At 40.7% G+C, this 57671-nt stretch carries 52 protein-coding genes, 7 tRNA genes, 1 pseudogene and 2 riboswitches (2 of these 62 cut by a window edge); of the genes and pseudogenes, 48 read left to right on the top strand and 12 right to left on the bottom strand.

Annotation, left to right across the window (positions count from 1 at the left end; genetic code table 11):
• The 20 genes and pseudogenes from LU279_RS00530 to LU279_RS00625 form a co-directional block, all read left to right on the top strand.
• Window positions 1-301: the 3' portion of a TnpV protein gene (locus tag LU279_RS00530; protein ID WP_119239661.1), read on the top strand. The gene continues 47 nt to the left of window position 1, outside the view; 301 of the gene's 348 nt are visible here — the last part of the coding sequence; its start codon lies beyond the left edge, outside the window; the stop codon is at window positions 299-301.
• A 120-nt stretch (window positions 302-421) separates the two neighbouring features.
• Window positions 422-892 carry a hypothetical protein gene (locus LU279_RS00535; protein ID WP_243270980.1) on the top strand — a complete coding sequence of 157 codons (471 nt, stop codon included), beginning with the start codon at window positions 422-424 and terminating at the stop codon, window positions 890-892.
• Complete coding sequence (locus LU279_RS00540; RefSeq protein ID WP_243270979.1) at window positions 873-1157, top strand: hypothetical protein; 285 nt, start codon at window positions 873-875, stop codon at window positions 1155-1157. Before LU279_RS00535 ends, LU279_RS00540 begins: the two co-directional genes overlap by 20 nt.
• Window positions 1158-1194: 37 nt before the next feature.
• The gene (locus tag LU279_RS00545; protein WP_138270065.1) at window positions 1195-2388 is read left to right on the top strand and encodes a relaxase/mobilization nuclease domain-containing protein; all 1194 of its coding nucleotides are present in this window, start codon (window positions 1195-1197) and stop codon (window positions 2386-2388) included.
• A 13-nt stretch (window positions 2389-2401) separates the two neighbouring features.
• Window positions 2402-3148 (top strand): cell envelope integrity protein TolA, encoded by a 747-nt coding sequence (locus tag LU279_RS00550; RefSeq protein WP_274420001.1) that lies wholly within the window; start codon window positions 2402-2404, stop codon window positions 3146-3148.
• A gap of 196 nt (window positions 3149-3344) precedes the next feature.
• On the top strand, window positions 3345-3596 hold the full coding sequence (locus tag LU279_RS00555; protein WP_138270063.1) for a helix-turn-helix transcriptional regulator: 252 nt from the start codon (window positions 3345-3347) through the stop codon (window positions 3594-3596).
• Window positions 3597-3642: 46 nt separating this feature from the next.
• A complete protein-coding gene (locus LU279_RS00560; protein WP_021650642.1) occupies window positions 3643-3804 on the top strand; it encodes a hypothetical protein in 162 nt (53 codons plus the stop codon).
• Between the two features lie 225 nt (window positions 3805-4029).
• Window positions 4030-4554: a GNAT family N-acetyltransferase gene (locus tag LU279_RS00565; protein ID WP_274420007.1), complete on the top strand. Its 525-nt coding sequence runs from the start codon at window positions 4030-4032 to the stop codon at window positions 4552-4554.
• Window positions 4555-4851: 297 nt separating this feature from the next.
• Window positions 4852-6123, top strand: coding sequence for an ABC transporter substrate-binding protein (locus tag LU279_RS00570; RefSeq protein WP_274420009.1), 1272 nt, complete (start codon window positions 4852-4854; stop codon window positions 6121-6123).
• Window positions 6124-6190: 67 nt separating this feature from the next.
• Window positions 6191-7090, top strand: a complete 900-nt coding sequence (locus tag LU279_RS00575) for a carbohydrate ABC transporter permease (protein WP_274420011.1) — start codon at window positions 6191-6193, stop codon at window positions 7088-7090.
• Between the two features lie 16 nt (window positions 7091-7106).
• Entirely contained in the window at window positions 7107-7955 is an 849-nt protein-coding gene (locus LU279_RS00580; protein ID WP_270438471.1) for a carbohydrate ABC transporter permease, read from the top strand.
• A gap of 17 nt (window positions 7956-7972) precedes the next feature.
• Window positions 7973-8998 carry a zinc-dependent alcohol dehydrogenase gene (locus LU279_RS00585; protein ID WP_021650648.1) on the top strand — a complete coding sequence of 342 codons (1026 nt, stop codon included), beginning with the start codon at window positions 7973-7975 and terminating at the stop codon, window positions 8996-8998.
• Window positions 8999-9017: 19 nt separating this feature from the next.
• Window positions 9018-11255 (top strand): pyruvate formate lyase family protein, encoded by a 2238-nt coding sequence (locus tag LU279_RS00590; protein ID WP_274420020.1) that lies wholly within the window; start codon window positions 9018-9020, stop codon window positions 11253-11255.
• Between the two features lie 8 nt (window positions 11256-11263).
• The gene (locus LU279_RS00595) at window positions 11264-12160 is read left to right on the top strand and encodes a glycyl-radical enzyme activating protein (RefSeq protein ID WP_274420021.1); all 897 of its coding nucleotides are present in this window, start codon (window positions 11264-11266) and stop codon (window positions 12158-12160) included.
• A 34-nt stretch (window positions 12161-12194) separates the two neighbouring features.
• Window positions 12195-14960 carry a hypothetical protein gene (locus LU279_RS00600; RefSeq protein WP_274420023.1) on the top strand — a complete coding sequence of 922 codons (2766 nt, stop codon included), beginning with the start codon at window positions 12195-12197 and terminating at the stop codon, window positions 14958-14960.
• Between the two features lie 36 nt (window positions 14961-14996).
• Window positions 14997-16133 (top strand): carbohydrate kinase family protein, encoded by a 1137-nt coding sequence (locus LU279_RS00605; protein ID WP_021650652.1) that lies wholly within the window; start codon window positions 14997-14999, stop codon window positions 16131-16133.
• A 12-nt stretch (window positions 16134-16145) separates the two neighbouring features.
• Entirely contained in the window at window positions 16146-17075 is a 930-nt protein-coding gene (locus LU279_RS00610; RefSeq protein ID WP_021650653.1) for a class II fructose-bisphosphate aldolase, read from the top strand.
• A 152-nt stretch (window positions 17076-17227) separates the two neighbouring features.
• Window positions 17228-18205: a LacI family DNA-binding transcriptional regulator gene (locus LU279_RS00615; RefSeq protein WP_274420024.1), complete on the top strand. Its 978-nt coding sequence runs from the start codon at window positions 17228-17230 to the stop codon at window positions 18203-18205.
• Window positions 18206-18445: 240 nt separating this feature from the next.
• Window positions 18446-20031 (top strand): annotated as a pseudogene (locus tag LU279_RS00620) (glucose-6-phosphate isomerase).
• A gap of 105 nt (window positions 20032-20136) precedes the next feature.
• Entirely contained in the window at window positions 20137-21603 is a 1467-nt protein-coding gene (locus LU279_RS00625) for an RNA-binding domain-containing protein (RefSeq protein ID WP_117557188.1), read from the top strand.
• 149 nt (window positions 21604-21752) lie between these two features.
• Here LU279_RS00625 and LU279_RS00630 read toward each other — a convergent pair whose 3' ends face one another.
• The gene (locus tag LU279_RS00630; RefSeq protein ID WP_274420029.1) at window positions 21753-22328 is read right to left on the bottom strand and encodes a helix-turn-helix domain-containing protein; all 576 of its coding nucleotides are present in this window, start codon (window positions 22326-22328) and stop codon (window positions 21753-21755) included.
• Window positions 22329-22979: 651 nt separating this feature from the next.
• On the opposite strand from LU279_RS00630, the gene LU279_RS00635 reads away from it, so the two are divergent.
• The 18 genes from LU279_RS00635 (at window position 22980) to LU279_RS00725 (ending at window position 35906) form a co-directional block, all read left to right on the top strand.
• Window positions 22980-23225, top strand: a complete 246-nt coding sequence (locus LU279_RS00635) for a DUF6870 family protein (RefSeq protein WP_008369874.1) — start codon at window positions 22980-22982, stop codon at window positions 23223-23225.
• Between the two features lie 128 nt (window positions 23226-23353).
• Window positions 23354-25027 carry a recombinase family protein gene (locus LU279_RS00640; RefSeq protein WP_274420048.1) on the top strand — a complete coding sequence of 558 codons (1674 nt, stop codon included), beginning with the start codon at window positions 23354-23356 and terminating at the stop codon, window positions 25025-25027.
• Window positions 25028-26683, top strand: coding sequence for a recombinase family protein (locus LU279_RS00645; protein WP_274420049.1), 1656 nt, complete (start codon window positions 25028-25030; stop codon window positions 26681-26683).
• Window positions 26676-28235, top strand: a complete 1560-nt coding sequence (locus LU279_RS00650) for a recombinase family protein (RefSeq protein ID WP_274420050.1) — start codon at window positions 26676-26678, stop codon at window positions 28233-28235. Before LU279_RS00645 ends, LU279_RS00650 begins: the two co-directional genes overlap by 8 nt.
• A 126-nt stretch (window positions 28236-28361) precedes the next feature.
• On the top strand, window positions 28362-30092 hold the full coding sequence (locus LU279_RS13445; protein WP_330684511.1) for a ribonuclease H1 domain-containing protein: 1731 nt from the start codon (window positions 28362-28364) through the stop codon (window positions 30090-30092).
• A 32-nt stretch (window positions 30093-30124) separates the two neighbouring features.
• Window positions 30125-30481 (top strand): type II toxin-antitoxin system RnlB family antitoxin, encoded by a 357-nt coding sequence (locus tag LU279_RS00665; RefSeq protein ID WP_274420051.1) that lies wholly within the window; start codon window positions 30125-30127, stop codon window positions 30479-30481.
• A 68-nt stretch (window positions 30482-30549) separates the two neighbouring features.
• Window positions 30550-31923 carry a hypothetical protein gene (locus LU279_RS00670; protein ID WP_274420052.1) on the top strand — a complete coding sequence of 458 codons (1374 nt, stop codon included), beginning with the start codon at window positions 30550-30552 and terminating at the stop codon, window positions 31921-31923.
• A gap of 464 nt (window positions 31924-32387) precedes the next feature.
• Window positions 32388-32462 (top strand) — tRNA-Pro (locus LU279_RS00675).
• A 34-nt stretch (window positions 32463-32496) separates the two neighbouring features.
• Window positions 32497-32567: transfer RNA gene (locus LU279_RS00680), tRNA-Gly, on the top strand.
• Window positions 32568-32587: 20 nt separating this feature from the next.
• Window positions 32588-32661: transfer RNA gene (locus LU279_RS00685), tRNA-Arg, on the top strand.
• Between the two features lie 5 nt (window positions 32662-32666).
• Window positions 32667-32740: transfer RNA gene (locus LU279_RS00690), tRNA-His, on the top strand.
• A 10-nt stretch (window positions 32741-32750) separates the two neighbouring features.
• Window positions 32751-32822 (top strand) — tRNA-Gln (locus LU279_RS00695).
• A gap of 8 nt (window positions 32823-32830) precedes the next feature.
• Window positions 32831-32903, top strand: a tRNA-Lys gene (locus LU279_RS00700).
• Between the two features lie 83 nt (window positions 32904-32986).
• Window positions 32987-33067 (top strand) — tRNA-Leu (locus LU279_RS00705).
• Window positions 33068-33179: 112 nt separating this feature from the next.
• Window positions 33180-34304 (top strand): metallophosphoesterase, encoded by a 1125-nt coding sequence (locus LU279_RS00710; RefSeq protein WP_274420454.1) that lies wholly within the window; start codon window positions 33180-33182, stop codon window positions 34302-34304.
• A 194-nt stretch (window positions 34305-34498) separates the two neighbouring features.
• Window positions 34499-34720, top strand: a complete 222-nt coding sequence (locus tag LU279_RS00715) for a DUF4318 domain-containing protein (protein WP_274420053.1) — start codon at window positions 34499-34501, stop codon at window positions 34718-34720.
• 4 nt (window positions 34721-34724) lie between these two features.
• Window positions 34725-35624, top strand: coding sequence for a hypothetical protein (locus LU279_RS00720; protein ID WP_274420054.1), 900 nt, complete (start codon window positions 34725-34727; stop codon window positions 35622-35624).
• Between the two features lie 15 nt (window positions 35625-35639).
• Entirely contained in the window at window positions 35640-35906 is a 267-nt protein-coding gene (locus LU279_RS00725; protein WP_274420056.1) for a helix-turn-helix domain-containing protein, read from the top strand.
• A 72-nt stretch (window positions 35907-35978) separates the two neighbouring features.
• On the opposite strand, the gene LU279_RS00730 is transcribed toward LU279_RS00725, so the two are convergent.
• The 6 genes from LU279_RS00730 to LU279_RS00755 form a co-directional block, all read right to left on the bottom strand.
• Window positions 35979-36458, bottom strand: a complete 480-nt coding sequence (locus LU279_RS00730; protein WP_274420058.1) for a metallophosphoesterase family protein — start codon at window positions 36456-36458, stop codon at window positions 35979-35981.
• Window positions 36455-37039, bottom strand: coding sequence for an XTP/dITP diphosphatase (locus LU279_RS00735; protein WP_274420060.1), 585 nt, complete (start codon window positions 37037-37039; stop codon window positions 36455-36457). Before LU279_RS00735 ends, LU279_RS00730 begins: the two co-directional genes overlap by 4 nt.
• Window positions 37036-38190, bottom strand: a complete 1155-nt coding sequence (locus tag LU279_RS00740) for a THUMP domain-containing class I SAM-dependent RNA methyltransferase (RefSeq protein ID WP_274420062.1) — start codon at window positions 38188-38190, stop codon at window positions 37036-37038. Before LU279_RS00740 ends, LU279_RS00735 begins: the two co-directional genes overlap by 4 nt.
• Window positions 38187-38732 carry a phosphodiesterase gene (gene yfcE, locus LU279_RS00745; protein ID WP_274420064.1) on the bottom strand — a complete coding sequence of 182 codons (546 nt, stop codon included), beginning with the start codon at window positions 38730-38732 and terminating at the stop codon, window positions 38187-38189. Before yfcE ends, LU279_RS00740 begins: the two co-directional genes overlap by 4 nt.
• A gap of 87 nt (window positions 38733-38819) precedes the next feature.
• The gene (locus tag LU279_RS00750) at window positions 38820-39131 is read right to left on the bottom strand and encodes a rhodanese-like domain-containing protein (RefSeq protein ID WP_274420066.1); all 312 of its coding nucleotides are present in this window, start codon (window positions 39129-39131) and stop codon (window positions 38820-38822) included.
• A 155-nt stretch (window positions 39132-39286) separates the two neighbouring features.
• Entirely contained in the window at window positions 39287-39466 is a 180-nt protein-coding gene (locus LU279_RS00755) for a hypothetical protein (protein ID WP_274420068.1), read from the bottom strand.
• A 426-nt stretch (window positions 39467-39892) separates the two neighbouring features.
• On the opposite strand from LU279_RS00755, the gene LU279_RS00760 reads away from it, so the two are divergent.
• The 3 genes from LU279_RS00760 (at window position 39893) to LU279_RS00770 (ending at window position 43095) form a co-directional block, all read left to right on the top strand.
• On the top strand, window positions 39893-41605 hold the full coding sequence (locus LU279_RS00760; protein ID WP_274420070.1) for a YARHG domain-containing protein: 1713 nt from the start codon (window positions 39893-39895) through the stop codon (window positions 41603-41605).
• Window positions 41606-41779: 174 nt separating this feature from the next.
• The gene (locus LU279_RS00765; RefSeq protein WP_274420071.1) at window positions 41780-42523 is read left to right on the top strand and encodes an RNA polymerase sigma factor region1.1 domain-containing protein; all 744 of its coding nucleotides are present in this window, start codon (window positions 41780-41782) and stop codon (window positions 42521-42523) included.
• Between the two features lie 194 nt (window positions 42524-42717).
• Window positions 42718-43095 carry a metal-dependent transcriptional regulator gene (locus tag LU279_RS00770; RefSeq protein ID WP_274420072.1) on the top strand — a complete coding sequence of 126 codons (378 nt, stop codon included), beginning with the start codon at window positions 42718-42720 and terminating at the stop codon, window positions 43093-43095.
• 59 nt (window positions 43096-43154) lie between these two features.
• Here LU279_RS00770 and LU279_RS00775 read toward each other — a convergent pair whose 3' ends face one another.
• The 4 genes from LU279_RS00775 to LU279_RS00790 all read right to left on the bottom strand — a co-directional run bounded on the left by LU279_RS00775 (window position 43155) and on the right by LU279_RS00790 (window position 46967).
• Window positions 43155-43754, bottom strand: a complete 600-nt coding sequence (locus tag LU279_RS00775; RefSeq protein WP_274420074.1) for a lysine exporter LysO family protein — start codon at window positions 43752-43754, stop codon at window positions 43155-43157.
• Window positions 43751-44044 carry a LysO family transporter gene (locus tag LU279_RS00780; RefSeq protein ID WP_274420075.1) on the bottom strand — a complete coding sequence of 98 codons (294 nt, stop codon included), beginning with the start codon at window positions 44042-44044 and terminating at the stop codon, window positions 43751-43753. The genes LU279_RS00775 and LU279_RS00780 overlap by 4 nt, the downstream gene beginning before the upstream one ends.
• A gap of 232 nt (window positions 44045-44276) precedes the next feature.
• Window positions 44277-45653: an NCS2 family permease gene (locus LU279_RS00785; RefSeq protein ID WP_274420077.1), complete on the bottom strand. Its 1377-nt coding sequence runs from the start codon at window positions 45651-45653 to the stop codon at window positions 44277-44279.
• A gap of 30 nt (window positions 45654-45683) precedes the next feature.
• Entirely contained in the window at window positions 45684-46967 is a 1284-nt protein-coding gene (locus tag LU279_RS00790) for an amidohydrolase family protein (RefSeq protein ID WP_274420079.1), read from the bottom strand.
• A 71-nt stretch (window positions 46968-47038) separates the two neighbouring features.
• Window positions 47039-47134: riboswitch (purine riboswitch) on the bottom strand.
• Between the two features lie 259 nt (window positions 47135-47393).
• Here LU279_RS00790 and LU279_RS00795 point away from each other — a divergent pair.
• A complete protein-coding gene (locus LU279_RS00795) occupies window positions 47394-48548 on the top strand; it encodes an AI-2E family transporter (RefSeq protein WP_274420081.1) in 1155 nt (384 codons plus the stop codon).
• A gap of 91 nt (window positions 48549-48639) precedes the next feature.
• Here the strand turns inward: LU279_RS00795 and LU279_RS00800 are convergent, their stop codons facing one another.
• Window positions 48640-49872 (bottom strand): argininosuccinate synthase, encoded by a 1233-nt coding sequence (locus LU279_RS00800; RefSeq protein WP_274420083.1) that lies wholly within the window; start codon window positions 49870-49872, stop codon window positions 48640-48642.
• Window positions 49873-50209: 337 nt separating this feature from the next.
• Between LU279_RS00800 and argC the strand changes: the two genes are divergently transcribed.
• The 6 genes from argC to LU279_RS00830 form a co-directional block, all read left to right on the top strand.
• The gene (gene argC / locus LU279_RS00805) at window positions 50210-51250 is read left to right on the top strand and encodes an N-acetyl-gamma-glutamyl-phosphate reductase (RefSeq protein WP_274420085.1); all 1041 of its coding nucleotides are present in this window, start codon (window positions 50210-50212) and stop codon (window positions 51248-51250) included.
• Window positions 51251-51366: 116 nt separating this feature from the next.
• Complete coding sequence (gene argJ, locus LU279_RS00810) at window positions 51367-52590, top strand: bifunctional glutamate N-acetyltransferase/amino-acid acetyltransferase ArgJ (RefSeq protein ID WP_274420086.1); 1224 nt, start codon at window positions 51367-51369, stop codon at window positions 52588-52590.
• Window positions 52591-52734: 144 nt separating this feature from the next.
• Window positions 52735-53631, top strand: coding sequence for an acetylglutamate kinase (gene argB / locus LU279_RS00815; protein WP_274420088.1), 897 nt, complete (start codon window positions 52735-52737; stop codon window positions 53629-53631).
• A complete protein-coding gene (locus LU279_RS00820; protein ID WP_274420090.1) occupies window positions 53618-54808 on the top strand; it encodes an aspartate aminotransferase family protein in 1191 nt (396 codons plus the stop codon). Before argB ends, LU279_RS00820 begins: the two co-directional genes overlap by 14 nt.
• 237 nt (window positions 54809-55045) lie before the next feature.
• Window positions 55046-57274: a DNA helicase PcrA gene (pcrA, locus tag LU279_RS00825; RefSeq protein WP_274420091.1), complete on the top strand. Its 2229-nt coding sequence runs from the start codon at window positions 55046-55048 to the stop codon at window positions 57272-57274.
• Between the two features lie 108 nt (window positions 57275-57382).
• Window positions 57383-57488: riboswitch (TPP riboswitch) on the top strand.
• Between the two features lie 44 nt (window positions 57489-57532).
• Window positions 57533-57671, top strand: partial view of an energy-coupled thiamine transporter ThiT gene (locus LU279_RS00830; protein WP_274420093.1) — the start only. It continues 527 nt past the right edge of the window; 139 of the gene's 666 nt are visible here — the first part of the coding sequence; the start codon lies at window positions 57533-57535; its stop codon lies beyond the right edge, outside the window.

Genomic DNA, 57671 nt, shown 5'->3' on the forward strand with positions numbered 1-57671 from the left:
CACCTATAAATCTGGTGAGCAGATGGAGCAGCTTGGCAAATATGGATTTTTACGCAGAGATTATCTGAAGGACCATCGAAATTCAACGTATCAGGTGATGCTTTTACAGGATACCATTGGAGAGTATCTTCTGGAAGTGGACAAGGCAGCCAGGGAACGGGAGGAAGTGATTCTGAAACAGTTGGAAGAAAAAGAACCACTGCCGGATAAGGAAAAAGATCAGATGGCATGGGTAAGAGCTGCCAATCAGCACAGAGCGATTGCAGAAGAGATTATCCTGAAAGAATTGATTTATGTATAAGGATTGCCAGTAACCAATCTGGCAGGTAACTGATAAAAATAGAATATTGTGAGCGAAGTAAGGCGTGAGTCATAAAATATGGCTTGCGTCTTTTTCTTTGCCTGAAAGGAAGTGATAAGTTTGAACAAGAAGTTTTTGAAGCATTATATGGAAACCAATCCAGAAGGGACAGCACAAACCTATATCTTTCTGGTGGACAATCAGGATATAGCGTTGAATATTGTAATGTCAGGATATCAGGCAATCTGTCTGGTGCAGGAAGATGACGGATATTATTTCAGTGCAGATTCTTTTATAGAGGAAATGAGGTCTATTCAGTTTACTGGAAGCTGTCAGAGTGCCTATCATTATGTGGCTGCCTGTACAGTGAAGTGGATGAATGATAAGTTACAGACATTTTTCAAAGATGCTGGTCTCGACGGAAAAGCAGGCTGGCAGTTGTTCAAAGAGAAAGAGTATCTTGGCAAACTGGATAATCAGAAAGAAGTTGAGAAATTACTGGAACAGTATATTCTACGTTTTGAACGAGATCCGAGAGAAGAACCGGAACTGAGTCGTTTTCACTTATTTGATGGACAGGGAAAAATATAAATCGTACACCAGAGCAGTTGTAGTTGCTTTAAACGATTATTTTTCCAGAGAGTACAGGAATGAAGCAGATCCGTATCTGGAAACCAGAGAAAAGGAAGATGCGTTTTTGGAAAGAGTGGAAACAGCTATCCGGGATGGAGTAAAAGAATCCGTCCCGATGGCTATGGCGAAGAACCTGCTGGAAATACTTGCACCGTTTGTAAAAGAATCGGTGGGTGGAAGCAACCTGACAAATGGGACACTGACAGTGGAGAAAATAGATTAATAAGACGATTAATAAGCGGACAAATTCACACGGAGCAATGAGAAACTGTATCGAATATGTTCTGCGACCAGATAAGACCAGTGAGCTGCTTACTTATGTAACAGGCCCGTACCGCCACGATGAAATCAATTATGATCTAGTGTACAGAACCTTTCTAGAAGAAAAGAAGATGTGGGATAAAGACACTGGGAGAATGTATGCCCACAACATTATTTCCTGGCATAAGGACGAGCAGATTACTCCGGATCAGGCATTAGAATTTGGAAAACAATTTGCGGAAACATGGTTCAGTGGATTCCAGACCTTAGTAGCGGTACATAAGGATAAAGACCATATTCACTGCCATTTGGTTACAAATTCGGTGAGTTATGAAGATGGGAGAAAGCTGCATAACACCAAAAAGGATCTGGAACGTATGAAACAGTTTACCAATCAGATGTGCCGGGAGCGCGGATTGACAGTTGCCGAAAAAGGAAAGCACTTTGACGGAAGCCAGATTGAAAAAGGGGAAGTCATTGCATGGAGCAAAGACAAATATAATCTGTTCCGTCAGCAGGTAAAGGATAGCTTTGTAGCGGACTGTGCAATGGCGGTGTTAAAAGCACTGGAAAATTGTATCAGTAAGGAAAAGTTTATAGAAAAAATGAAGCAGTTCGGGTGGAAGGTAAACTGGACAGAGAAACGAAAGCACATCACATTTCAGAATCAGGTTGGGAAGAAAATACGTGACAGTAATCTGTCAAAAACATTTCATCTGGATATAAGTAAGGAGGACTTAGAGAATGAATTTGATAGAAATTACGAAAGGGTACGAGCCGAAGCAGAACGAACAAACGGAGCAGATGAAGAGCTTGCCGGATATTACCGACAAGTGGAAGCAGCTTGCGAAGGAGCAGGCGGCGTCACTGGAGCTAGTGACGGAAGAGAGAGACAAGTTACAGGTGAGAAATCAGAAGATGAACGAGTTTATCCAGAAATTTCAGGAAAGGACACACAAGCTGAAAATGGAAAAACAGAATTTATTCTTCGAGAATCACGAAATGCAAGACGAAATTCGGAAATTAAACGACGAAATTCATCGTTTGACAACCGAACTGTCCGAAACGCAGAAGTTGAATCGATCGCTTCAGCAGAGCAACGACGATTTGAGGAACAGAAACGGCTTGAAGAGCAGGAGCGAACAAGAGCAGCTCGAAGAAGAAATAAAAGACGTTCGGGACCAGAACTCTAAATTGCAGATACAGGTGAATAAATCATCTGTTGAGGCAGTAGATGAAGCACAGGAGAAACAAAAAGAAGCGGAGAAAAAGGCTAGAACAATAGAATACCAGTTTAATAAGGCACAAGAAGAAGTAAAGACTGTGAAGAAAAAAACAGATTGTGAAATAAAAAAGTTGAAAAATGAAGCGAAAGAAAAGGAAACATTCTGGATGATAGCTTATATGATCTTGGTTTTGTTGGCAGTAATAAAAAATACCGTATTTCAAAAAGATCTATTTGCTTGCATAATTGTTCCATTGAGGTTTTGGTATAGATATATAGAGTGGTTAATCCATCCATCAGAATTAAATATTTTAGGTGAGCGAGAGTATTTTTCAGCAGGATGGTCGTGGTTTTTGAGAATTATGGCTATTCTTATTTTTCTTGGACTAGGAATAAGTAGTGAGATATTTGTGTTGAGGAAGATAGAGCAGTATCGAAAGGCATGGGATAAATATTCTATATTTACGATGCTGCCGGTGATCGAAACAATCTGTCTGGAAGGAATTGATCCGAATGTGATTGAATCTGACTGGGTGAATCTAGAGAACAGTAATCTTACAATTCTTGTACCGGAAGATACTTCAGACGAACAGCTGCAGGCTATCGGACAGAAGTTTCTTGAAGCTTATATAATTACAGATATTTCGCAGGTGAAGAGAGGTACCTGCTCTATGCCGGATGATCCGATGCCGGATATTGCAGAGATACTCAGTGCTTATGGAATCTGAAAGTGTGATGAATGAGCAATTTGCAGGTATAATGGTTCACGGACGTTTGTCCCTCGATATCTTATCTAAGAAAATATTGTGAGTATTGAACTGGGGCTGTCGGAAAGACAGCCCCTTTCCTCTACAGGTGGTACGCGAAAAATACAAGTCCTTTTATGCACGTAAGAAAAAACAAAGTGCAGAAAGGGCTTATATTATGGAAAAACAGAAAAAAACATGGAACAAAATAATAGGAGAAAACATACGAAGACTGCGAATCAGTCATAATGAGACTCAGGCAGAACTGGGGGAGAGCATTGGTTATGGTTCTACAACTATTGCTAATTATGAAAGCGGAGAACGTCTCCCGGATCTTATAACGGCATATGCGATAGCACAGCGTTATCATGTCGAAATGGAAAAATTGATGGAAGAAGACTTCACGAATCGTGAATACAAAGAGAATTAAAAAGAACTATACTTATAAAAAAGAATAAGTAAAGGAGAAGGAAAGCATGAAAGATAAGGAAATAAACAACTTTATCAGAGAAACAGGTAAAATGGGTGATATCTGGACGAAAGAGCAGGTCAAAGATGTATACCAGAATGTTTCATTGGAGGAGGCGCTGGCAGACCGTCAGAGATCATATGATAAGATGAAGGACATGCTTGACTAGATGAAGAAACTATGAAAGAAGAATCTTCAGACATAGAACTGAATGGACTATCAGATAAACAGATAGTGGATCTTTTGAGAGAAGTAAATCAGGAAGTAATCCAGTCGGCTGGTATTATTTACATGTGGTGAGGGACAAAATATGTTACAATGTAAAACAGATATTAAAATAGTAGCAGGTGATCAGCATAACAGTATTGACCTGTCATGAGCAGGAGAGGGATTGATGAAACAGAACAGCAAAGTAATACATGAAAAATATGAATTCAGAAACATTCATAAGGATGAAATTGAACAGGCTGCAGAGATTGAAAGCATCTGTTTTCCGCCAAATGAAGCGTGTACTTATGAACATATGGAGTCACGAATAAAAAAAGCATCGGATCTTTTTCTGGTTGTTGTGGATCGGGAGACAGGCAAGATTGCAGGTTTTCTTAACGGACTTGCAACAGACAGAGAACATCTGACAGATGACTTTTTTGCAGATGCGAATCTACATGATCCGGAGGGCGTAAACATTATGCTTCTTGGGCTGGATGTGCTCCCAGAGTACCAACACCAGGGGCTGGCAAGAAAACTGATGGAACAATATAAGGAAAGAGAGCGCGCCAGGGGAAGAAAGAAGCTGATCCTGACCTGCCTCCCGGATAAGGTTGAGATGTATAAGAAATTTGGCTTTAAAGACCATGGGATCGGCGATTCTGTGTGGGGCGGAGAAGCCTGGCATGAGATGGATAGTATTCTGAACTGATTTTAGCTTACGAAATAAAAAGGAAAATCATAATGGCAATCAATGTAAAAAATAGAATAAAGAAAAATTGCTGAGAAAGCTCCTATGGTGTCGAAAGGCATTGTAGGGGCTTTTTATATTCTTTAAAAACCGCGAAATTGTGAATAATATACAAAAATAATTTGATAAAACCATACATAATGCACGAAATGAAAAAAGCATATTTACAAAATAAAAATTAAATGATATATTAAAGAAAATAAACAATATGAAACCGGTTGACATATGGAAAAAGTCACAATACGAAGGGAGAACAAAATGAAGAAAAAGGTAATTGCACTTGCATTAACAGCATGTATGGTACCAGTTGGTAGTGGGGTGGATGTAATGGCTGCCAAGGGAGATTCCGGGGATAAAATTACATTAAACTGGCAGAGCTATGACAGCTATGATAAATATCAGAAAGTTGTCGAAGCTTTTGAAAAGGAAAATCCGGATATTGAAATTAATTTTGAAGAAGTATCAGATTATGCAACTAAAATTTTGACAGAAGCTACAGCGGGTGACCTTCCGGATCTTATCAACTGTAATACAGGAACTACACAGATTCTTGCAAATGCCGGGGCATTACAGAAATTCGATGTAGATGCACTGAAAGCAGATACAGAATACAAATTTGATGATTTCTGGGATGCTGCAGAAAACTATTGTACATATGATGGTGACTGGTATTCACTTCCATTGGACGGAGGAAATTATGGATGGGTTTACAACGTCGATATGTTTGACAAGTGTGGAATTGAAGTTCCGGAGGATGGGTTTACATGGGATGAATTTACAGAGGCATGTAAAACATTGATGGAGCACAAAGATGAACTTGGAATTGAATATCCGACAATTATCAATGATCTGTCTTCGGCAATTGATACTATGTATCCATGGATTACAGAGGCAGGAGGAAACTATCTGAATGATGATGGAACCTGTGGATGGAATTCAGATGAAACCGTTGCTGCTTTTGAATATGTTAAGAGTCTCGTAGATGATGGTTATGTGCCTGCAATAGAAAAACTGGGAGACGGTTATGATGCGCTGATTACAAAATTTAATGCGGGACAGATTGCTATGTGCCGTGTGGCACTCTGGAATTCAACATATCTTCAGGACGATATAAACTGGAAAGCAATGAATGCACCGCGTGCGAATGATGGTACACAGGCAGAAGTACTTTTCCTGAATGGTATTGGCATTTCAAGCGGCTGTGAAAATCCAGAAGCAGCAGAAAAATTTATTAAATATCTGACTAGTGAAGAAGGTCTTGCATTATATCTTGAAGATAATACATCTCCACAGATTGCAGTAAGACAGTCGCAGGCAGATCTTTCCGTATCTATGTTTGACGAAAGCCATGATATGAAATTATTTAACACAGGACTGGAGTATGCTGGATATATTGACCTTACAGAAACATTTGCAGACCAGCAGACAATCATAGGACAGTATTTTGATGAAATCTGGCATAATGATGCTGATATTAAGAGCACACTGGATGGCATGGTAGATCAGTTAAATAGTTTACTTGCTCAGTAACTGAAAATAAAAGGATGATATGGAAAATCCTCTGTATCATCCTTTGAATTTAACAGGAGGGATTCACGTGAGTAACACAAAAACAGTAGTAAAACGTAAAAAAGGAGACTGGCAGATTGCTGTTTTGTTTCTGTTGCCGTCCCTGATTTTGCTGGGATTGTTTGTATTCTGGCCAATGGTAGATTCCATCCGCATGTCATTTTATGACTGGAATCCATTAAAAGGTAAGATATTTACAGGATTGGAGAATTATCAGAATCTGTTAAAAGATAAGCTTTGGTGGACGAGCCTTGGAAATACCATCAAGTATATTTTGATGAATGTTCCACCGATTGTCATTTTTTCTATTATCATGTGTGAACTTGTATTGTTTGCAAATAATAAAAGTAAAGTTATTTCAAAATTTATCAGAGGTAGTTTCTTTTTACCATGTGCACTTTCTCTGGTTGCAACCGGTGTTGCGTGGAGATATCTGATGGGAACGAATTATGGTGTTATCAATAATTTTTTGAGTGCATTAGGATTCGAAAAAATTGGCTGGCTGACAGATGGCAAGATTGCACTGGGTTCTATGGCAATCGTAACAATCTGGAGATGGGCAGGATATTACATGGTTATGGTTGTTGCAGGACGTCTGGAAATTTCGCAGGAATTTTTTGAAGCGGCAGATCTGGACGGTGCAAATGCATGGCATAAATTTGTTTATATTACATTGCCGCAGCTGAAACCAGTTCTTACATATATTATTCTCATGTGTGTAATCGGTACTTTCCAGGAATTTGATCTTGTTTATACGATGACAAATGGTGGACCTGGAACAAGTACGTATTTAACTGGTCTGACATTATATAAGACTGCTTTTTCATCTTTGAAAATGGGATATTCCTGTACAATGGCAGTATTTGTCTTTATTCTTTCGATTATTATTTCGGTTGTACAGTTAAAGTTGACAAGTGACAAAGACTGAGAAGGGAGAAGAGATTATGTCCAGAAAATTAAGAAAGAAAATTCTGGGAGACAGCTTAATCTGGGTAATTATAGCTGCATTTGTAGTAATCATGCTGTTTCCATTTGTTTATATATTATCTACTGCATTGAAATCGGATACAGATCTTGCAACAAGTGTTGGAAGAATTTTGCCGAAAGCAGCGCAATGGGAGAATTTTACAAAAGCATGGCAGCTGCTGGATTTTCCCAAGTGCTTTTTTAATTCATTTATTGTTGCGATAGCAGTGACCGCACTTACTATTTTCCTCTGTAGTTTAGCTGCATATGTATTTACCAGACTTGAGTTCAAAGGCAGAAATATTGTTTTTATTCTTTATTTGTCAACGATGATGATTCCGATTACTGTAAGACTGATTCCGTCTTATAATCTGTGTAGAAATCTCAATATGCTGGATACATATATGGGGATGATACTTCCGCAGGTAGCATGGTCCATTCCGTTTGGAACATTTCTTATGCGCCAGTTTTATATGGGAATACCGAAGCAACTGGATGAAGCAGCAAAAATTGATGGAGCAAATCATTTCCAGATATTCTGGAAGATCTTACTGCCAAATACGAAATCAAGTATGACAACATTAGGAATCTATACATTTATTTCTGCGTGGAATAATCTGATCTGGATGTTGTTATCCGTCAGAAGTGAAAGCAAATGGACAGTAACATTGGGAATAAGTTCAATCTGTGGCGCATCTGTAATCAAACAGCCGACATGGAATCTGATCATGGGTGTTATCGTGATTGGAATGATTCCTGTTCTGATTCTGTTTTTTGCATTCCAGAAATATTTTATGCAGTCTGTAGCTGCAACCGGCATTAAATAGTAAAAAGGAGATCAGTTATGAAAGGTTTAGTGGTAACAGAAGACAATAAACTGTACCTGGAAGAAAAGCTTCCGATTCCGGAGATCGGAGAGTATGAAGCACTGGTAAAAAATGAATGCTGTATGATCTGTAACGGAACGGATCTGGGAGTTATTGGAGGAAAAGTCAGAGAAGTAACGAGATATCCGGCGGTTTTAGGACACGAAGATGCAGGAAGAGTTGTTAAAATCGGCAAAAAAGTTACTTCTTTTAAAGTGGGAGATCTTGTAGTCAGGGCAGGACAACCGGATAATGAGAAATTTTCCAGCGCTTGGGGCGGATTTGCTGAATATGGAATTGTAAAAGATTATAAAGCAGCCATGGCAGACCAGGCCGATGTAAAAGATATTAATCTTGGAATTACACAGCAGGTGTGCCCGGAAGGAATGCAGGCAGAAGCTGCTTCTATGCTGATAACTTTAAAGGAAACATACAGTGCATTAAAAAGAATCGGCGTTGAAGATAAAAAGAAGATGGTCATACTCGGAGACGGACCGGTTGCGCTTGCTTTTCTAAGCTGTGCAAAACTGATGGGAATTCAGGAGATTTATGTCCTGGGAAATCACAGAGACAAGCTGGAAACAGCAGAAAAACTGGGAGCAGCAGGTACATTTCTTAACAAAGACGAAGAAGAAAAGAAAAAAGCTTCTGATCTGTTTGACAGAAAGTCCGATATCTGTATAGATACGATTGGATCAAATCAGACAATCACGCAGTGTCTGGACTATATTAAAGAGACAGGGACAATTGCTGTATATGGCTTAAAAAGCGGAGAAAATCTGAATGTACCATTACCGGAACTCAGGAATTTCAATATTCAGTATGTGCAGTGGCCGGTGCCTGAGGTAGAAGCAGAAGTACATAAGCCGGTTTGTGATGCGATTATGGATGGGAAAATAGACATCGATTTATTTGTGACACATAGATTTTCAATAGATGATTATGAAAAAGGATTTCAGGCAGTAAAAGACAGAACTGCATTGAAGGTAGTTTTAAATTTTTAAGGCAACTCAGGAGGAACGCATGATGGCAGGTTATCGATTCAATAAAGAAGAATATTTTAAAGAGACCAAAGAGGTATATTCTAATTATCCAACCGATGTTTCCAGAATGGAAGAAGAACTGGACCGCCTCCAGAAAGAAAATCCAAAGGCAAGCTCTTTTCAGAAAAAAACATGGATCTACAGAATTGCAGCCAGGGATGCTGAAGTGATTCTTTTTCCATCCAGTCCGTTTTATGCAGAAATTGATACAGGAAGAGAACAGAACAGTGTTACGGCATCGTTCCCGCCACAGCCAGGCATTGGATGTTGGCTAATGAAGCAATACCCAGATTTTGTAGATGAATATGGAGAATGGAGTGGATACTACGGAAAATATGGTGTCATGAACGGACCACAGTTTATGGATGCGGCGCATCACTATGCAAATTGTGAAACTGTGTTGAAATATGGTCTATCAGGAATAATCAGACATGCAATGATGCGTCTGGAAGAGAAAAATCTTACAGATCATCAGCAGGATTTTTTAAAATGTATGGTCGATGTATGCCGAAGTCTGCAAAAAATTTCTGAAAGATTTGCAGAAAAAGCGGAGGAAATGCTGAAAACAGAACACGATGAGGAACATGTAAAGGCACTTAAAATGATTGCTGTTACGGCACGCCGAATTCCATCTGAACCGGCAGAAACATTTTATGAAGCAATGTGTGCAATCTGGTTTACGCGTGAGATGTGCAATGCGTTAGATGGTCTTGGATTTGCTGTGATTGGCCATTTGGACAGAATCCTGATTAGTTATTATGAAAGAGATTTGAAAAATAATCGAATAACGCCGGATGAGGCGCAGGAACTGGTTGACTGTTTTGTATCAATGACAGATGCAAGATGGGATCTTGAAGCAGACCTGCCAGGGGGCACAAATGCAGATATTATTATAGGCGGATGTGATAAAAATGGCAATATTGTTTATAATGACATAAGCAGGATGATCATAAACAGTTATAAAAAATATCATTTTGCAAATCCGAAACTACAGGTGAGAATATCGGCAAAGCATCCGGATGAATTTCTGATGCAGGTTGGTGAATTGGCAGGAATGGGTCTGAATGTGCTGTCTGTCTTTAATGATGATGTGATAATTCCAGCAAATCAGAAGCAGGGAAAAAGTCTGGAAGACTGTCGACTTTATGTCGCAGGTGGCTGCCAGGAAATCTGTCTTTCTAATGAAGTCAACAGCAGAGCATATACCTATCTTAATCTTGTGCAGATGTTAAATGGATCCTTATATCCAGAGTACTGGAATGACGTATTTAAAAGGGATGGATTTAAATTTATTCCAGCTGCGAATGCGAGCGATTTTGAAGAATTCTATCATATTGTAATTGAAAATTATAGAAATGAACTGAATTTCTTTGTGAAAAAATATAACGAATATGGTTCATGGTGGAAAATAATAAATCCGTCGTTGTTCTTTTCTGCAACTATGCCATCATGTACTGAGACGGCAAAAGATGTCTCAGAAGGCGGTGCTGTCTATAATACAGATAATTTTGCTGCTGCGGGTGCAGGGACAGTAATTGATTCGTTATATGCGATAAAGAAGGCAGTATATGAAGATAAGATTACGACATTTGGTCACCTGCTTAAAGCGATGAAAGAAGACTTCAGAGATGATGAGATCCTTCGACAATATTTGCTTCATAAAGTCCCAAAATTCTGCAAGGATAAAGATGCTACAGAATTTGGAAAAAAGGTTATGGATGATCTGGCTGAATGTCTTGGAGGACAGGCAAATTACAGAGGCGGAAAATTTGAGCCGTCATTATTTGCTTTTTATTCTTATAACTGGTTTAAAAATGTAACGATTGCAACGGCCGATGGACGAAAAAGTGAAAGTGCTCTCTCACGAGGCGTTAACCCAAGTGAAAGTACAGAAAACATCAATATTGCAGCATTACTTGATGCAATAAAAACAATGGATTACACGAAATATCCGGGTGGGGCAGTTATTTATATGGACATTCCACTGATGTATAAAACTCCGCAGCCGTCATTGTTTGCAAGTGTGATGCGGGTCTTCTGTGAAAATGGCGGAAGCATTATGGATTTTAATGTTATCAGCAGGAATGCACTTTTAGAGGCACAGAAAAATCCGGAAACACATAAAAATATTGTAGTAAGAGTGTGTGGATACAGTGCATATTTCCATACATTGACTGCGGAAATGCAGAATGAGGTAATTCAGCGTACACAGAGGTAAGCGGTAAAATGAAGCAAAAATTACTGGTAAGTCAGATACAGAACTTTTCTCTGCATGACGGACCGGGAATACGGACAACTGTATTTTTACAGGGATGTAATTTGCGATGCAAATGGTGTCACAACCCGGAGACATGGAAAAAGAAAAGTATACTGAGTTATACGGAAAATAAATGTATTGGCTGTGGTCAGTGTATTGAAATCTGTCCCTCAGGAGCACAACAGATACAAAACGGGCAGCATATTTATGAAAGAACTCTTTGTACTGTGTGTGGAAAGTGTGTGGAAATTTGCTGCACAGAAGTATTGGAAATCGTAGGAAGTTATTATTCTGTTGAAGAATTATCGGAACTTTTGCTCAGAGACAGAAGACTCTATGAAATTTCAGAAGGTGGTGTTACTTTTTCCGGTGGAGAACCAATGATGCAGGCAGAGATTCTATATGATTTGTGCAACAGACTTCAGAAAGAGCATATTTCAGTTGCTTTTGAAACAGCACTTGCTTTTCCTTGGAAAGTGATACACAGAATGACAGAATGTGCAGATCTGTTTCTTGTAGATTTTAAGATGTTTGACAATGAAAAACATAAAGAATATACAGGAACAGAAAATACCCTGATCAAAGAGAATCTGAAAAAACTGGTGAATTACAGACCGATCATGATCAGGCTTCCAATTATAAAAGGAATCAATGATGAGATAGAAAATGCTGTTGCAACAGCAGATTTTTTTGCAGCTCTTGGAAGAAACATCAAGAGTGTGGAATTTTTGCCGTATCATGATTTTGGAGTTGAAAAAGCAAAACATGTCGGAGTGAATCAGCAGATGTTTGAAGCACCTGATGAAAAACAGCTGGAGCTGCTGAAAGAAGTTTACAGAAGTAAAAAGATTGACGTAGTGGAATAAAGAAGATTGCTAACAGAAAGGAACAGAGACAGAAATGAAAAAGCATTTTCTGAAAAAGCACGAAGAAAACTGGTTGCGCATTCCTTATGAAGAGAATGCAGATCCATGTATTATAACTATTTCAGACAGTACTGGAAAAAAAGAAACTATTCAGATGAAAGTATCTAAGACAAGAGTGGACTATTGGATGGCATATCCCCTGAAAGATTTTTTCGGGGACGATATTCAGGCAGAAGGTCCGGCGAGCAGATGGATCAATGCAATAGAACTTTCTGATGATCCGGAAAAACAGAGAAGAAGAGAACTGTCTAAGTCTGTCATTCATTATATGCCGCCAACCGGATGTATCCGGGAACTGAACAGTGTAAAAAAAGCAGGAGAACAGTGGGTTTTAGATTGTGTAACCGATCCATGTTCACTGACAGGAAATGAAGAAAATCAAACAGCTATGAGACTTGTAAGCAAGGATCTGCTGCACTGGAAATCCGAGGAGAATGAGTTAGAAGAAATTGAAATCAACTGCCGGAAATCAGATAAATGGATTGGAGATGTCGAAAAACAAATAGAATTTGAAGAAGATGGAAAAATCTGGATTCTAAGTCAGACTGCGAAAAAAACGTGTGAAGGTGTTGCATCATCTAATGCAATCAGTATTCCATCCGTTTTTTCAGGAGAACAGATAAAGCCAGCTGCACAGATGGATAATCTGCGAGTGTGGGTTAGACAGTGGCATAATGAGCATATTGATAAAAAGTTTGAATTTCTCATGAGATTTCGTCAGGGACCAGACGTATGGCCGGAAGTCCGACTTCTGGCACCTGAAAATATTTTATCTGATATTCAGACAAAGGCCTGTGAGGTAGAACTGGAGATGTTTGTCGGACAGGAACCGGAAATTGAGTTTGAGCTGTGTGGAGTGAAGTGGGTCTGGAAGGCATTAGATCAGACACTGAACTGTCAGGGATATAAAATGAAAATTCCAACGGAAAAAGGAAGACTGTATCTGCATTTCTACAGGGACATGGCAATTCAGGAATTATATGCAGACAGAAAGAATGCAATGCTCATAGTACAGGATAATGGACCGAAAAAAGAAGATTATAAGATTCGAAGTGAGCAGGTGGAAAATATCAATAATCCATCATTTTATCTGCAATATAATGCGGATCCGTATTTTGAAATCCATACGAATGGAAAAACAGCCTCTGTCATTTGTCTGAATATATGGGGTTTAAGATCTACGAGATATGAAGAAGAAAACAGAAGGTTGATCGAACAGGAAGAAAAAGGACAGCCGTTGTTTAAATCTGAATCTTACACAATATATGAGAAATGTGTAGAAGATCGTATTTATGGAGAACCTGCAGCATGGGCACTGCGTGGTGGAAAAATAGTTTTATCACCTGTACGCGCGGTGGAAGAATTTTGCTGGAGAGATACTCCGTGGGGAGACATGACAAGAATCCAGAACCGAACCGAGCGTTGGGACGCACCGGAAGATTCAGCCTACCCGAAATTACATACAGAGCATAACGTCATAAATGCAGCATTTTCGCTTGCAACAGATATTATGTGTCAGAACAGAAATAAAAAGTATGCCTTGCCAGGACAAGAAGGTCTGATGAATGCGGCTGTTTTTCAAAGAGAAGGAGAAGGTTTTGGAAGTTGGGTAAGAGATACCTGCCATGCAGCATTTCGATGTCAGAATCTACTTGCACCGGATGAAGCCAGGGAGTCGTTATCCTATATTTCTGAACATGGATTTAATAATGGTGTTGACTGTGCTGCCATGCCGGCGATTGCAGCATGGGATCATTATATAACAACTGGAGATATCCAGCTTTTGTATGAAATGTTACCTGGAATTATAAAATATGCAGAAGAAGCGGATGCACGTTATGATGAAGAAATGCAGCTGGTTCATGCAACCATGTGTCTTGCGCAGGATGCTTTTGAAGAACCGGAGAATGGCGGATACTGTCTTGGAACAGAAATTGCATTTGCCCTGATGTATCAGGATGTCGCCAGAATATGTGAGGTGACAGGATGCTATCCGGAGAGAATTAAGTTCTGGGAAAGTCGTTCGAAGGAAATGCTTGCATCCATAAAGGAAAAATACTGGAATGAAGAAAAAGAATGCTTTACAAGTGGACCAATAGGAAGTGAAGCATACGAAAAAGGCTGGTGGGAGACGACTGGGGCAGAAATGGTTTTGTGGCCACGATTTGGTATTGCAACTGAGAGACAGAGAAATCTGTTTTTGAAGACAATCGAAAGTAATCCAGAGGCATTTTCTGAGTTTGGAATTAACTGGTATCCGTTCCGCAAAGAAAAAAACCATTTCTGGAGAGCATGCTGGGTATCATGGACGCTTGGGTTATCAGAGGCAGCTGGTGAAAGTGGAAATAAAGAGTTTCTGAAAAAGCTTATTTATGCACAGGTGAGAAATGTGCTCCTGAATAAATCTTTTCATGAAGTAATGGATGTTGATACAGGAAGAGCGTGGAGATGGCCGCACCTGCCATGGCATGCGGCAGGTTTTATTGGATTTATTGTTAATGGAATTTTTGGAATACGTTATAGTGAACAGGGAATTCAGATACATCCATGTATTTTGAATGAATTTGAGGGAGCAGTACTTGATTCTGTTCCATATCAGAATGCAAAATTTGTATTTGAGATACATGGGCATGGTGACAGCTATACAGTAAAAATGGATGGAAATCTGGTGGAAGGTTCCTTTGGCAAGGAAATGACAGGAGAGCATAAGGTGGATATATATGCTTATGAAACTGAATAAAATCGGTATGGTAAGAAATAACTGTGAGGATAGAACATGAGCATAAAGAAAGCAATTGCAGCCGGACATATCTGTCTGGATATTACACCGGCTTTTAAGAGCAAGGAAGAAAAAAACATCAAAGACCTTTTCAGACCGGGGCAACTAATCGCAATGGATGCGGCCAAAGTAAGTCTTGGCGGATCGGTATCCAACACAGGTGTTGGCATGAAACGTCTTGGCGCAGATGTAGAACTAATGGGAATGGTCGGAGATGATGCATTTGGTCAGATGGTTCTCAACGAACTGGAAAAATATGGTGCATCTCCGGAGAGCATGATTGTAAGAAAAGGAGTCGGAACTTCTTATTCTGTAATCCTTGCACCGGCAGGCATTGACAGGATCTTCCTTCACTGCTCAGGTGCTAATGATACATTTACTCTGGATGATATCGATCTGGAAAAGGTAAAAGGAGCAAATCTGTTCCATTTTGGCTATCCATCGCTGATGCGGAAGATGTATATTGATGGCGGAAAAGAACTGGTTCGTCTTTTAAAGGCTGTTCATGAACAGGGAGTTGCAATCTCTGTTGATATGGCAATGTTTGAAGAAAGTACAGAAGCAGGTACCCAGGATTGGAACGAAGTTCTGAAATCTGTGATTCCGTACATTGATTTCTTTGTGCCGAGTGTTGAAGAACTCTGCATTATGCTGGACCGTGACCGTTATCATGAATGGAACGAAAGGGCAAATGGTTCAGATGTAACGAACTTCCTTGATGTTGAAAAAGATATCAGGCCACTGGCAGATAAGCTTCTCTCCTATGGTGCAAAAGTTATCCTGATCAAATGTGGTACACCGGGCATCTATTTTCGCACAGCAGCCAAGGAACAGCTTCTGAAGATTGGTGGTGGAATCGGAGAAGAGATTGCGGAGACATGGGCAGTCAAAGAAGCTTTTGAGAAGAGTTATTTCGTAGAAAAAGACAAAGTCGCATCTGGAACAGGCGCCGGAGATACGACGATTGCTGCATTCTTAAGTGCTATCCTGGAAGGCAAAAGCTGGGAGGATGCTCTTCATCTTGCAACAGCGACCGGAGCGCTCTGTGTACAGACCTATGATGCGCTCAGTGGAATCATTCCACTTGATGAAGTACAGAAGAAGATTGCCGCAGGTTGGGAAAAAAGAAAGTAAGAGGTAGAAAAAATGTTAGTTAATATGAATGATGTGCTTTATCCGGCAAAAAAGGGAAAATATGCAGTAGGACTATTTAATGCGGTAAACCTGGAACTGGCGCGAGGAATCATTGCAGCAGCAGAAAATTCTCAGTCACCGGTTATCATGGGAACTGCGGAAGTACTTCTTCCATACGGACCACTGGAAGAGGTTTCCTATTATCTTATTCCTATGGCTAAGAAAGCAAATGTTCCGGTAGTTATTCATCTGGATCATGGCCTTAAGAAAGAAACATGCCTGAAAGCTCTGGAACTTGGATTCTCATCCATTATGTATGACTGCTCTACAGATTCTTATGAAGATAATGTAAGAAAAGTTAAAGAAATGGCAGACATCGCGCATTCTTATGGAGCAACCATCGAGGGCGAACTCGGACATGTAGGTGACAACCCGGATTCTGCAGAGGGAAGCGCCCATATCAATCCGGCTGATTTCTATACAGATCCGAGGATGGCAAAAGACTTTGTTGACAAAACAGGTGTGGATGCTCTTGCAATTGCAGTAGGAACTGCCCACGGGGCATATAAGTTGCCTCCAAAGCTTGATTTTGAGAGAATTAATACCATTGCTCATACAGTAGATGTACCGCTTGTTCTGCATGGCGGTTCCGGACTTACAGACAACGACTTCAAACGTGCGATTCAGGAAGGTATAAGCAAGATCAATATTTTTACGGATATCAATGTGGCAGCAGTAGAGGCTGAATTCCGCAAATTTGAAAGTATGAATAAAGGTATCATTGATTTGATTCCGGCGGCAGTTGAGGCTGTTAAACAGGAAACCATGAAGAAGATGATACTTTTCTCAAGCAATGGAAAAGGTGTATTAGACCAGCCATCCCAGGATGAACTTGTAAAAGCTGTTGTTCAGGGTGTTCTCAAAGAAATTGTTGGAAAATAGGGTATTATTGATCCGAACAGAAACAGAATAAGAGGTTGACTAGAGCATTTTGAAGATTTTGTGTGCAAAAGTAGAGTTTGGCTTGCAAAATACATGAATAAATAGTTATAATATAAAGAAACAAGCGAATCTGTAAAATCGCGGAGGATTGAATGGCAAATATTAAAGATGTGGCCAAACTGGCTGGAGTTTCTGTAACAACTGTTTCAAGAGTATTGAATAATAAAGGGTATATATCACAGGATACATACGAAAGTGTATATAAAGCAATTGATCAGCTTGATTATGTCCCAAATCAGATTGCTAGAAACCTTTTTAGACAAAAATCTTATTATATTAGTCTGATCGTGCCTGACAGCTCGCATCCTTTTTGGGCGGAAATAACGAAATACATCGAAAAAAAACTTTATAAACATCATTATAAACTTTTTTTATGTAATACCGGAGATACGGAAGATAAAGAAAGAGATTATATAAAAATGATGAGAGAAAATATGGTAGATGGTATTATTCTTGGAACGCATATGTTAGCAGAGTCCGAATATCAGAATCTGGATCTTCCTATTGTGGCATTTGATTATCGAGTTGCGGAAGAGATTCCAACCATCTATTCTGACCATAATAAGGGTGGTTTGCTGGCTGCAAATGAAATTATAAAGAATGACTGCAAATGCGTTTTAAATGTAACGGCTGTTGTAACAGATAAATCTCCTTCTATTAATCGTCATAGGGTTTTTTCAGAAACATTGAAGAAAAATGGTGTAAAATGTATCGATTATATCTGGAATACAAAACAAAGAACAGAAGAATATTATCAGCAAATGAATAAACTTTTTGATGAATATCCGGAAATGGATGCAATGTTTTCGGAAGATTTGATCATTATGAATGCGTTAAAATGTGCAGGTGAGAGGGGAATGTGTATTCCTGATGAATTTAAAGCAGTAGGATATGATGGAACGCTGATTGCAAAGATAAGTTATCCGTCAATGACTTATGTTTCACAGCCAATAAAAGAATTGGCAGATACATTGGTAGATGTATTATTAAAGAAAATAAATGGTGCAAAATTACATGAAGATATTATTTTGAAGGATGTTTGTCTGGTGAAAGGGCAAACGACAGAATAGAATAAAAAAAATTACAGAGAAAGTTCCTATAGTGTTGAATGGCATTGTAGGAGCTTTCTCTGTAATTTTTTTTTAAGGTGTACGATCCAGATGAGGGAAAAAGGGCGTTGATTTTATAGAGAGAATATCCACACCTCCGTTTGCAGACTTGAATTTACCTTCATTTGATATTATAATCAAAGAGATTGAAACGAATCCTGAAAACAGCGGGAACATCTAATTTTAAGGAGGAATCTTATTATGAGTACCTGGAACAACCTGGATACTCTTGAATTGAATCTTTCAAAGAACTTTCAAATGTAAAGAAAGTAAACCTTGTAGAAGCTATGACCGGAGAAAATGGTGCAGAACGTGTTAAAAAATACAGCGTACCGATGGCTGCTGGTCTTGCATATAACTATGCTGCAAAACAGGTAGATGACGACGTACTTGAAGGTCTCAAAAAGCTTGCAAAAGAAGCACAGCTTACTGAAAAATACGCAGCTCTCTACAATGGCGAAATGATCAATACAGGTGAGAAACGTCTCGTTCTTCATCAGCTGACACGTGGCCAGCTTGGTGATACTGTTACAGCTGACGGCGTTGACAAACGTGCTTTCTATGTAGAACAGCAGCAGAAGATTGCTGACTTTGCCAATAAAGTACATGCAGGTGAGATTACAAACGCAGCAGGAGAAAAATTCACAACTGTTGTTCAGATCGGTATCGGCGGAAGTGACCTTGGTCCGCGTGCAATGTACCTTGCACTTGAGAACTGGGCAAAGAAAAATGACAAATTTAAAATGGAAGCCAGATTCATCAGCAATGTAGATCCTGATGATGCAGCAGCAGTCCTGAATTCTATTGATGTTGCACATTCCATTTTCGTACTGGTATCTAAATCAGGTACAACTCTTGAAACACTGACAAATGAATCCTTCGTAAAAGATACTCTTAAAAATGCAGGACTGGATGCTTCCAAGCATATGATCGCTGTTACAAGTGAGACTTCTCCACTTGCTAAGAGTGATGATTATCTTGCAGCATTTTTCATGGATGATTATATCGGTGGACGTTATTCTTCCACATCTGCAGTTGGCGGTGCTGTATTATCTCTGGCATTCGGACCGGAAGTATTTGCAGAATTCCTTGAAGGTGCAGCAGAAGAAGATAAACTTGCTAAAAACGAAGATGTTATGCAGAACCCGGCTATGCTGGATGCGCTGATCGGCGTATATGAAAGAAACATCCTTGGATATCCAAGCACAGCAGTTCTTCCATATTCACAGGCACTCAGCCGCTTCCCTGCACATCTGCAGCAGCTTGATATGGAATCTAACGGAAAATCTGTAAACCGTTTCGGTGATCCTGTAAATTATGTAACAGGACCGGTAATCTTTGGAGAACCAGGAACAAACGGACAGCATTCCTTCTATCAGCTTCTTCATCAGGGAACTGATATCGTACCGCTTCAGTTCATCGGATACAGAAATAACCAGATGGGCACAGATGTAGTGATCCAGGACAGCACAAGCCAGCAGAAACTCTGCGCTAACGTTGCAGCTCAGATCGTTGCATTTGCATGTGGTAAATCTGATGAAAACAGCAACAAGAACTTTGAAGGTGGACGTCCGTCAAGCATCATCATTGGTGATCAGGTAAATCCTGCAAGCCTTGGTGCACTCCTTGCACACTTTGAAAACAAAGTAATGTTCCAGGGATTCCTGTGGAACCTGAACAGCTTTGACCAGGAAGGTGTTCAGCTTGGTAAAGTTCTTGCAAAACGTGTTCTTGCACATGAGACAGATGGAGCACTGAAAGTATTCAGCGATCTGCTGAATATCTGATTTGAAAGTTAGATCAATCATGAAATAATACAAGCCCTTCGCTTACAAATTGTAGGTGGAGGGCTTGTGTTTTACACGTGGAAAATCACCTTGTAACTTGCCATTATGGCAATACGATCAGTAGAGTATCTGCAGAGTCTTGTTCGGGAGCTTGCAAAGCTTCCGAACGAGACTGAGTGGGTAGAATTTAAATGTAACAATAAGCAACCTCAAATGATTGGTGAATATATTTCGGCATTAAGTAATTCAGCAGCACTATGCGAACGACCTAAAGCATATTTGGTTTGGGGTGTAGATGATGCAACGCATAAAATTGTTGGAACTGAATTTCAATATCGTAAAATGAAAAAGGGAAATGAGGAATTGGAAGCATGGCTTTCCAGAATGCTTTCACCAAGAATTAATTTCCGATTTTTTGAGGTCCCGATGGATGAAGGAATGGTTGTGCTGATGGAGATTCCTTGTGCAGAAAAACAGCCGGTACAGTTCGCTGGTGGGGAATTTATAAGAATTGGAACGAACAAAAAGAATTTAAAAGAGTATCCTGACAAAGAAAGAGAATTATGGAGAACATTCGATTCTACACCATATGAACTTCGAATTGCGATGGGAAATTTAGATGAAGATGAAATGGTGTTATTATTGGATTACTCAAAGTATTATGATAAACTGGAAATGCCAATTCCGAGAAATCGGGATAAAGTATTGGAAGATTTACAGCATGAAAAGTTCATAAAGAGAAATGATGCCGGTACATGGGATATCACGAATATGGGAGCATTGATGATCGCAAAGGATTTGAAGAAATTTGAATCTTTGCATAGAAGAACTGTGAGGGTGATATGGTATAAGGAGAATTCCAGACTGGATGCTATCAGAGAAAAAGAGTTCTGTGCGGGCTATGCATTTTCGCATGAAGAAATCGTGCAGTATATTATGACAATTATTCCGCAGGAAGAGGTTATTGTAGAAGCAACAAGGAAATCTGTTGTCAGTTTCCCGGAAATTGCTATCCGTGAGTTGTTGGCAAATGCTATGATACATCAGGATCTGCAGCAAAGAGGTACAAATCCGATGGTAGAAGTGTTTAAAAATCGAATTGAATTTTCAAATGCTGGTGCACCACTGGTAGCAATTGAAAGAATTGTAGATTCGGTGCCGGTGTCCAGAAATGAAAATATTGCCGGATTTATGCATAAATGTGGTATCTGTGAGGAACGTGGCAGTGGATATGATAAGATTGTTGAAGCAACCGGCAAAAATGAATTACTTGCACCGAGGATTGAAAATCAAAACAATCAATTTACAAAAGCAATATTGTTTGCGAAAGTACCGTTTGAATTAACCACGAAAGAAGATCGGATGCGTACTTGTTATATGCAGGCATGTCTGGCATATGTCAATTTTGAGGGGATTTCTAACTCAGATATTCGAAAAATATTTGGATTGGGAGAAAAAGAGAAAGCGAAAGCCTCTCGACTTCTTACCAGTGCTGTTGACGGAGGCTATATTAAAGTAATGGATCCGGATACTGCGCCAAGGTATAAAAAGTATATTCCATATTGGGCATAATTTAAGTTTCGCTAAGTTTCACTTATATAGGCGGGATGAGGAAAATTCAATAGAGCAATATGAAAAAAGGCACTGAAAACCACTGAATTATTGGTTTTACAGTGCCTTCTCTTTGACTAACGAGAAAAACATAATAAATTTAAGTTTTGCTAAGTTTCACTAAGTTCAGCATTAACAGATCGCCACTGCCTTTTCGGCTCAAATTTCTCACACCCATCACAGGTCTGCGGCCAGTTGATTTTCCATTCAAAATATTCATTTCTGGTAATTTCGCCAGATTTTAATTCTTTCTTTCTGAGAACCCATTCTTTCATAAAATCATTGAGAACCCCATAATTAAACCACATACCAACAGGTGGATGAGCAGGCCAGTTATCAGAATCGTGATAACGGACAGCGGTATCCTCATTAGAATTGCATTTTTCCCCCGGATAGGTTTCTAACTGGAAGAGATTGATAGCTGCTGGGTTAAATTCGTCAATCCAGAACAGGATTTCCATAAGTTCAGAAGCATCCATAGTAGTAGGTTCATGCAGTGCCAGTGGATTCACATCCAGAATCTTAGCCATTTCAGTTATCAGATCCTTACGGGGAACCCGGTAATTTGTTTCGTATTGGGCAAGACGGTTTGCTCCTTTATCACCCCAACCGAGAGCAGCACCAAGTTCTGCCTGTGTCATATTCCGGAATGTCCGGATTTTTTTTATTTTATCACCGATTGTCATATCAGATTTCCCACTTTCTTTTTGATAAATCCATTTTACTACCAAAAACAGTGAATGTAAACAGAAAGATTCGCATGAAAGCGAACAAAACACTTGACATTCGCATGAAAGCGAATTAAAATGACAGTACGATAAAGGTTCGCATGAAAGCGAATGTACAGATGAGGATAAATACTATTTGCAAATTATTGCAAAATGAGGTTGGTAAAATCCTTCTGTCAGGCTTTATTAGTGAGAAGATTTTTTTGAAGAGAACAACATTTTGGTGCTTTCAGTCTGGAATAAGTGAAAGAACATTCAACATTCAAAAAATCGCTTTTGTACATTGAAAATTACATGAGCTGTATAATCTGATTCCACAGATGCCATAACCCTGTAAATGATTTTATGGGCGAGCGTCGAAGATACTCCGGAAACGACTGGTAGGCTTGCGAAGAAGCTGGCAGTATTCAGAAATACTCTGATAGAGGTTGACTGTGACGTTGACAACAGGTTATACAAATGGAAGCCAACACACCGAACAGAATATGCAATGCCATAGCAATAGATAAACTGTGAGAACAAAATGAGAAAGGTAAGGCGATGCTGTTGAAAAAATTGTAGTTATAGGACAACTGATACAAAGAATATGTTGGAAAAGAGGTGAGCATCATGGTGAATCAGTCAGTAATAGATTCCAGTGTTGATCTGGAGCAGTTAAAGGACATTGAAGATTTAATTCCTGATATGGATAAAGCTATTTCTGAGAAAGTGGAAACTTTTCTGGATAAATCCGGCGATCAACCGTATGCTCACATGAATGAAGGGTATGTGGTGGTTGTGGAAATGACCGGAGAAATGGATGCCACAGATGCCATTAGTGATTATCTTAGAAAAAGAACGGAGTTGATGTATTAGATGCAAGTCTTGAAAAAATATCTTGCGAAGCTACAGATGTTATGTTAATGTGAGGTCAGGGAAAATGAACGTGATACATGGTTTCTGACTTCTATTCAATGGAATAAGTAAGTTGGGAGCGATGTAAAATGGAACAGATGCAAATGAATATGCCAGATATATACGATGCTGCATTGTATCTTCGATTATCGAAAGATGATATGGAAGAGGGCGATGCGAAGTCAGAGAGCAACAGCATTGCAAATCAGAGAGAGTTACTTCGGAGCTTTGTAAAAAGCCAGCAGGATATTCAGATCTTTGATATATATGTGGATGACGGATACTCAGGAGGAAATTTTGACCGACCTGAGTTTAAACGAATGACAACTGATATAGAAGCTGGAAAAGTAAACTGCGTGATTGTAAAAGACTTATCCAGATTCGGAAGAGAGTATATAGAAGCCGGGCGATGGATCGAAAAGACCTACCCGGCTTTAAATGTGCGTTTTATTTCAGTTACAGACCAGTTTGACAGTAAAACAGCAGATTTTTCAGAAAAGTCATTTGTTGTTCCAATCAAAAATTTTGTAAATGAAAGCTATTGCCGGGACATTTCCGGTAAAGTGCGAAGCCACCAGAAAATCAAACGTGAGAAAGGTGAATTTATTGGAGCATTTGCACCGTATGGTTACTGCAAAGATCCGGAGAATAAGAACTGTCTGGTGATTGATTCTTATGCAGCGGATATTGTAAGAAAAATATTTTCATGGAAAATTGATGGGTTCAGTCTTGGAGCAATCGCAGAAAAACTGAATGTACGTCATGTGCAGTCGCCAAAAGAATATAAAAAGGCAAATGGTGAAAATTACAATTCCGGATTCCATAGTTCAGATACACCAAAATGGTCTGCAGTGCAGATCAAAAGGATTCTGACCAACGAGGTTTACATTGGAAACATGGTACAGGGCAAGCAGGAACGAATCAGCTATAAAGTAAAGCAACGTCTGGATAAGCCAGAATCAGAGTGGGTGAAAGTAGAAAATACGCATTCGGCGATTATCCGGCAGAATGATTTTGATGTGGTGCAAAAGTTACTTCAGTATGATGGCAGAGCATCGAAAACATCGGACAATGCAAACCTTTTTTCGGGTTTTGTATTTTGTGGAGATTGCCATACACCGATGATACGCAGGGTAAATCAATATAAGGGTAAGAAAAAAGCCTTTTATATTTGCCAGACAAAAAATAAAGGTGGAGATTGCACTAGACATAGTATTCCGGAAGAGGTGCTGAAAAGAATTGTATTGAAAGAGATTCAGGCATATACGGCACTTTTTATAGACTATCAGATGATTATGGAAGAACTTTGTGAGATGCAAGTCAGTTACGATCAGGTAATTGGTTATGATACACAGATTAGCAAATTGAAGGAAGAATATAACCGCTATTACAGCCTGAAAGCATCTTTGGGTGATGACTTGAAAGAGGGATTGATCAGCAAAGAGGAGTTCGATGATTTTCGGGAAAGTTACGGAAGAAAATGTGAAGAACTGGAGCAGATGATTGAAAACCAGAAAAAACTGGTAAAGCAAATGTTTGAGGATGGAGTGTCTGCAACTGTTCAGTTGGAGGACTGGAAGAAATCACTGGAAATCAAAGAATTGGATCGCACATTGCTGGCACTGACCGTAGATAAAATCTATATTTATGAAAACAAGCAAATTAAAATTCACATCCGCTATCAGGATATGATTGAGAAGATGAAAGTCATAAGACGGTTTTATGCGGAACACAGGACAGAGTACAGGAAAGAGGTGGGATAAATGGCAAGAACAGCAAAAAGATATAAGAAAAACACAGAGAAGAAGATTTCTGGTATTCCGGTATGTATGGCTGCAATTTATGCCAGATTATCCGTAGACAATGATGAAAAAAAGTCAGAATCTATTGAAACACAGGTTACGCTGATAAAAGAATTCATTCAGAAGCACAATGAAAATCCAGACAGAGAGTATGAGATTGCTGTATATGACATATATTCTGATTTGGGAAAAACCGGAACAAATTTTGACCGACCGGGATTTGAACGGATGATGAATGATGTCAGGGCAGGTAAAATAAACTGTATTCTGGTAAAGGATTTCTCACGATTTGGAAGAAATTACATGGAAACTGGTAACTATCTGGAAAAGATTCTTCCTTTTATGAAAGTACGGTTTATTTCTGTATGTGACAACTATGATTCATTTGCACCTGGTGCTAAGAATCAGGAATTATCCATGAATATCAAAAATCTTGTGAATGATGCTTATGCGAAAGACATTTCTGCAAAAGAACGGGCTGCGAAACGTATTGCACAGAAAAATGGTGAATATGTGGGATCTACAGCTCCATACGGATATCGTGTGGAAAAGATAAATGGGATTTATAAACTGATTGTGGAACCGGAATCTGCAAAGATTGTCCGTAGGATTTTTGAAGAATATGCTTCAGGAGATGGGATACAGGGCATTATTGACAGGCTGTTTGAGGATGGAGTACATCGTATTTCAGACTATAACCAATATCATCATGTGTACTGTCAGGACGGAGAAAAGCTTCATCAGTGGGGAAATTCTTCGATACGTGCGGTGTTGAACCGAAATAATTATTGTGGTGATCTGGTTCAGAGAAAATACGAATCAAGATTTCAAAGAGGGGAAAAATGGTGTGACATACTGGATGAAAGTCAGTGGATTATTACACCAAATGCCCATGAAGCGATTATCAGTCGAGAATTGTTTGACAAAGCACAGGTCAGGTTAAAAGCAGCACAACAGAAAGCAGCAAAAACTACAGCAGGATGGGAAGAGGATGAAAGAGCATTTTACAATGTATTCTATTGTGGAGATTGTAAGCGAAAAATGTGCACACGCAGATACGGAAATGATGTGCTTTACTTTTGCAATGCTGCCCAGTATCGAGATGAAAGGAAATGCAGTCATAAATCTATTTCCGAAGGAAAACTGCAGAAAATTGTCCGTTCGGAGCTGACCAGACAAATGCAATTAGCAGGATTTAAGAAAAAGGATATGTCATCAATGAGTAATGATATATTTTCGGCTAAGATTTTGGAAATTCAGAATGAAATCAAAAAGCTGGATGTAGAGGTGGAACAACGCTCCGAAAAACTTGCCCAGGAATTTATGCAATATAAGGATGAAAAACTTTCCAGAGAAGCCTATATGGAAATGCGTGAGGAGCGTAACAACTGGAAAATATTCTGTGAAGAAAGAAAAGAGACATTGGAACAAACAATCCGAAAATTGCAGAAACAGCAAAAGGAAGAAGCCAGATTTTTGAGAAGTCTTCTGGATCTGGAAGGAACAACAAAAATCAATGCGGAGCTTGCGGAAGCACTGATTGAAAGTATGTACTTATATGGCGATGGCAGATTGGAAATCAATTTTCGATTTAAGGGGGCGATAGAACATGAATGATCAGAAAATACTGATTGGATATTATCGTCTTTCATTGGAGGATGGCTCTGCCGGGGAAAGTAACAGTATCATCAACCAGAGAAAACTGGTGAAAGATTATATTTCCCATATTCCGGAGCTGGCTGATCTGCCTTTTCTGGAGTTTTATGATGATGGTTATTCCGGTTCCAGTATGAAACGACCGGGAATACAACAGGTTCTGGAATTGGCAAGAAATGAGCAGGTGCAATGTATTGTTGTAAAAGATTTTTCCCGTTTTTCTAGAGACTATATTGAAATGGGAACGTATTTGGAGCAGATTTTCCCATTTTTGGGAATAAGGTTCATCTCTGTTTCTGATCATTATGATTCTAAGAATTATAAAGGAAAAAGTTCTGACATTGAAGTGCAGTTTAAAGGTCTGATAGCAGATTTTTATGTGAAAGATCAGTCTGTTAAGGTGAAATCGGCAGTCAGTACAAAAAGAAGTAATGGGGAGTATTGCTGTGGTTCTGCACCTTATGGCTACCGGATAAATCCAGAGAACAAAAAAGAGCTGTTGATTGTGGAAGAAGAAGCGGAGACTATCCGCAGAGTGTTTGAATTGACGAATCAGCGGTATTCAAAGCTGGATATTTGCCGGTTATTTAATGAAGAAGGCGTTCTTACACCATTGCAATCTATGAGTAGGAGACAGAAATCAGACAGTAAGAAAGCATCTTCGAGAGGCTTGCAATGGACAAGTGATATGGTACGGAAAATTCTGAATGATAAGAACTATATCGGCTGTATGGTCTATGGAAAAACCAAAGTACCAGATCCCGGAACGGGAAAAGAAGTTCCTGTGCCACGAAGTCAATGGAAAGTGTTGGAAAATCACCATAAACCAATCGTATCAAAAGAAACCTTTGAAAAAGCACAGTCTTTGCAAATCAGGTATATCAAAAAGAGTAAATTCAATAAGGACACCACGTTGTTAAGTGGGTATGTGAAATGCGGAAATTGTAGAAGAAACCTGACCGGAAGTAGCCGGGTACATGGGCATATCCTGTATAGCTGTGCATATAGCCAGGGAAAAGAGAATACCGGGTGCTTTGCCGGAAAAGCCGACGACAAAATGCTGGAGCATATGGTGCTGGCGGAAATAAAGGCATATTTACGCCAGCACATCAGCCAGGAACAGATGCAGCAATCCATGAGAAAACAGCATGAAGATAATATCGAAGCATACAAGGCTGAAAATGCTGACTGTGAAAAACGCCAAGAGCAGATTAAGGCTCAGAACCAACAGAATTATGAGAAGTACCATGAAGGGCAGATGAGCCGAGAGGAGTTCCTGAGTGAAAAGAAGCAGCTAGAGGAAGAAAAAGAACGCCTGGAAAGACGAAAAAAGGAACTGGAAGAATTGATCAGCGGCGAGAAAGAAATCTTGCTGAAGAAGAATATTCCGGTGGAGCAGATGATGGAGTTTTTGGGGTATGAGAAACTGACAGAGGAGATGCTTGAAAAGTATGTGGATGGGATATATGTGTATGACGATGGAAAGGTTGAGGTGGAGTGGAAAAAGATATAGATTAACATATATTTAAGAAAGTAGGAGATTTTTTTCTTTGTATGAGTTATAATAAAATTCTAAAAAATATTGCTTTTTTTGATAAAGTTTGTTATGATAAACAACTCACTATTTAGGGGAGGGGCTATGGCAAGTAAATATTATGCGGTAAGAAAGGGAAAGACACCCGGAATATACAACTCATGGAGTGAATGTAAATTGCAAGTTGATGGATTTTCAGGGGCAGAATATAAAAGCTTTAAATCAGAAGAGGAAGCTCGAGAATATATCGAAGATAATAATCGTGAGCAGAAAAATATGAATAATTCTGTTCAAAATGGCAACAATTTAGTTATTGAAGCTTACGTTGATGGTAGTTATAATTCTAGAACGAATGAATTTTCATATGGTATGATTGTTCTTCAAAATGGGGAAGAATTAAAGTTTGCTGAGAAATATAATGATAAAGAACTGGCTTCTATGCATAATGTGGCTGGTGAAATAAAAGGCGCAGAAGTTGCAATGAGATATGCAGTTGAGAATTCTTTGGAAAGAATAATCATTTATCATGACTATGAAGGTATTTCAAAATGGTGTTTAGGTGAATGGAAAGCGAATAAAGAAGCTACAAGAGCGTATAAGGAATATTATGATAATGTAAAGAAACTAGTAGATATTTCATTTGTTAAAGTAGCAGGGCACTCAAATAATAAATATAATGATATAGCAGATGAATTGGCAAAGCAGGCACTTGGAATTATAGAAGCAAAGTATAATATTGAAATGCCAAAAGAGAAAGGAAATTTGGAGATGGGTAAGGCAAAGAGCTTGTATATTACTAGAGATATTGATAAATTAGTACAATTGTTAGATGATACTGCAAAAAGTATTTGGCCAAACGTAGTTGGAAAGGGGATTAAAGAAGTAGGTCAACAGAAAAGATATACTTTTGAAGTGGACGGGATTCTCTCTCTTTTAGATATATATCAAAGAGGAGACGGACAAACAACATTGAGACCAACGGGTTCCAATACTGAAAATGCGATTAAATTAAAAGAAGCAGTTGAATTAAGAGGATATAAAGCCACAGCAGAACAAAAACAGTATACAATGTTTGTTGGAGAAGAATGGATTGAAAAAACAGTACAGTATTTATCTGACTTGTGCGAAGGGAATGTTGAAACATATAAGGAAGAAGGACATGATAGATATGTGTTTGTAAGTGATATTGGAGATAAATTAACATTACATACGTATTCTAATCATAGAATTATGGTTCAAGGAAAGCCTTTGTATTTGTATAATGAGTTTTTATCTTATGTGTCATATTCGCCCAAAGTAGAAGTAAATGATATTATTAAAGCAACTAATGAATTTATTGATACGAATACTGATGTAGATGAAGCACGTAATAAAATGTCAGAAATGATGCCGATGGCATATGCTGGTAATGTTGATCCTGTAATATGGAAATTGTTTTCTCCTTCGGTAACATTAGATGATGTTGAAAAAGAGTTTGAAGATTATTCATGTTTTACATTTCCGGCTTTGCGAGCCTTAGAAGGGTACTTGAAATATCTTCTTTCTGAAAAGAATATTGTGATTGATGAAACACATAATTTTGGAACTGTATTTAACAAGGATTCTAACGATAAAGCAATTGTTATTCCTAAATATGTAACAGCCATTGCAAATAATGATTACGTTGAAGCTCTAGAAGAGATATACAATTATTTTAAAGCAAATCGTCATGTGATATTTCATGTTGATCAAATATTGATTACTACAAAAATAATTGAAGATAAGCAAGAGGCTATATCAATTATCAATGATGTTGCTGCTTTAATAGAACGTACATATAAAAAGATTATAAAATAAAATAGTCATATATCATGAAAGGTGGTGGTAGTATGAAGAACTTTGAAGTAATTAAGCTCAATAACAGTGAATATGACTACATGGTAATTGCTACCACGTGTATTAGTCCGATATCAACATTGACTGATATACAAAACGAACTCGAAGATAAATCAGGAAGGATTATTTTTGATTTAACATTGATTAATGGAACTAGCAGTAACAGATATATAACAGCATCATTTGAGAATGGAGCTGTTAATAGGAGATCATTTGAAGTGGTGAAAGTAATTGAATCAAAGGTTGAATATATTAGCTTGGATTTTTTTGCTCATCATGCGGGTTTAGTAAAAAATGGAACAATTCCAAATGCGTTGAAGTCTTTATTGATTGAAGGTATTAGAGTGTAGATAAAGAAGCATCAGGTATAGAAATATATCTGGTGCTTTTAACAATTAAAAAGTAGGGAGAAAGAAATATGTCGCATATTAATTTTGATTTTTTAACAGATAGTATATTATTTGGAAGCAATTTAGAGGATGACTTTGAAGCGTTAAATGAAGGTGTTTTGCGGGAAGAATTGGCAAGATATCGAGAATACGTTTTAGAAAATTTCAATGAGATTAAAAAAGAAGTAATCATGGATAACAGAAAAATAACAGTTACAATTGAATCTTTCGGAAAACGTCCGGACAACAATATATTAAAGCAGTTAGCACTGTATATTGATTGTGTATTAATTGCAGATCCTTTATTTAGTTTTACAGAAGAAAAAAATGAAATAAATGATGCGTGGACAGAATATTTAGGAATAAAAAATGATGGTTTAATAGACAGAAAAAAATTGTCAGAGGCATTGAAATATATGAAGAGCATAACGAATCTAATTGTTTGTGATTATGTAAAGTTTGTGCCGATTTCGATTTTACACGAGGCTCCCAAAGAAGTTCCTATTAGATTTGATGAATATAATTTTTCTGAAGTGCTCCCAAAGGGGGTTATGGACTTTTTAAGAAAAAATATTGAAGTGCATAATATAAAAAGAACGAAAGGAGGGGTAAGAGTATATTTGGATGAGCCATTAAAAAAAGGAACAGGATTATATATGTCATTTCCGGGATGCCCAGAACGTATGGGTGAAATTGTTCAATATACAAATATGCAATATATTTCTGAAGATTCAACGGGGCGCATGTTAGTGAAAATAGGGACTCCGGATACAATAACAGATGAGGAATTTAGAATATGGCTTAATCAGTCAATAAATACTGCTTCTCAAAAATTATATGCGGAAACGTACCAAGAGTTATATTTTTCTCAGATGCTACATTCAATGTATATGACAAGATCCCAATTAAAAGCTGATTTGTTAGCAATGGATATAAAAAATGACTCTATGTATAGTTCAATTGCAAATCTAGCTCTTAAACTAGAGGTTCCGGTATTTTGTAATGTTGATTTAAAAGATATAATTGAAATAAGACAAAATTATGGTCAGAGCTTTAGAAATTTTAGAAGTAAACTGGGCGAAAAATTGATAAAGTTGAATGGACTGAAGGACGATGAAATGTTAAAGAGGGAATTAGATGCTGTATCATATGAAATAACGGAAACATATATAAATGATATTGCTAAAGAAATTTCATCTCTAAAAAGATCTATTGGAATGGATGGAATAATTTTAACTGGAACATTATTGACAAGTTATGCAACTGGTGGATTATCATTACTTGGGTCGGTTGCGGCAACTATTTCCGCAATGAAAGATTCTACAAAACTATTTGGAGATGTACGAGAAAATCCAGGATATTTTTTATGGAAGATTGATAAGAAAAATAGAAGAAAATGGTAATAAGAAAGAGAGCGTTGGTAAGGTATGTGTTGGAGTGAACCAAGAATAAAATTTTGTGACAATGACATAACATCCTCCCCACTGATTTTGTGACAACAATATAACGTCCTCCGTCCAAAAACAACGGTTTTATGGGAAAAATCGAAGGAAAAAAAGGTCAAAAAGTTTGTAGCAATGACTTGACATCCTCGGGGACGCTGTGTTTGAGGGAGAGCATACCGTAAAAGCGACATGGTTATTTCTGGAGAAAATATATATCCGGAGGGAAAGCCCAGGGCGGCTCGTATGTATCTGACAAGGGGCTGTCCTTTCCCTTATGAATGCCATAAAAACAGGAATTTACGCTTGTATTTTTGGAAGAAAAATAAAAATAAAAATTTTTGAAAAAAAGTGTTGACTTTTAGAAATACATGTAATATAATCTATCTTGCGTCAAGCGAGAAAAGAAAAATTAAATACCGTTACGGGGTGTGGCTCAGCTTGGCTAGAGCGCCTGGTTTGGGACCAGGAGGCCGCAGGTTCGAATCCTGTCACCCCGATGCTGTAAACAACTTTTACCGTTTCAGCGAATATGCGGGTGTAGTTCAATGGTAGAACACCAGCCTTCCAAGCTGGATACGTGGGTTCGATTCCCATCACCCGCTTCTCCATAAAAAGGAGAAATGTGTCTGTAGCTCAGCTGGATAGAGCAACGGCCTTCTAAGCCGTGGGTCGGGGGTTCGAATCCCTCCAGGCACGCTGTGGTGGGTATAGCGCAGTTGGTTAGCGCGCCAGATTGTGGCTCTGGAGGCCCAGGGTTCGAATCCCTGTATCCACCCTTTCGCCTTTGGGCTATCGCCAAGCGGTAAGGCACAGCACTTTGACTGCTGCATTCGTTGGTTCGAATCCAACTAGCCCAGTCTGTTATGGGGTATTAGCTCAGTCGGTAGAGCACTTGACTTTTAATCAAGTTGTCCGGGGTTCGAATCCCCGATGCCTCACTTGCATCTGTAGAAATACAGATGCTTTTTTCTTATCATATCGGTTATCATCATTTTTGAAAAATGAGTGATATAAATATCATGCGGGCATGGCGGAATTGGCAGACGCGCCAGATTTAGGTTCTGGTGTCTTTGACGTGCAGGTTCAAGTCCTGTTGCCCGCAGCCTAAAAGCGCCTGGGATCAGGCGTTTTTTGTTAATTATTTTTGGCAATAATGAAAAAGTGGATCACAGGGTATGCTCTGTACAGAGCCCGGAAAAAGGAGATGACTGGTGATGAACACACCATTTGGCAAAATTCTTGAGAAGAATATTTTTAAAAAAGTTTTTTCTGTCGTTATCTTATTAAGTTCAGTTGCCGGCGGGGTTATGAACAGCTGCGCAGCATGGATATTGGGAGTCAGCCCCGGGTTTTCCTGTATGATCGGTATCCTTTATATTGTGATGGGAACTTCAGCTTTAATGCAGAAGCAAATAATGGAAAAATGGAGAAATAAGAAGCTTGAAATAATCATGGGCATATATAGCTGCTTTTTTATATATGATTTTATGCTTCTGCTTTTATGGTGGATTTTTTCCTCCTTGTTTATGGTTACAGGAAAAGTGCAGGCGACTGGTGTATTTATTATGGATATTCTGGCTGTTGGAATTGTGGCGCTGGGATATCTTCATGCAAAGCAGATAAAATATACTTCTTACTCTATTCTTCTGGGGCTTGGGGGAAATTCCTGCCGGGTTGCCATGATGAGCGACATTCATCTGGGCGTTTTTGTAGGGGAAAAGCATATTCAGCATATTGTGGATAAGGTGAACCGGCTGGAACCTGATCTGGTTGTTATATGCGGGGATATTATTGATGTAAATAATCATATTCTTAATGATGATAAGGCTCTTAACAGAGTCAGCTCTCTGTTTCGTAAAATAAATGCCCCAAAAGGTGTGTTTGCCGTACTGGGGAATCATGATCCAAAGGCTGAAAATAAAAAATTTGCTGATTTTTTACGGAATTCCAACATTCAGCTTCTGCATAATCAGGTGGTCCAACTGGAAGGCTTTAACCTGGTAGGAAGAAGTGATGCAAGCAATAATTTCCGAAGCTCAATGGAAAGTTTGTCAAAAGAGATAAAACCGGGTTTACCAACGATAGTTTTGGACCATAATCCCAGTGGAATTCCGGAAGCGGGCGAATTTGGGGCGGATCTGGTTCTCAGCGGTCACACCCATAAGGGACAGTTTATTCCAGTCACATACTTTACAAAACTGGCAAATGGGAAACATTATTTTTATGGTCATGAGCAATTTGGAAAAATGCATGCCATTATTTCATCAGGTGCAGGCTTTTTTCAGCTTCCGGTGAGGATCGGGACAAGTAATGAAATTGTGGATATTCATATTTCATAGTAACAGGATCAGGATTATTAAAAACTATAAAATTTATTTTTTTGTGTCAGCGCTCAGGGTGGTATTCATGCGAATACTGCCCTGTAATTGTTTCCAGAAAAATAATTACATATTGACTTTTTTGAGAAAAAAGAGTATATAATAAGTTATAAGTAGTAAGTAATAAGGAATATGACGTAAGAAAGGTGAAGGGTATGTTTAAAAAAGCGTTTTGGGTTCCTTATAAAGAAAGTACAGAATATCCGACTATGGTAAAAGCCATGCAGACAATATCTGAGTATTGTGAAAAGAATGGAGATTCCTGTATTTTTACCGGTGATGATGAGGTGGAGATCAATGGAAAGGTTTATGAAATCTACCGGGGATATGAGGATGGAAGCCGGGGTAACTACGGAATCAAATTAAAGGAGAAATAACGGTATGGAAGATTACACACTTGTACAGCAGTTTCTGCTTATAGGTCTGGACGGGACGGACAGCATACATAAATCAGTTGCCAAAAGTGCAGTTCTTCGTGCAGCTGCCGCAGGAAAACGGGCGGAGAAACTTCTTTTTTCCGGTGACTGTCAAAGCCCGGATTTTGCTGATAAACTGGAAAGGGAACTGAAAGGTGTAAAATCCCTGAAACCGGCAGCTATGAATGAAGAAGCCAGAGAAGATATTGAGTTTCTGATATCAGAAGGCGTACTGGATGAAGTTCCGGATCTTCTGGGCTGCGATATGTATTACTATACAGCCGGTGTGAATATGAGAGTGTACAGAAGTGATCAGGATATCTACCAGAAGATAACAGAGGCTCTCCGAGCTGAAGTTCTGGAAGAGGGAGAGCTGACGGAAGAGGGGATTCTGCTTCTGTGGATGATCCGTGAAAGTGGATTTATCCATGAAGTATTTTCAGCGAAAGAACAGGAAGAAATTTCGCAGAGAATGGTGCATATGGCTACATCCGGTCAGTGGACAGGAGTGCTGTGGAGCAAGGAGTTTCATAAAGCCTTTGAAAGTTTTGGGACAGCTTTTTTGCGGAAAAAGAAAGAATTTTTTCAGAATCCCTATATGCAGGGGATAAATCTTGCGTTTCCGTTTTTGGAAAGACGTCAGGCTGTGTTTGTTGATTTTGTTATTTTCGGAACTACGGTCAGTGACAGGAGAACAGCAATGATGAGCTTTTTATGTGAACATGGACATTTTGTGGAGGAAGTAAAGAATGGAACAGAAACTATTCTGAAAATAGATAATATGTTTTACCGTATTGTTCCAAAAACGGTTTCCTGCCGGGGAATTCCGATCCAAGGCGCTTTGCTTTCTCCTGTATATCGTTAAGGGGGAATATGGGGCATGTCAAGACGGAGAACAATGGAAGCGATTCTTGCTTCGGAATATGTTTCCATAGGGGAGCTGGCACGTCTGACCGGGTGTCGCTACAGCACCCTGAAGCATTATACGGAAGAGGGCATGCTGCCTTTTGAGCAGGAAGAAGAAAATCTGACAAGAAGGTACCGGAGAGAACAGAGCGTACAGTTGGTGGAATGGATACGGGAACAGAGAAAAAGTGGAAAATCCATTCCGGAGATCAAAGAATCTCTTGCTGCTCAGGAATATTGACAGGCAACGAATATTATAATAAAAGAATGGGGACAAAAGTGCAGATATCTGACTTTTGTCCCCGTTACAGTATCAGAGGTAGCGGATTTCAGCAGAGAGTCCGCCGTCCTCGTCTGCTTCTATAACAGCATAGCTTGGTTTATGTCCATTTTGTCTTGGAAAAGTAAGACTTCCCGGATTTAATACCATAATGCCGTCTTCTTCATCAATAACCGGCTTATGTGTATGACCAAAAAATACACAGTCGCAGTTTCTGGATTTTGCCTCATCGATCAGACGGGAAAGATCCAGAGAAACGCCGTAAAAATGTCCGTGAGTTACAAGGATACGATGCCTGAATACAGTGACTTCATCTTCTTTTGGAAGGTCGGAGAAGAAATCATTGTTTCCGGCAATGATCGTGCAGGGGCATTCTGCGAGAGCTTCTATATAGAATTCGCGCCCTTCCACGTCTCCGCAGTGGATCAGCATATCAAAAGGCTGTTCTCTCAGAACTGCGGTTTCCAGATTGTCATCTCTTCCATGAGTGTCGCTGACAATAAGGAGTTTCATTGAAGTTCATCCCTGATCGCCCTCAGAGCCTTCCCTCTGTGGCTGATCTTATTTTTTTCTTCCATGGAAAGTTCAGCAGAAGAGCATCCGTATTCCGGAAGATAAAAAATGGGGTCATATCCGAATCCGTTTTCCCCTTTTTCTTCATAGCCGATTCTGCCTTCCATGGCAGCTCTGACTGTCCGAACAGTTCCGTCCGGAAAAGCGGCTGCAATAGCGCATACGAAACGGGCAGTTCTCTTTTCGTCCGGGACACCGTTCAGCCGCTCAATAAGATTTGCGTTTTTTATATGGTAGGAAGTATCTTCGCCCATGTAGCGTGCAGAGTAGATACCCGGCTCTTTATTCAGATAATCAATTTCCAGTCCGGAGTCATCAGCAAGAACGATTTCTCCGGTAAGGTCGCGGATAGCTTTTGCTTTGATTTCTGCGTTTTCTTCAAAAGAATTTCCGTTTTCTTCAATGTCGGCCTGGATGCCGGCATCTTTCAGGGAAAGAAGCTGGATATCCAGATCACCGAGAATTTCGCGGATTTCTTTCATTTTTCCCTCATTGCCAGTGGCAAAAATCACTTTTTTCATTTGTTTCCATTCCTCCTTGGCGGCTTTGGCCCCAGAAACTGATAATAGTAGGTTTTTAACATTCCGTTATATATTTTACGGTTTTTGTCTGCTTTTCTTCCGATATCGTTTTCAGTTTTGTCATAGGATGTGATCAGGTACATGGACCATTTATCCAGACGATTGAAACTTTCGCCGATTTCCCGGTAAAGCTGCGGAAGCGCTGATTTTTCCTCCAGACGCTCTCCGTATGGCGGGTTTGTGATCAGGAAGCCGTATGGCTTTGGATGGCTGAGATCTTTGACTGCTCTCTGCTGAAAATGGATCAGTTTGTCCACACCTGCCATTTTGGCATTGGAACGGGCTGCTTTTAATGCCTCTGCATCAATATCATAGCCCTGGATATCCGTTTCAATATGAAGGTTGACCCGGTCGTTTGCTTCTTCTATGGCGTCATACCAGCATTTTCGAGGAACAATATGCTTCCAGTCCTCAGAAAGGAAGGAGCGGTTCATGCCCGGAGCCATATCAGCGGCGATCATGGCCGCTTCAATAGGAAAGGTTCCGCTGCCGCAGAAAGGATCTACAAGAATCCGGTCTTTATTCCATGGTGTGAGCATAATAAGGGCAGATGCCAGAGTTTCTGTGATAGGCGCCTTTACAGTCATCTGACGGTAGCCGCGTTTATGAAGAGATACACCTGAGGTGTCAATCCCCACAGTTGCCACATCTTTCATAAAAGATACACGGATGGGAAAGCTTGCGCCGTCTTCCGGAAACCAGGAAATACCGTAAACGCCTTTCAGACGCTCTACGATTGCTTTTTTCATAATGGACTGGATATCGGAAGGACTGAAAAGTGCGCTTTTTACAGAGTTGGCTTTGGCAACCCAGAATTTTCCGTCCTGAGGAATATAATTTTCCCAGGGAATAGCCTTTGTTTTTTCAAAAAGTTCGTCAAAGGTCACTGCCTTAAATTCTCCTGCTTTCAGAAGAATACGTTCTGTGGTCCGGAGAAATACATTTGCCTGTGCAATTCCAGCAGCGTCAGCCAGAAAAGTTACCTTTCCGTCTTCAACTTTACTGATTTCGTAGCCAAGATCAAGAATTTCTCTTTTCAGGACAGCTTCCATTCCAAAATGACAGGGAGCGATCAGTTCCATATATTTCATGGCAGCCTCATTTCTCTGACAATGTTTCCGTCAAAATCTTTAATAGTAAACAGGTTGTTTTCCAGAACTGCATAGGTTGGAGGATTTCCTTCTTTGGGGATAGAAACAGAACCCGGATTCAGAAGGATATAGCCCTCCATCTGCTGAGCCTTTAAAACATGAGTATGCCCGTGGATCAGAATGTCGCCTTCCTGAAGCGGAGGAAGATTGTCCTGATTATAAATATGTCCGTGAGTGGCATAAAAGGTTTTTCCGTCTACAGAAAGAATACAGTAGTCTGCCATTACCGGAAATTCCAGAACCATCTGATCGACCTCGGCCTCGCAGTTTCCGCGGACTGCATAGATTTTGTTTTTATGTTCGTTGAGAAGGCTAATGACTTCTTTGGGAGCATATTCTCTGGGAAGATCATTTCTGGGTCCGTGATAGAGCAGATCGCCCAGAAGAACCAGACGTTCAGCCTGCTCATCACGGAAGGCATCCAAAAGCTTCCGGCAATAATAGGCGGAGCCATGTATATCTGATGCAAATAAGTATTTCATTCAGGTATTCTCCTTATAATAGGTGTTTTGTATAAAATCCGTTCTTTTGTTGCAATAACAGGATCTTTCTCTTTTACATTATCACGGTTATCCGGAAATTACAAGATTTCTTCCTTGATAAGCTTCAAAACCGCCGATCACAGACCGGGTTTTGTACCCTTTTTTTACAAAAAGTCTTGCGGCAGCCATACTTGAACCTCCCCGCTGACAATAAAAGATCAGAAGCTTTTCCCGGGGGAGCTCCCGGTACTGTTCAAGCTGACTGTAAGGACAGTTTACCGCGCCGCGTATATGACTTTTTTTATAAAGGGTCGCTTCGCGGACGTCTATGATCAAAGTGTCGGAACGGTCTACATAATAATCCAGCATTTTTGCTGAAATGGTTTCAATGGGAAACATTTGAGCTTTCCTTTTTTATTTATTATATGCAGAAAAAAGGACGGAGAGACAGATCAGTACACAGGTCAGGGCGGATGCGGCATCTGCCGGCATCCGCCCTGACGGTACGATTTTATAAGAAGGGAGAAACGCTTGTTTTTTGTTGATTTTTGGCTTTAGTATCTGTCGGAGAAGCAGTTCTGCTCTTTGTTATAAGCATTTGATGTCTTATTTTTAGAGCTGTTTTTGGAAGCGTTTTTGGAGCTGTCTTTTCCGCAGTTCTGTGCGCTCTTTTCAGAGGCTTTCTCTGTGTTGCTGTTCATGTTTTTGTTTTCTGTTTCATAATTTTTTGCCATTTTGATTTCCTCCTGGTGTAATGTGTTGAATACTGCCGGAGCTAACCGGCTGTATTTGTCAACTTGTTTATTACACTGTCTATTATGTCAAAAAGTTGTAATAATATTCATGAAATCATATTGCTTTTTTTTCCAGTTTATATTATAATCTAATCTGTAAAAAGAATTTACCCTTCAAAAATTTTTTTTACATAACCCCTTATTTAATTATTTATACTCCCCTCGAAACACCCGGTAGCTCCCCTACCGGGTGTTTCTCTATAAAAAAGTGAAAATCAGTTTGGAACGTTCGGACTGCAATGCAGATTATGCATGATATTTCACTTAAAATGCTGCACGAGTCAAATACAGCAGAAGGTGTATGGGAATGTAAGAAGAATTTTTGTAAAGGGTTGGAGTTTCGGTGTAATGAAGGAGACTATGTGTATGAAAAAAATGAAAAATGTAGCAGCAGTATTTTTAGCCTGTTTTCTGGCAGTGGGAAACGGTACAATTTTATGGGCAGCAGAAGACCGGGCAGAGGTTCAGATAACTCAGGAAGAAGAAACTCAAAGTATCATATCCCAACTGACCGGACTTCCCTATATTGGCGGGCAGCGTTTTGATACGCCGTTAGTCATGCAGGGTGAAATGATGGAACTTCAGAATGTTGATGAGCAGGGAATTCTTGGATGTCTGAAGTGGGACTTTGACAATGATAACAGTGATGAAATTCTGGCAGTTACTTATGGACCAAGTGAAAGCTTTGGGGCAGAAAATAAATGTGTCAGGGTAGCCATGTATGAATTAAGTGTGGATACCTGGATGGCTTCTGATATGTTCGAGCTGGCAGAATATGATCGGGAAGGAAGGTTTAAGGACCTGGCAACGATATCTGGTTCTAATATGACCGCTTATGAAGGAAATTTATTTTTGCGAAGGGTAAACGGACAATATCAGTTTTTTTATGAATATAATGCTTCGCCTAAATATCTGGCGTCAGGCACAGAGTGGTATCTTAAAGGATATACATATGATGGATCCAATTTCTCAGTGATAGAGAATACCTTGAATATGGCATATGCAGGTTCAGGTCCGGAGGCAGACGCTTTGTTTCATTTGAATCCGGATTCACAGAGCTCGTATGGACAGAGTATTGCTAATATCATAAAAAGATATAAGGAATTAGGATTTCAGGTGGAGCAGATAGGGGGAGATGGAGAAAACTTCTACTCAACAGCCAGCCAGGATCCAAACTGCCATTCACTTGTAAGATTCCTTCGCGGTGATAATCTGGATGGTGAGTCTGTGTATGAAAGGTTAAGAGCAGAGGGACGATTGGATGGTTTCTGGATTGATATTGAGGATAACACTTCATCTATCCGGGACATTGGGGATCAGGCACAGACAGAAGAGGAACTCACTGATTCAGATACAGTATCTGTTTCCGGGTGCTATGAGGAGTTTTTAAAAACAAACCATGCGGGAGATTATTATACTATCGTGGAAGCCGGAGAAAATCAGGAATCTATATTAGTTGTGGCAACCGGCTTTTCTGAAAGGAATGAGGATATTTACACACCGGAGCTGGGATATGATATTGTTATTTATGGAACTGACGGCGGAGCTGTGCATCAGATTGGGGAGCCTCTGCATTTGAGTGAGTCATCAGGTCCGTGGTATTTTTACGGGAATAAGCTTATCTGTAATTCCAGAAAAGGCGGGTATTATACGGTGGATATTACCGGAGATACCTATACACAGAATATACACCATGATGGAAGCAGCTCTGACTGGAAGCCTCTGTCTCTTCGGAAAAACAGAGGAGCTGCAGGCGAACAGACACAGCCGTCTACGGAAGACACTACCGTATCGGGACAATATATACTGCCTGACAGTAATAGCGAATATCTTACAGAAGAGATACTGATCAGTAGGGGGCTTACAAAAGAACAGCTGGGACTGGCGAGAAATGAAATTTTTGCCAGACATGGTAGGATGTTTGACACACCGGAGATACAGCAGTATTTTGATTCCAGGTCATGGTATGCTCCCAGGTATGCGCCGGCAGAGTTTGATGCAATGGGAGACGGTATTTTTAATGAATATGAAAAATATAATATGGAATCAATCAAAGCTCTGGAGGATAAGCTTGGATAATTGTCCAGCCTGTTTTTTGTGAATGTTTCAGACAGTAATTTTTTGGTGAAAACAGTCCGGGAAGATGTTATAATAAGAAATGATCGTAATTGTTCACGGATTGCGGGATGGGAACAGCAAATGATTGAAACCCGCAATCAGTTTATTGACTAAAGTAAAAAGAGGAGAACAGCAATGGATGTTCGTGAATTTCAGGAAAAACTTAAAAAAATGCAGGCTCTGGGCAAAGAGCAGGGCGGAAGCCTCAGAGCTGAACAGATCAGGGAAGAATTTTCGGACAGTGATCTGAACAGCAGCCAGCTTGTTAATGTGCTTAAATATCTTACCGGACAGGGAATCCTGATAGAAGGGATTGAGACAGAAACTGACGGAACAGATGCTCAGGAGGAAGTGCATCAGGTTCCTCTGACACAGGAAGAGGAGGCTTATCTGAAAGAATATCTGGAAGGCCTTCCTGGAGAAGAGGATTTGCCGGAGAGCGCACAGCTTTTTGAAGAACTTAAAAGCGGAAGCGCAGACGCTGTACAGAGCCTTGCGGCCTGCTATATGCGTGGGGCAGCTCAGCTTGCGGTAGAAATGAACACAGAAGATATCTTTATCGGAGATCTGATCCAGGAGGCGAATGTGAGTCTTGTACAGGCTCTTGGCGCTGCCGGAGAAATCCTTCGCAGTGAAGAATGGCTTCTGGAACAGATTCGTGAGGGAATCCGAAAAGCATGCAGGGAGCAGAGCCAGAGGAAATTTGAGGATGACAGTCTGGTAGCCAGAGTAGAAAAACTGGAAAATGCTGTGAGGGAGCTTTCTGAGGATGAAGAGGACGGAGAAAGCGCATTCAGCGTAGGAGAACTTGCGGTGATCCTGGATATGGACGTAGAGGAAATCCGTGATACTCTTCGCCTTACAGGCGACGACAAGTGATCGGAGCCTGTGACTTATATGCCGGAATTTCAGATATACAGGATCAAATATTATTCATAAAGGTGATTGGAAATGTATTCTGATGGTGCTGCTGTGAAGAGCGTGAACAGTAACCGCTTTATATACCTGTCAACAGCGGCAGGTTGTAATCAGGTGTCATTTATGGTAGAATAATCGGAACGGGAGGTGTTTTTATGCAAATCAGAGAATCGGCGGAGGATTATCTGGAAGCAATTTTAAGGCTGTCCCAAAAGGGCGGAGGAGTAAGGTCTGTGGACATTGCAACAATGCTGTCGGTTTCAAAACCAAGTGTGAGCCATGCCATGAAGCTTCTCAGAGAAGACGGTTACATTGCTATGGACCGTTACGGAACCGTCACTCTTCTGGACAAAGGCGCAGAGATTGCCAACAGGATCTATGAACGTCATACAGTTCTCACAAAAATGCTGGAGAATCTGGGAGTTCCTTCAGAGATTGCCAGAACTGACGCATGTAAAATGGAACATGACATCAGTGATGAGAGCTTTGCAAGAATTAAAGAACGTCTGATCGAAAACGGTCAGCTGGATTAAAAAACATCCGAAGCTGTTTCAGGAGAAACGGTTTCGGATGTTTTTTGCAGGAACAGATTTTAAAGATTAAAGAAAAATGTAATCAGGATCGGCACAAAGAAGGAACAGAGGATTCCGTTGAGAACAGCCAGAACCACAGTTTCCTCATTTGTGTATTTCAGGAGCACAGGAAGAGTGGTATCTTCGCTGGTGGCTGCTGCCGGAGCAATACAGGTATAGTTGTTGAGTCTGGATGCAATGATAGGAATCAGGAAAAAGGAAAAGAATTCTCTCATCAGATTGCTCATAAATGCAATACTTCCAAGCTCTGCGCCTCCCAGACGGGTGATCGTGACTCCTGCAAGGCTGTACCATCCCATTCCGCTTGCCACAGCAGCGCCTTCTGTCGGGGAAATACCCAGGATCACAGCGCAGATCAGTCCTCCGATTATAGAGCCGATAGTAATGCCAAAAGGGATAATAAGGATTTTCAGATGATACTGACGTATTTTTTTGAGGATCCCATTATGCATTCCGATGCTGATCCCAACAGAAAACATCAGTATGTATAAGATCATATCGGAGTGCCGGCTTAAAAAGCTGACAGGTGCGGGATTAAAACCGGACAGACCGCAGAACAGACCCAGCACCAGGGCCAGCAGTGTAAATAAAACGATCATTTGTTTTCTCCTTCTGAATCTGAATGTTTTTTCTCCATAAAGTGTTTTGTCAGTACATAGACAAGAATAATGGAAACCAGAGTGGGTATCAGAAAGAACAGGAAGCTTTTCAGTCCCAGGGATGACAGTTCACTGAGAAAGTTTTCTTTTTGGCCAAGCATGACACCCATGGAAAAAATAAGAAGAAGGGTACACAGCATGGCAAGACGTTCATTCCATTTTTTGATTCTTCCTGTCATGAGAAAACGTCCGATCAGGATTCCTGCGCCCATGACAATAAAAATTTTCATAACAGTTCTCCTTCCAAGTCATATAAAAGACATTATATCATTTGCGGAATCCCTTTACAATGGAGAGTTTACGCAAAAACAGCACAGGCTCTGAATATTTATCATAAGCCTGTGCTGTTGTCATCCTAAAAGGATATGTTGACTGCAATCTGAGATATCACAGTGTGAATAGCAGTTGTCTGAACTGTGTTTACAGTATGTTTGATATCGGAGCTTATACCTGCTCATTCTTCTATAAGAAGATGTATTTCAGTATAAACAGTACAGCCAGAACGTACATCAGGATACTGATCTTCTTTTCTTTTGCCTTTCCGCTTACGAGGTTGATTACCACATAAGAGATAACGCCCATTGCGATACCTTCGGAAATGCTGTACATAAACGGCATTGCAATGATTGCGATAAAGCATGGGATTGCTTCTGTGTAGTCATTAAAATCAATTTTGGTAATGGATGTGAGCATTAAAAATCCTACCACGATCAGGGCCGGTGCCGTTGCAAAGGCTGGGATAGCCAGGAAGATCGGGGACAGGAACAGGGACAGTCCAAACAGTATGGCTGCCACAATGGCAGTTAGACCGGTACGTCCGCCTTCAGCTACACCAGAAGCACTTTCTACAAAAGTAGTAACAGTAGAAGTACCGCAAACTGCACCTACGGAAGTTCCGACTGCATCAGAGAGAAGAGCGCCTTTGATCTTCGGGAGCTTTCCGTCTTTGTCAAGCATATCTGCTTTGGAAGCCACACCAATGAGGGTTCCAAGAGTATCAAACATGTCTACGAACAGGAATGCAAACATGATGACAACAAAGTCAAGACTGAACACAATGGAGAAATCCATTTTCATAAAGGTCGGCGCCATGCTTGGAACGCTGATTCCGTTGGAGAAATCAGGAAGAAGACTGAAGAAGCCCATTTCCGGATTCGGAACATAAAGTCCGGCGAACTGGCAGATGATGCCAAGTCCCCAGGTGATCAGGATACCCCACAGGATGCTTCCCTTAATATTTTTTACAAGAAGGATGGCTGTAACCAGAATACCGATGAGAGCCAGTAAAACAGTGATTCCCATGGTGTTAAAAGTTCCGTCTTTTACAGCGCTTTTAAAAGAAAATACACCTACCAGTGTGGAGTCATTGTTTACAACGATTTTTGCATTCTGCAGACCGATAAATGCAATAAACAAGCCAATTCCCACAGAAACTGCGTGTTTCAGATTCATTGGAATGGAATTGAAGATTGCTTCACGTACGTTGGTAAGGGACAGAAGGATAAAAATCAGACCTTCCACAAATACAGCGGCCAGAGCCTGCTGCCAGCTGTACCCCATACCCAGAACAACGGTGTAGGTAAAGTAAGCGTTTAATCCCATGCCCGGCGCCAGAACAAACGGGTAATTGGACAGCAGAGCCATCAGGCAGGTTGCGATAAATGCAGACAGCGCAGTTGCGGTAAACACAGCGCCTCTGTCCATTCCGGAAGCTGACAGAATGTTGGGATTTACTGCCAGGATATACGCCATGGTCATAAACGTGGTGACACCGGCAATGACCTCGGTACGTACATCTGTTTTGTTTTCTTTCAGATGAAAGATTTTGTCGAGTTTCATAATGATACCCCCTTTTTATAAAATATATTGCTAAAATATTTCCGTACCGGAAACATATTTGCCATTGATACAACGGGCATCTGACAGGTATGTGAGGCGTTCCAGCCGTTCTCTGACGGTAAGAGGCTGCGGATGTGGATAATAGGTATCGTCAAGGATGACCGCATCAAATTCATAACCCTCAAGAAAACTTCCGACTTTTCCGAAAAATTCTCCTCCGCCCATAGTTGCCATATAAAATGCTTCTTCAAAAGTAAGAGGCTTTCTATTGTTATCTATATACCTCCAGTGAAGTTTTGATACCTGAATCGAGTCTGCGACTGCCCGGAGCATGGAAAGAGAATGACCTCCTGCGATATCAGTTCCAAGTCCTGTATGGACGCCTTCTTCAAGATAAAGCTTTACAGGGGCGATGCCTGAGGAAAGGTTGATATTGGACTGAGGACAGTGAGCAACGTATACGCCCTGAGCTTTCATAAGCTGTATTTCTTTTTCCGGGCAATAAACACAGTGTGCCATAATGGTGGGACAGCTTTCTCCGCCAAAAAGCTCAAACTGGTGATAAGCATCTCCGTAAAATCTGCTTTCGGGGCAGAGTTCCTGTACCCAGGAAACCTCTCCGGGATTTTCGGAGAGATGGGACTGAACAGGAAGCTTATAGCGCTTCTGGATTTCAGCCAGCTTTTTCATCAGCTCATCTGAGCAGGAGGGGATAAAGCGTGGAGTCAGGATCGGTTTTACATTCTGATATTTTCCTGTACAGGAATCAAGCCAGCGGATGGTGTCAGAAGCAGAAGCTTCCGGACTTTTTTCCTGCAGAGTGTCCGGACCGTTGCGATCCATGTTGACCTTTCCCACAAAGGTTTTCAGTCCGGTTTTTTCCAGAAGTTCCATAAGAATATCTGTTGCCTCTACATGGAGAGTACCGAAAATACAGGCTCTTGTTGTTTCGCTTTTTTTCAGGTCTTCAGCAAAAATAGTGTAGGCTTTGCGAGCGTAGTCCTCATCTGAGTATTTGGACTCCTCGGGAAAAGTGACTGTGTTCAGCCAGTCGAGAAGTTCAAGATCCATGGCCATTCCCCGGAAGCTGTACTGGGGAGCATGAAGATGAAGGTCTGTAAGTCCCGGAATGATCAGGCTGTCTCCAACATCTCTTACCGGGATTCCCTGGAATTTTTCAGGGAGAGAGGGAAATACCCCCACACACTTGCCGTTTTCACAGACAAGATAGGCATGTTCGTTGGAAACAAGTGTGTTTTTATCTGTGCTGAAGCAGACATTTCCTTTTAGTGCAAAAACAGAATTCTGTTTCATATAGCTTACCTTCCTTTCTTTTTTGCAGCCAGGGAGGTTTTTTGCAAAAAAAATCCAACTACCTGTTTGGGGATACCCTGAATAAAACTTATAGGCAACTATTATGGTAGTTGGTAGAAACGTCCAACCGATTATGGACTTATATAAGTCGCTGCAAATACCTTTATTATTTATTTTATATTATATATGGAAAGAAATTTTCTGTCAATTAAAATTAAGCAATTTGAACTATCGGAAATGCAGAAAAGCACAACTGAAATTTGTGCAAAATGTTTAAGGAAAAAACACAAGAATTTCTCTGGCAAGAAAAACATATCCGTGATAGAATGTGACGTATCGGAAATACCGACAGATTCCGGGAAAGGCTCCCGGACAGGATACATGAAACCAGTCAGAAAGACACAGAACCTGGATGGAGGGATATTTTTGGAATTTAAAAAAGAAAACATGAAAAACTGTATGTATCTGATTCTTTTTACGGTACTTTTATATGTGGGACTGCAGAATCTGGATGTTGTACTTGATTTTTTTATGAGGATCGTCGGTCTGTTTTTCCCGTTTCTTGTAGGAAGCGGAATTGCCTTTGTTTTAAATGTTCCCATGCATTTTATTGAAAGAAATGTATTTGGCAGAGGAAAGTGGAAAAACAGCAAGATCGTCCGCAAGATTGCCAGACCGGTAAGCCTTGTGCTTGCGATACTGGTAGCGGCTTTTGTGATCTTTATTGTTGGAAACGTAGTGATCCCTGAGCTGGGACGGACCGCAATGGGACTGGGAAGAACTATTGAGCGGGGAATTACGAATATCACGGTATGGATTGATGAGAATTGTAAACAGGATTCTGCTATTGCAGAGTGGGCGAATTCTCTTGAGATAGAGCCGCAGAAAATGCTGGATTCTGCTATGGAAGGACTTCAGAGAGGTGTGAACAATATTCTTTCCTCTACGCTGACAGTAACACTTGGAATTGTAAATACTGCCATGAACTTTGGAATCGGCTTTGTTTTTGCCTGCTATGTACTGCTTCAGAAAGAAAAGCTGATGGTTCAGACAAAAAAAGCTCTTTATGCGCTGTTTCCAAGAAAAGCAGTCAAATATGTGCTTCATGTATGCTCTCTGGCAAATGATATTTTTTCCGGATTTGTTACCGGACAGTGTATTGAAGCTGTGATCCTGGGAACTATGTTTTTTGTAACAATGACCATATTCCGGTTCCCGTATGCGATGCTGGTAGGCGTTCTGATCGCATTTACAGCGCTGATTCCTGTTTTTGGCGCATTTATCGGATGTGCAGTAAGCTTTATCCTGCTTCTTCTGATAAATCCGGTTCAGGCTGTACTGTTTCTGATCCTGTTCTTTGTACTTCAGCAGATTGAGGGAAATCTGATCTATCCTCATGTTGTAGGGGGATCTGTGGGACTTCCTTCTGTGTGGGTGCTGATGGCAGTTACCATAGGCGGAAGTCTTATGGGAGTTGTAGGTATGCTGATATTTATTCCGCTTGTGTCAGTGATCTATGCGCTGTTCCGTGAGTGGATGTACAAAAGACTGAAAAGCAGAAATATACAGATAAACGGATAATTTTCTGTATACAAGAATAAGGACTGCTGACAGCAGAAGTCCGTGGATGTGTTCCGGGACTTTGCTGTCAGCAGTCTTTTCTTTTTTATGATTATTTATTGTTTTTGTTCTGTTCTGCTTCCAGAAGCTTCATGGCGCGAACTTTCAGCGGAAGTCCGAAGAGTGTAATGAAGCCGTCTGCATCATGGTGATCGTACATATCGCCAGTAGTAAAGGAAGCAAGAGATTCATTATAGAGGCTGTATGGAGAAGTGGTTCCTGCTTTTATGATATTTCCCTTGTAAAGCTTCAGTTTTACTTCGCCAGTTACATATTTCTGAGTGGACTCTACAAAAGCCTGAATTGCTTCACGAAGAGGTGTGAACCATTTTCCCTCGTAAACAACCTGGGAGAACTGGCTGCCAAGTTTTTTCTTTGCTTCCATAGTATCACGGTCAAGAGTCAGCTCCTCAAGCTGGTCGTGAGCAGCCATGAGAATGGTTCCGCCGGGAGTTTCATAAACGCCTCGGGATTTCATTCCTACTACACGGTTTTCTACAATATCAACGATTCCGATTCCGTTTTCTCCGCCCAGACGGTTCAGCTCAGTAATGATCTCAGATACTTTCATTGCCTTGCCGTTCAGAGTTTTCGGGATACCTTCTTCAAAGGTCATGGTGATCTCTGTTTCCTTATCAGGAGCTTTCTGAGGAGTTACCCCTAATACAAGCATATCGTCATAGTTAGGCGCCTGGGAAGGATCTTCCAGCTCAAGACCTTCATGGCTGATATGCCATAAGTTACGGTCACGGCTGTAGCTGTGGCGTGCATCAAATGGAAGATTGATTCCATGCGCCTGGCAGTAAGCCAGCTCATCTTCACGGGACTGCATGGTCCATACGTCAGTCATACGCCATGGAGCAATGATCTTGATGTCAGGAGCAAGGGCTTTGATTCCAAGCTCGAAGCGGATCTGGTCATTTCCTTTTCCGGTAGCGCCGTGGCAGATAGCGACAGCATTTTCTTTCCGTGCGATCTCAACCAGTTTTTTTGCGATTACCGGACGTGCCATTGCGGTTCCCAGAAGATACTGGTGTTCATAGACAGCGCCTGCCTCTACACACGGCATAATATATTCATCGCAAAATTCATCTACAATATCTTCAATATATAATTTGGAAGCTCCGGAAAGCTTGGCTCTTTCATCAAGTCCGTCCAGTTCATTTCCCTGTCCGCAGTTAATGCAGCAGCAGATAACATCATAGTTAAAGGTTTCTTTCAGCCACGGGATCAGGGCTGTGGTATCAAGACCGCCAGAATATGCCAAAACAACTTTTTCTTTCATAATAGAGTTCCTCCTGTTTATGTATCATTTTAAATTATTGTTCAATCAGTTAAAGTCCGGAACAGGTATGTTTCCGTGACAATGGATAATATACAATATATTTCATAAATATGCAATACCTAAAATGAAAAAATTTTAAAAAGATTTTTTCTGATATCACTAAAATATAGGAAATAATCAATTTATATAAACGAAATAAGGAAAAAATAGTAGGTATTATGAAAAAATAATTCTTGCATATTATGCATATAAGATGTATAATACTATCATCCTGACGGAAACGGAATAAATATTCATCCGGGAAGACATGACAGATGGAAAAAGGAGGAGATCTATTATGATAAAAGCAGGGATTATCGGAGCGACCGGCTATGCAGGCAATGAGTTGGCAAGACTTTTGCTGGGCCATAAAGAAACAGAAGTGGTGTGGTATGGTTCCAGAAGCTATATTGATAAGGAATATGCGGGAATTTATCAGAACTTTTTTAAGCTGGTAGATGCAAAATGTATGGATGATAATATGGAAGCTCTGGCAGATGAAGTGGATGTGATTTTTACGGCAACACCTCAGGGACTTTGCGCTTCTCTTGTAAATGAGGGGATTCTTTCCAGAGCGAAGGTGATTGACCTCAGCGCGGACTTTCGTATTAAAGATGTAAAAAAATATGAAAAGTGGTACGGGATTGAGCACAAAGCTCCGCAGTTTATGAAAGAAGCCGTGTACGGGCTCTGTGAGATCAACCGTGAAAAGATCAAAGGAGCGCGGCTGATCGCTAATCCGGGATGTTATCCAACCTGTTCCACACTTTCCATTTATCCCCTTCTTAAAGAGGGAATGATCGATCCGTCTACGATTATTATTGACGCAAAATCCGGAACATCAGGCGCCGGAAGAGGGGCAAAGGTGGATAATCTTTTCTGTGAAGTAAATGAAAATATCAAGGCATACGGCGTTGCTACCCACAGACATACGCCGGAGATCGAGGATCAGCTTGGTTACGCCTGTGGGGAAGAGGTGATACTGAATTTTACCCCGCATCTGATCCCGATGAACAGAGGAATCCTGATCACTGCCTACGCTTCTCTGAAAAAAGAAGTTTCCTATGAGGAAGTGAAGGCTGCCTATGATAAATATTATGAAAAAGAACAGTTTGTCCGTGTGCTTGATAAGGACGTATGCCCTCAGACAAAGTGGGTGGAAGGAAGTAATTTTGTGGATGTAAACTTTAAGCTGGATCCCCGTACCGGACGTATTATTATGATGGGAGCAATGGACAATCTGGTAAAAGGCGCAGCAGGTCAGGCAGTTCAGAATATGAATCTGATGTTTGGCTTTGATGAGGCAGAGGGACTTCGGCAGATCCCTATGGTGCCGTAAAACAAAATATAACGATCAAACACTGCAGGCACAGTGTGTGACAGAAAGCGGAGAAAATCTGAAACCGGAAGAGCGGTGTGTATTCCGGAGCGGGAAAAAAGGAGGAGAACACGATTATGAAGATAATTACAGGCGGTGTAACAGCGGCAAAAGGATTTCAGGCAGCCTCCACAGCAGCCGGGATCAAATATCAGGGAAGAACGGACATGGCAATGGTATACAGTGAGATTCCATGTAAGGCGGCAGGAACCTTTACCACCAATATCGTTAAGGCGGCTCCGGTAAAATGGGATCAGGATATTGTATACAATCAGCCGGAGGCTCAGGTAATCATCTGTAACAGCGGGATCGCCAATGCATGTACAGGCAAAGAAGGCTTTGCATGTTGCAGGGAAACTGCGCTGGCGGCAGCAAGAACCCTTAAAGTAGATCCGGACAGTGTGCTTGTGGCTTCCACTGGCGTGATCGGAATGCAGCTTCCGGTTCAGAAGCTTGCGGCTGGTGTAGAGGCTATGGCGCCGGAGCTTGACGGAAGTCCAGAAGCAGGAAATCAGGCAGCAAAAGCCATTATGACAACAGATACTGTAGAAAAAGAGGCGGCGGTACAGTTTGAGATCGGCGGAAAAACAGTGACAGTGGGCGGTATGTGCAAGGGCTCCGGAATGATTCATCCGAATATGTGTACCATGCTTGGATTTGTCACAACAGATGTGAATATTTCCAAGGAACTTCTGCAGGAGGCTTTAAGCCAGGACGTAAAAGATACCTATAATATGGTTTCTGTAGACGGTGATACCTCAACGAACGATACCGTTCTCCTTCTGGCAAACGGCATGGCGGGAAATCCGGAGATTACAGAAAAAAATGAAGATTATCAGAACTTCTGCCAGGCGCTTAATTATGTAAATACTCAGCTTGCAAAAAAAATAGCAGGAGACGGAGAGGGAGCTACAGCTCTTTTTGAGGTGAAGATCATCGGGGCAAAAAGCAAAGAACAGGCAGTGACGTTAAGTAAATCAGTAGTTACCTCATCTCTTACCAAAGCGGCTATTTACGGTCATGATGCAAACTGGGGACGCATTCTCTGCGCCATGGGCTATTCGGGAGCGCAGTTTGATCCGGAAAAGGTGGATCTGTATTTTGAGAGTAAAGCCGGAAAGATCAAGATCATTGAGAACGGTGTCTCCACAGGCTACAGTGAGGAGGAGGCAACCAAGATCCTTTCTGAGGAGGCAGTAACAGCTATTGCAGATATTAAAATGGGAGATTGTACGGCAACTGCCTGGGGCTGTGATCTTACTTATGATTATGTAAAGATCAATGCGGACTACCGTTCCTGATCCAGGAAATAAATGTAAAATAAGAAAGACTCTGGCGGATATTCAGATCTGTCAGAGTAGCGGCTGGTTATGGCTGGCTGTACTACAGTGGTGGATAAAAAGGTTGGAAAGAAGAGAGAAAAAGAAAATCGAGGAGGAAATGAAATGGTAAAACAGAAATATCTGGACAAGGCAGAAGTGCTGATCGAGGCTCTTCCTTATATTCAGAGATTTAACCGGAAAATCGTGGTGATCAAATACGGCGGAAGCGCCATGCTTGATCAGGAACTGAAAGCAAATGTAATTAAGGATGCAGTTCTTCTGAAACTGGTAGGATTTAAACCGATCATTGTTCATGGCGGCGGCAAGGAGATCAGCCGCTGGGTAAATAAAGTGGGAATGGAACCCAGATTTGTCAATGGACTTCGTGTGACAGACAAAGACACCATGGAGATCGCAGAAATGGTTCTTGCAAAAGTAAATAAAGAGTTGGTTACCCTTGTAGAATCTCTGGGAGTGGACGCAGTTGGGATCAGCGGCAAGGACGGAGGACTTCTGAAATGCACAAAGAAGCTGTCAAACGGCGAGGATATTGGATATGTAGGAGAAATCCGGGAGGTGAATCCGAGAATTCTCCATGAGCTTCTGGAGCAGGATTTTTTGCCTGTTATTTTTCCGGTGGGATATGATGACAATTATGATTCTTATAATATTAACGCAGATGATGCTGCCTGCGCCATTGCCGAGGCTGTCCATGCGGAAAAGCTTGCTTTTCTTTCGGATATTGAAGGAGTTTACAAGGATCAGAATGACCCGGAAAGCATGATCTCCGAGCTTCATATCCATGAGGCGGAAAAACTGATCTCAGAAGGCTATGTGGGAGGTGGAATGATTCCTAAGCTGAAAAACTGCATTGACGCTATTGAGCATGGAGTAAACCGGGTGCATATTCTGGACGGACGGATTCCTCACAGTCTTCTTCTGGAGATCTTTACAAATAAAGGAATCGGAACAGCTATTTTAAGAGAGGACGGCGAAAAATACTACAATGAGCATGTATGAACAGATGGAGCAGGCAGAAAAAAGTATTCTTCATACCTATAACCGTTTTCCGGTTATGTTTGACCATGGAGAGGGCTGCCGGCTTTATGATACAGATGGAAAAGAATATCTTGATTTTGCGGCAGGGATTGCGGTAAATGCTCTGGGATATCATTATCCCGGCTATGATGAGGTTCTGAAAGACCAGATTGACAGACTGCTTCATATCTCCAATCTTTATTACAGCCAGCCTATGAGCGAAGCCGGGGAAAAGCTTGTAAAAGCCAGTGGTATGAGCAAGGCGTTTTTTACAAACAGTGGTACAGAATCTATAGAGGGGGCGCTGAAAGCTGCCCGGAAATATTCCTGTACGAAATATAATAAGGAAAGATATGAGATCATTGCCATGAAGCATTCGTTCCACGGAAGAAGTATGGGAGCGCTTTCTGTTACCGGAACAGCTCATTACAGGGAGCCGTTTGAGCCTTTGATCGGTGGTGTGAAATTTGCGGATTTTAATGATCTGGACAGCGTAAAAGCTCAGATCACAGACAAAACCTGTGCGATCGTCACAGAGGTTGTTCAGGGAGAAGGAGGAATCTATCCTGCGGATCCGGATTTTCTGGAAGGTTTGAGGAACCTCTGTGATGAAAAAGACTTAATTTTGATTTTTGATGAGATCCAGTGCGGTATGGGACGGACAGGAACATATTTTGCATGGCAGGATTACGGCGTAAAGCCGGATATTATGACCTGCGCCAAGGCTCTGGGCTGCGGTGTTCCTGTAGGCGCTTTTGCGCTGGGGGAAAAAGCGGCATCGGCATCCCTGGAACCGGGAGATCATGGAACCACTTATGGAGGAAATCCATTTGTGTGCGCAGCTGTGAGCAAGGTGTTTGATATTTTTGAGAAGGATCATATTCTGGAGCATGTCCGTAAGCTGACTCCTTATCTGGAGGAAAAACTGGATGCTCTTGTGGATAAATATGAAATTATTTCCCAAAGACGTGGAAAAGGATTTATGCAGGGACTTGTGATACAGGGTGTTTCGGTGGGAACGGTTGTAAGCAGGGCTCTGGATAACGGGCTTCTGATGATTTCGGCAGGAAGCGACGTACTGAGACTGGTTCCGCCTCTTGTGATCACAGAAGAAGATATTGATGAAATGGTTGAAAAGCTTGAAAAAAGCCTGGCGTAAAGCCGGGCTTTTTTCAAGTTGATTTTTCATGTGAATAAAATATTTTTATTCATAAAGGCGCAGAACTATGATACAATGAATGGCATGGTACAGGAAACCAGAGTATGTGCAGGAATGTTCTGGAAGTAAAAGTTACTGTTTACAGGTCACTATCCTGCAGGATGTTTTGGCATGTATATGCCGAAATTCCGAAACATGAAGGGAAAAATGATGAACTGACAGAATATGGGAGAAAATATGAGTATATATGAATCGTTGAACAATATGCAGCAGGAGGCTGTTTACCATACAGAAGGCCCTCTTCTGATCCTGGCAGGAGCAGGCTCAGGCAAAACAAGGGTACTGACTCACAGGATCGCCTATCTGATCGCAGAAAAGGGAGTAAATCCCTGGAATATTCTTGCCATCACCTTTACAAACAAGGCGGCTCAGGAAATGAGAGAGCGTGTGGATAAGATCGTAGGCCTGGACGGGGGAAGCGTGTGGGTGTCTACCTTTCATTCCACCTGTGTGAGAATCCTTCGCAGACATGCAGAACGCATCGGATACGACAATAATTTTACTATTTATGATACGGACGATCAGAAAACTCTGATAAAAGATGTGTGCAGAAGGCTGAACGTGGACACTAAGAAATATAAAGAACGTTCTCTTCTTGCTCAGATATCTCATGCAAAGGACGAGCTTATCACACCGGATGAGATGCTTATGAATGCAGCTGATTTTAATGAAAAAAAGGTTGCTGAGATCTATCGGGAATATCAGATCTCCCTGAGAAGAAACAATGCTTTTGACTTTGATGATCTGATCGTAAAAACAGTAGAACTGTTTCAGAACTGCGGTGAGATTCTGGAATCTTATCAGGAACGGTTCCGCTATATTATGGTGGATGAGTATCAGGACACCAATACCGCCCAGTTTAAATTTGTAAGCCTTCTTGCATCCAGATATGAAAATCTCTGTGTTGTAGGTGACGACGATCAGTCAATCTATAAATTCCGCGGTGCAAATATTGGAAACATTCTTGGATTTGAACGGGTTTTCCCGGAGGCAAAAGTCATTCGTCTGGAACAGAATTACCGTTCAACTCAGAATATCCTGAACGCAGCAAATGAAGTGATCACAAATAATACAGAGCGAAAGCCAAAAACTCTGTGGACAGAGAATCCTGAGGGAGAAAAGATCCATTTTCGCCAGTTTATGAACGGATTTGAGGAAGCGGAGTATGTGATTGGAGATATTGCTTCCAGGAGAAGAGAAGGAACATGCAGCTACCGTGACTGCGCGATTCTTTACAGAACAAACGCTCAGTCCAGACTTTTTGAGGAAAAATGTCTTCTGGCAAATATTCCGTATAAAATTGTAGGCGGCGTGAACTTTTATGCCCGAAAGGAGATCAAGGATCTTCTTTCCTATATGAAAACAATTGACAATGCTTCCGATGATCTGGCGGTACGACGGATTCTTAATGTTCCGAAACGGGGAATCGGAGCCACCACTGTGGGACGTGTTCAGGAGTATGCAGAGCATATGCAGATCAGTTTTTATGATGCCCTTCGAGTATCGGAAGAAATTCCGTCTCTTGGAAGAGCCCAGTCAAAAATTGACGGTTTTGTGACTTTTATCCAGTCATTAAAAAGCAAGGCAGCCGCATATACAGTGGAAGAACTTCTGGAAGAGATCATTGACCTTACCGGATATGTGGATGAGCTGAAAGAAGAGGATACGGAAGAGTCCAGAGCAAGGATTGAAAATATTGACGAGCTGATATCAAAAACCGTGTCCTATCAGGAGGCTATGGCAGCAGAGGGAAGAGAGGCGACTCTTTCCGGATTTTTGGAGGAAATTGCTCTGGTTGCAGATATTGATTCCGTGGATCCGGATCAGGATTATGTTCTTCTTATGACTTTGCACAGCGCTAAGGGCCTGGAATTTCCTTATGTATATCTGGCGGGAATGGAGGATGGAATGTTCCCAAGCAGTATGTGTATTTTTTCTGCAGATCTGTCGGATATGGAAGAGGAAAGAAGGCTGTGTTATGTGGGCATCACAAGAGCAATGAAGGAGCTGACTCTTACAAGCGCCCAGCAGCGAATGGTACGCGGTGAAACCCAGTACAATCGTGTTTCCAGATTTGTAAGAGAAATTCCGCGGGAGCTGGTAGAACTGGGACATACCATTCAGGAACACAAGCCAAAGATTCCGGAAGCCACTTCTGCGAAAAACAGCTATATGCAGATGAAAATGGCATTTCAGGCAAAGGCTTTCCAGCCAAAAAGCTTTCAGGTAAAAAAAGCAGACAGTCTTGATTACGGAGTGGGCGATACTGTGCGTCACGTAAAATTTGGAGTGGGAATCGTAAAGGACATTGTAGAGGGCGGAAGAGATTACGAGGTTACAGTGGATTTTGACAGGGCAGGAACGAAAAAGATGTTTGCAGGCTTTGCCAAGCTGAAAAAAATCTGACACAGGTAAAATACATTGCTTTTTATAAAAGGCAGGTATATAATAGAACTGCTTACAGAAGTCTGACCGGACGCTGCGGAATCATGGCTTCTGGGATTATTACATATGGATTGTCGACAGGGGAGCTTGTGTCACAGGCTGAGAGGAAGTTGTAAACTTCGACCCGTAACCTGATTTGGGTAATGCCAACGTAGGTATGCGCTGAATGCGAGATGTAAATCTCCTTTGTCTTCAATCGAAGATGAAGGAGGTTTTTTTATGTTTCAATTTATGGTAAATGCAGACGGCGGGCTTACTACAGCCGGATATGCTGTGTGCATTATTGCGGGAGTGCTGTTATTTGGCCTTGCGATTTTCTTTGCAGGAAAAAGCTCTGAAAAGAAAAAAATGTCTGCCA

This window comes from Blautia sp. XA-2221 (genome assembly GCF_028767025.1).
GTDB lineage: Bacteria > Bacillota > Clostridia > Lachnospirales > Lachnospiraceae > Blautia_A.

What these genes read in the sequence shown, in the direction of transcription:
- LU279_RS00635 (WP_008369874.1), top strand. Translation starts at nt 22,980, where the DNA reads ATGGTGAATCAGTCAGTAATAGATTCCAGTGTTGATCTGGAGCAGTTA.
- LU279_RS00605 (WP_021650652.1), top strand. Translation starts at nt 14,997, where the DNA reads ATGAGCATAAAGAAAGCAATTGCAGCCGGACATATCTGTCTGGATATT.
- LU279_RS00610 (WP_021650653.1), top strand. Translation starts at nt 16,146, where the DNA reads ATGTTAGTTAATATGAATGATGTGCTTTATCCGGCAAAAAAGGGAAAA.
- LU279_RS00760 (WP_274420070.1), top strand. Translation starts at nt 39,893, where the DNA reads ATGAAAAAAATGAAAAATGTAGCAGCAGTATTTTTAGCCTGTTTTCTG.
- LU279_RS00750 (WP_274420066.1), bottom strand. Translation starts at nt 39,131, where the DNA reads ATGTTTCCCATTGAAACCATTTCAGCAAAAATGCTGGATTATTATGTA.
- LU279_RS00775 (WP_274420074.1), bottom strand. Translation starts at nt 43,754, where the DNA reads ATGATCGTTTTATTTACACTGCTGGCCCTGGTGCTGGGTCTGTTCTGC.
- LU279_RS00560 (WP_021650642.1), top strand. Translation starts at nt 3,643, where the DNA reads ATGAAAGATAAGGAAATAAACAACTTTATCAGAGAAACAGGTAAAATG.
- LU279_RS00590 (WP_274420020.1), top strand. Translation starts at nt 9,018, where the DNA reads ATGATGGCAGGTTATCGATTCAATAAAGAAGAATATTTTAAAGAGACC.
- LU279_RS00720 (WP_274420054.1), top strand. Translation starts at nt 34,725, where the DNA reads ATGGAAGATTACACACTTGTACAGCAGTTTCTGCTTATAGGTCTGGAC.
- LU279_RS00785 (WP_274420077.1), bottom strand. Translation starts at nt 45,653, where the DNA reads ATGAAACTCGACAAAATCTTTCATCTGAAAGAAAACAAAACAGATGTA.
- LU279_RS00725 (WP_274420056.1), top strand. Translation starts at nt 35,640, where the DNA reads ATGTCAAGACGGAGAACAATGGAAGCGATTCTTGCTTCGGAATATGTT.
- LU279_RS00780 (WP_274420075.1), bottom strand. Translation starts at nt 44,044, where the DNA reads ATGAAAATTTTTATTGTCATGGGCGCAGGAATCCTGATCGGACGTTTT.
- LU279_RS00670 (WP_274420052.1), top strand. Translation starts at nt 30,550, where the DNA reads ATGTCGCATATTAATTTTGATTTTTTAACAGATAGTATATTATTTGGA.
- LU279_RS00580 (WP_270438471.1), top strand. Translation starts at nt 7,107, where the DNA reads ATGTCCAGAAAATTAAGAAAGAAAATTCTGGGAGACAGCTTAATCTGG.
- argJ (WP_274420086.1), top strand. Translation starts at nt 51,367, where the DNA reads ATGAAGATAATTACAGGCGGTGTAACAGCGGCAAAAGGATTTCAGGCA.
- LU279_RS00800 (WP_274420083.1), bottom strand. Translation starts at nt 49,872, where the DNA reads ATGAAAGAAAAAGTTGTTTTGGCATATTCTGGCGGTCTTGATACCACA.
- LU279_RS00630 (WP_274420029.1), bottom strand. Translation starts at nt 22,328, where the DNA reads ATGACAATCGGTGATAAAATAAAAAAAATCCGGACATTCCGGAATATG.
- LU279_RS00770 (WP_274420072.1), top strand. Translation starts at nt 42,718, where the DNA reads ATGCAAATCAGAGAATCGGCGGAGGATTATCTGGAAGCAATTTTAAGG.
- LU279_RS00650 (WP_274420050.1), top strand. Translation starts at nt 26,676, where the DNA reads ATGAATGATCAGAAAATACTGATTGGATATTATCGTCTTTCATTGGAG.
- LU279_RS00790 (WP_274420079.1), bottom strand. Translation starts at nt 46,967, where the DNA reads ATGAAACAGAATTCTGTTTTTGCACTAAAAGGAAATGTCTGCTTCAGC.
- LU279_RS00570 (WP_274420009.1), top strand. Translation starts at nt 4,852, where the DNA reads ATGAAGAAAAAGGTAATTGCACTTGCATTAACAGCATGTATGGTACCA.
- LU279_RS00595 (WP_274420021.1), top strand. Translation starts at nt 11,264, where the DNA reads ATGAAGCAAAAATTACTGGTAAGTCAGATACAGAACTTTTCTCTGCAT.
- LU279_RS00710 (WP_274420454.1), top strand. Translation starts at nt 33,180, where the DNA reads ATGAACACACCATTTGGCAAAATTCTTGAGAAGAATATTTTTAAAAAA.
- LU279_RS00545 (WP_138270065.1), top strand. Translation starts at nt 1,195, where the DNA reads ATGAGAAACTGTATCGAATATGTTCTGCGACCAGATAAGACCAGTGAG.
- LU279_RS00730 (WP_274420058.1), bottom strand. Translation starts at nt 36,458, where the DNA reads ATGAAACTCCTTATTGTCAGCGACACTCATGGAAGAGATGACAATCTG.
- LU279_RS00735 (WP_274420060.1), bottom strand. Translation starts at nt 37,039, where the DNA reads ATGAAAAAAGTGATTTTTGCCACTGGCAATGAGGGAAAAATGAAAGAA.
- LU279_RS00740 (WP_274420062.1), bottom strand. Translation starts at nt 38,190, where the DNA reads ATGAAATATATGGAACTGATCGCTCCCTGTCATTTTGGAATGGAAGCT.
- pcrA (WP_274420091.1), top strand. Translation starts at nt 55,046, where the DNA reads ATGAGTATATATGAATCGTTGAACAATATGCAGCAGGAGGCTGTTTAC.
- argC (WP_274420085.1), top strand. Translation starts at nt 50,210, where the DNA reads ATGATAAAAGCAGGGATTATCGGAGCGACCGGCTATGCAGGCAATGAG.
- LU279_RS00625 (WP_117557188.1), top strand. Translation starts at nt 20,137, where the DNA reads ATGGCAATACGATCAGTAGAGTATCTGCAGAGTCTTGTTCGGGAGCTT.
- LU279_RS00600 (WP_274420023.1), top strand. Translation starts at nt 12,195, where the DNA reads ATGAAAAAGCATTTTCTGAAAAAGCACGAAGAAAACTGGTTGCGCATT.
- LU279_RS00615 (WP_274420024.1), top strand. Translation starts at nt 17,228, where the DNA reads ATGGCAAATATTAAAGATGTGGCCAAACTGGCTGGAGTTTCTGTAACA.
- LU279_RS00645 (WP_274420049.1), top strand. Translation starts at nt 25,028, where the DNA reads ATGGCAAGAACAGCAAAAAGATATAAGAAAAACACAGAGAAGAAGATT.
- LU279_RS13445 (WP_330684511.1), top strand. Translation starts at nt 28,362, where the DNA reads ATGGCAAGTAAATATTATGCGGTAAGAAAGGGAAAGACACCCGGAATA.
- LU279_RS00765 (WP_274420071.1), top strand. Translation starts at nt 41,780, where the DNA reads ATGGATGTTCGTGAATTTCAGGAAAAACTTAAAAAAATGCAGGCTCTG.
- LU279_RS00755 (WP_274420068.1), bottom strand. Translation starts at nt 39,466, where the DNA reads ATGGCAAAAAATTATGAAACAGAAAACAAAAACATGAACAGCAACACA.
- LU279_RS00715 (WP_274420053.1), top strand. Translation starts at nt 34,499, where the DNA reads ATGTTTAAAAAAGCGTTTTGGGTTCCTTATAAAGAAAGTACAGAATAT.
- LU279_RS00565 (WP_274420007.1), top strand. Translation starts at nt 4,030, where the DNA reads ATGAAACAGAACAGCAAAGTAATACATGAAAAATATGAATTCAGAAAC.
- yfcE (WP_274420064.1), bottom strand. Translation starts at nt 38,732, where the DNA reads ATGAAATACTTATTTGCATCAGATATACATGGCTCCGCCTATTATTGC.
- argB (WP_274420088.1), top strand. Translation starts at nt 52,735, where the DNA reads ATGGTAAAACAGAAATATCTGGACAAGGCAGAAGTGCTGATCGAGGCT.
- LU279_RS00585 (WP_021650648.1), top strand. Translation starts at nt 7,973, where the DNA reads ATGAAAGGTTTAGTGGTAACAGAAGACAATAAACTGTACCTGGAAGAA.
- LU279_RS00820 (WP_274420090.1), top strand. Translation starts at nt 53,618, where the DNA reads ATGAGCATGTATGAACAGATGGAGCAGGCAGAAAAAAGTATTCTTCAT.
- LU279_RS00665 (WP_274420051.1), top strand. Translation starts at nt 30,125, where the DNA reads ATGAAGAACTTTGAAGTAATTAAGCTCAATAACAGTGAATATGACTAC.
- LU279_RS00540 (WP_243270979.1), top strand. Translation starts at nt 873, where the DNA reads ATGGACAGGGAAAAATATAAATCGTACACCAGAGCAGTTGTAGTTGCT.
- LU279_RS00555 (WP_138270063.1), top strand. Translation starts at nt 3,345, where the DNA reads ATGGAAAAACAGAAAAAAACATGGAACAAAATAATAGGAGAAAACATA.
- LU279_RS00640 (WP_274420048.1), top strand. Translation starts at nt 23,354, where the DNA reads ATGGAACAGATGCAAATGAATATGCCAGATATATACGATGCTGCATTG.